The sequence below is a fragment of the Mycobacterium sp. E1747 genome (assembly GCF_001667775.1).
GTDB lineage: Bacteria > Actinomycetota > Actinomycetes > Mycobacteriales > Mycobacteriaceae > Mycobacterium.
The window spans coordinates 56705-110659 of the sequence record NZ_LZJI01000051.1 but is presented as its reverse complement, the minus strand read 5'-3'; the positions used below and the strand labels follow the sequence as shown (position 1 = coordinate 110659).

The 53955-nt window shown below is 67.3% G+C and carries 61 protein-coding genes and 2 pseudogenes (2 of these 63 only partly in view); 40 read left to right on the top strand and 23 right to left on the bottom strand.

The features are described 5' to 3' along the window. Window positions 1–1280, bottom strand: partial view of an acyl-CoA dehydrogenase family protein gene (locus tag A5695_RS06055; RefSeq protein WP_068079244.1) — the 5' portion only. 16 nt of this gene lie to the left of the window's left edge; 1280 of the gene's 1296 nt are visible here — the first part of the coding sequence; its start codon is at window positions 1278–1280; its stop codon lies beyond the left edge, outside the window. An 82-nt stretch (window positions 1281–1362) separates the two neighbouring features. Continuing rightward, window positions 1363–2061: a GAF and ANTAR domain-containing protein gene (locus tag A5695_RS06050; RefSeq protein WP_068079215.1), complete on the bottom strand. Its 699-nt coding sequence runs from the start codon at window positions 2059–2061 to the stop codon at window positions 1363–1365. A 161-nt stretch (window positions 2062–2222) separates the two neighbouring features. Here A5695_RS06050 and A5695_RS06045 point away from each other — a divergent pair, with 161 nt between their 5' ends. After that, window positions 2223–3119 (top strand): manganese catalase family protein, encoded by an 897-nt coding sequence (locus A5695_RS06045; RefSeq protein ID WP_068079214.1) that lies wholly within the window; start codon window positions 2223–2225, stop codon window positions 3117–3119. A gap of 57 nt (window positions 3120–3176) precedes the next feature. Here the strand turns inward: A5695_RS06045 and A5695_RS06040 are convergent, their stop codons facing one another. Then, complete coding sequence (locus A5695_RS06040; RefSeq protein ID WP_068079213.1) at window positions 3177–3755, bottom strand: hemerythrin domain-containing protein; 579 nt, start codon at window positions 3753–3755, stop codon at window positions 3177–3179. 162 nt (window positions 3756–3917) lie between these two features. Here A5695_RS06040 and A5695_RS06035 point away from each other — a divergent pair, with 162 nt between their 5' ends. Continuing rightward, entirely contained in the window at window positions 3918–4835 is a 918-nt protein-coding gene (locus tag A5695_RS06035; protein ID WP_068079212.1) for a cation diffusion facilitator family transporter, read from the top strand. Here the strand turns inward: A5695_RS06035 and A5695_RS06030 are convergent. After that, a complete protein-coding gene (locus A5695_RS06030) occupies window positions 4832–5929 on the bottom strand; it encodes a F420-dependent hydroxymycolic acid dehydrogenase (RefSeq protein ID WP_068079211.1) in 1098 nt (365 codons plus the stop codon). The two genes, A5695_RS06035 and A5695_RS06030, sit on opposite strands and share 4 nt — an antisense overlap. Window positions 5930–5996: 67 nt before the next feature. Between A5695_RS06030 and A5695_RS06025 the strand changes: the two genes are divergently transcribed. Together A5695_RS06025 and A5695_RS06020 are read left to right on the top strand one after the other, a co-directional pair. Further along, entirely contained in the window at window positions 5997–6602 is a 606-nt protein-coding gene (locus tag A5695_RS06025) for a GNAT family N-acetyltransferase (protein ID WP_068079210.1), read from the top strand. Between the two features lie 37 nt (window positions 6603–6639). Next, window positions 6640–7032 (top strand): hypothetical protein, encoded by a 393-nt coding sequence (locus A5695_RS06020; RefSeq protein ID WP_068079209.1) that lies wholly within the window; start codon window positions 6640–6642, stop codon window positions 7030–7032. 49 nt (window positions 7033–7081) lie between these two features. On the opposite strand, the gene A5695_RS06015 is transcribed toward A5695_RS06020, so the two are convergent. Beyond that, window positions 7082–7729, bottom strand: coding sequence for a TetR family transcriptional regulator (locus A5695_RS06015; protein WP_197515372.1), 648 nt, complete (start codon window positions 7727–7729; stop codon window positions 7082–7084). 97 nt (window positions 7730–7826) lie between these two features. Here A5695_RS06015 and A5695_RS06010 point away from each other — a divergent pair, with 97 nt between their 5' ends. Genes A5695_RS06010 through A5695_RS05995 form a run of 4 tightly spaced genes read left to right on the top strand, consistent with a single transcriptional unit; the run spans window position 7827 to window position 11664 of the window. Beyond that, entirely contained in the window at window positions 7827–8915 is a 1089-nt protein-coding gene (locus tag A5695_RS06010; protein ID WP_068079207.1) for a ferredoxin reductase, read from the top strand. Between the two features lie 28 nt (window positions 8916–8943). After that, complete coding sequence (locus A5695_RS06005; RefSeq protein WP_068079206.1) at window positions 8944–10050, top strand: acyl-CoA desaturase; 1107 nt, start codon at window positions 8944–8946, stop codon at window positions 10048–10050. 49 nt (window positions 10051–10099) lie between these two features. After that, window positions 10100–10624: an SRPBCC family protein gene (locus A5695_RS06000; RefSeq protein ID WP_197515368.1), complete on the top strand. Its 525-nt coding sequence runs from the start codon at window positions 10100–10102 to the stop codon at window positions 10622–10624. Next, window positions 10624–11664, top strand: coding sequence for an LLM class flavin-dependent oxidoreductase (locus A5695_RS05995; RefSeq protein WP_068079205.1), 1041 nt, complete (start codon window positions 10624–10626; stop codon window positions 11662–11664). The genes A5695_RS06000 and A5695_RS05995 overlap by 1 nt, the downstream gene beginning before the upstream one ends. Before the next feature lie 69 nt (window positions 11665–11733). Here A5695_RS05995 and A5695_RS05990 read toward each other — a convergent pair whose 3' ends face one another. Continuing rightward, window positions 11734–12837, bottom strand: coding sequence for a DUF1214 domain-containing protein (locus A5695_RS05990; RefSeq protein WP_068079204.1), 1104 nt, complete (start codon window positions 12835–12837; stop codon window positions 11734–11736). After that, window positions 12834–13409, bottom strand: a complete 576-nt coding sequence (locus A5695_RS05985; RefSeq protein ID WP_068079203.1) for a TetR/AcrR family transcriptional regulator — start codon at window positions 13407–13409, stop codon at window positions 12834–12836. The genes A5695_RS05990 and A5695_RS05985 overlap by 4 nt, the downstream gene beginning before the upstream one ends. A gap of 28 nt (window positions 13410–13437) precedes the next feature. On the opposite strand from A5695_RS05985, the gene A5695_RS05980 reads away from it, so the two are divergent. Together A5695_RS05980 and A5695_RS05975 are read left to right on the top strand one after the other, a co-directional pair. Continuing rightward, window positions 13438–14673 (top strand): sulfotransferase, encoded by a 1236-nt coding sequence (locus tag A5695_RS05980; RefSeq protein ID WP_068079202.1) that lies wholly within the window; start codon window positions 13438–13440, stop codon window positions 14671–14673. A gap of 29 nt (window positions 14674–14702) precedes the next feature. After that, on the top strand, window positions 14703–15593 hold the full coding sequence (locus A5695_RS05975; protein WP_068079201.1) for an alpha/beta fold hydrolase: 891 nt from the start codon (window positions 14703–14705) through the stop codon (window positions 15591–15593). 3 nt (window positions 15594–15596) lie between these two features. Here A5695_RS05975 and A5695_RS05970 read toward each other — a convergent pair whose 3' ends face one another. The 3 genes from A5695_RS05970 to A5695_RS05960 are packed head-to-tail and all read right to left on the bottom strand — an operon-like array spanning window position 15597 to window position 17505. After that, entirely contained in the window at window positions 15597–16640 is a 1044-nt protein-coding gene (locus A5695_RS05970; RefSeq protein ID WP_068079200.1) for a zinc-binding dehydrogenase, read from the bottom strand. A 3-nt stretch (window positions 16641–16643) separates the two neighbouring features. After that, window positions 16644–16856 (bottom strand): molybdopterin-binding protein, encoded by a 213-nt coding sequence (locus tag A5695_RS05965; RefSeq protein ID WP_068079199.1) that lies wholly within the window; start codon window positions 16854–16856, stop codon window positions 16644–16646. Window positions 16857–16893: 37 nt separating this feature from the next. Further along, window positions 16894–17505, bottom strand: coding sequence for a TetR/AcrR family transcriptional regulator (locus A5695_RS05960; protein WP_068079198.1), 612 nt, complete (start codon window positions 17503–17505; stop codon window positions 16894–16896). A 129-nt stretch (window positions 17506–17634) separates the two neighbouring features. Here A5695_RS05960 and A5695_RS05955 point away from each other — a divergent pair, with 129 nt between their 5' ends. After that, on the top strand, window positions 17635–18960 hold the full coding sequence (locus A5695_RS05955; RefSeq protein ID WP_068079197.1) for a cytochrome P450: 1326 nt from the start codon (window positions 17635–17637) through the stop codon (window positions 18958–18960). 11 nt (window positions 18961–18971) lie between these two features. Here A5695_RS05955 and msrA read toward each other — a convergent pair whose 3' ends face one another. Then, window positions 18972–19484, bottom strand: coding sequence for a peptide-methionine (S)-S-oxide reductase MsrA (gene msrA / locus A5695_RS05950; RefSeq protein ID WP_068079196.1), 513 nt, complete (start codon window positions 19482–19484; stop codon window positions 18972–18974). Window positions 19485–19574: 90 nt separating this feature from the next. Here msrA and A5695_RS05945 point away from each other — a divergent pair, with 90 nt between their 5' ends. Genes A5695_RS05945 through A5695_RS05930 form a run of 4 tightly spaced genes read left to right on the top strand, consistent with a single transcriptional unit; the run spans window position 19575 to window position 22376 of the window. Next, window positions 19575–20081 (top strand): nuclear transport factor 2 family protein, encoded by a 507-nt coding sequence (locus tag A5695_RS05945; RefSeq protein WP_068079242.1) that lies wholly within the window; start codon window positions 19575–19577, stop codon window positions 20079–20081. Beyond that, window positions 20078–21103 carry an NAD-dependent epimerase/dehydratase family protein gene (locus A5695_RS05940; protein WP_068079195.1) on the top strand — a complete coding sequence of 342 codons (1026 nt, stop codon included), beginning with the start codon at window positions 20078–20080 and terminating at the stop codon, window positions 21101–21103. Before A5695_RS05945 ends, A5695_RS05940 begins: the two co-directional genes overlap by 4 nt. 50 nt (window positions 21104–21153) lie before the next feature. Continuing rightward, on the top strand, window positions 21154–21936 hold the full coding sequence (locus A5695_RS05935) for a class I SAM-dependent methyltransferase (protein WP_068079241.1): 783 nt from the start codon (window positions 21154–21156) through the stop codon (window positions 21934–21936). A gap of 59 nt (window positions 21937–21995) precedes the next feature. Continuing rightward, a complete protein-coding gene (locus A5695_RS05930; protein WP_068079194.1) occupies window positions 21996–22376 on the top strand; it encodes a DUF427 domain-containing protein in 381 nt (126 codons plus the stop codon). Here the strand turns inward: A5695_RS05930 and A5695_RS05925 are convergent. Beyond that, the gene (locus tag A5695_RS05925; protein ID WP_068079193.1) at window positions 22373–22768 is read right to left on the bottom strand and encodes a nuclear transport factor 2 family protein; all 396 of its coding nucleotides are present in this window, start codon (window positions 22766–22768) and stop codon (window positions 22373–22375) included. The genes A5695_RS05930 and A5695_RS05925 overlap by 4 nt on opposite strands. Before the next feature lie 54 nt (window positions 22769–22822). Between A5695_RS05925 and A5695_RS05920 the strand changes: the two genes are divergently transcribed. Together A5695_RS05920 and A5695_RS05915 are read left to right on the top strand one after the other, a co-directional pair. Then, a complete protein-coding gene (locus tag A5695_RS05920; RefSeq protein WP_068079192.1) occupies window positions 22823–23734 on the top strand; it encodes a DNA-3-methyladenine glycosylase in 912 nt (303 codons plus the stop codon). A gap of 94 nt (window positions 23735–23828) precedes the next feature. Continuing rightward, complete coding sequence (locus A5695_RS05915) at window positions 23829–24374, top strand: Dps family protein (protein ID WP_068079191.1); 546 nt, start codon at window positions 23829–23831, stop codon at window positions 24372–24374. 17 nt (window positions 24375–24391) lie between these two features. Here the strand turns inward: A5695_RS05915 and A5695_RS05910 are convergent, their stop codons facing one another. Then, a complete protein-coding gene (locus A5695_RS05910; RefSeq protein WP_068079190.1) occupies window positions 24392–26377 on the bottom strand; it encodes a chloride channel protein in 1986 nt (661 codons plus the stop codon). Between the two features lie 181 nt (window positions 26378–26558). On the opposite strand from A5695_RS05910, the gene A5695_RS05905 reads away from it, so the two are divergent. The 7 genes and pseudogenes from A5695_RS05905 to A5695_RS05875 all read left to right on the top strand — a co-directional run bounded on the left by A5695_RS05905 (window position 26559) and on the right by A5695_RS05875 (window position 32879). Then, window positions 26559–27542, top strand: coding sequence for a pirin family protein (locus A5695_RS05905; RefSeq protein WP_068079189.1), 984 nt, complete (start codon window positions 26559–26561; stop codon window positions 27540–27542). Between the two features lie 2 nt (window positions 27543–27544). After that, window positions 27545–28180, top strand: a complete 636-nt coding sequence (locus tag A5695_RS05900; RefSeq protein WP_068079188.1) for a TetR/AcrR family transcriptional regulator — start codon at window positions 27545–27547, stop codon at window positions 28178–28180. A 74-nt stretch (window positions 28181–28254) separates the two neighbouring features. Further along, a complete protein-coding gene (locus tag A5695_RS05895) occupies window positions 28255–29196 on the top strand; it encodes a class I SAM-dependent methyltransferase (RefSeq protein ID WP_068079187.1) in 942 nt (313 codons plus the stop codon). A 33-nt stretch (window positions 29197–29229) separates the two neighbouring features. After that, complete coding sequence (locus tag A5695_RS05890) at window positions 29230–30171, top strand: class I SAM-dependent methyltransferase (RefSeq protein WP_068079186.1); 942 nt, start codon at window positions 29230–29232, stop codon at window positions 30169–30171. Beyond that, window positions 30171–30284, top strand: a pseudogene (locus A5695_RS28315) (SAM-dependent methyltransferase); the annotation flags it as partial. The gene A5695_RS05890 and the pseudogene A5695_RS28315, both read left to right, overlap by 1 nt. Window positions 30285–30534: 250 nt before the next feature. Continuing rightward, window positions 30535–31962, top strand: coding sequence for an aldehyde dehydrogenase family protein (locus A5695_RS05880; RefSeq protein WP_068079184.1), 1428 nt, complete (start codon window positions 30535–30537; stop codon window positions 31960–31962). Window positions 31963–32015: 53 nt separating this feature from the next. Next, on the top strand, window positions 32016–32879 hold the full coding sequence (locus tag A5695_RS05875; protein ID WP_068079183.1) for an SDR family oxidoreductase: 864 nt from the start codon (window positions 32016–32018) through the stop codon (window positions 32877–32879). On the opposite strand, the gene A5695_RS05870 is transcribed toward A5695_RS05875, so the two are convergent. Together A5695_RS05870 and A5695_RS05865 are read right to left on the bottom strand one after the other, a co-directional pair. Beyond that, a complete protein-coding gene (locus A5695_RS05870) occupies window positions 32876–33703 on the bottom strand; it encodes a tyrosine-protein phosphatase (RefSeq protein WP_068079182.1) in 828 nt (275 codons plus the stop codon). The genes A5695_RS05875 and A5695_RS05870 overlap by 4 nt on opposite strands. Next, window positions 33696–34916: an acyl-CoA dehydrogenase family protein gene (locus A5695_RS05865; protein WP_156749483.1), complete on the bottom strand. Its 1221-nt coding sequence runs from the start codon at window positions 34914–34916 to the stop codon at window positions 33696–33698. Before A5695_RS05865 ends, A5695_RS05870 begins: the two co-directional genes overlap by 8 nt. A 121-nt stretch (window positions 34917–35037) precedes the next feature. Here A5695_RS05865 and A5695_RS05860 point away from each other — a divergent pair, with 121 nt between their 5' ends. The 4 genes from A5695_RS05860 to A5695_RS05845 all read left to right on the top strand — a co-directional run bounded on the left by A5695_RS05860 (window position 35038) and on the right by A5695_RS05845 (window position 38567). Next, a complete protein-coding gene (locus A5695_RS05860) occupies window positions 35038–35499 on the top strand; it encodes a nuclear transport factor 2 family protein (protein WP_068079180.1) in 462 nt (153 codons plus the stop codon). A gap of 225 nt (window positions 35500–35724) precedes the next feature. Continuing rightward, on the top strand, window positions 35725–36807 hold the full coding sequence (locus A5695_RS05855) for a Re/Si-specific NAD(P)(+) transhydrogenase subunit alpha (RefSeq protein WP_068079179.1): 1083 nt from the start codon (window positions 35725–35727) through the stop codon (window positions 36805–36807). Between the two features lie 9 nt (window positions 36808–36816). Continuing rightward, complete coding sequence (locus A5695_RS05850) at window positions 36817–37146, top strand: NAD(P) transhydrogenase subunit alpha (RefSeq protein ID WP_066949393.1); 330 nt, start codon at window positions 36817–36819, stop codon at window positions 37144–37146. Continuing rightward, on the top strand, window positions 37143–38567 hold the full coding sequence (locus A5695_RS05845) for an NAD(P)(+) transhydrogenase (Re/Si-specific) subunit beta (RefSeq protein ID WP_068079178.1): 1425 nt from the start codon (window positions 37143–37145) through the stop codon (window positions 38565–38567). Before A5695_RS05850 ends, A5695_RS05845 begins: the two co-directional genes overlap by 4 nt. Before the next feature lie 89 nt (window positions 38568–38656). Here A5695_RS05845 and A5695_RS28310 read toward each other — a convergent pair whose 3' ends face one another. Then, window positions 38657–38782 carry a hypothetical protein gene (locus A5695_RS28310; RefSeq protein ID WP_007167223.1) on the bottom strand — a complete coding sequence of 42 codons (126 nt, stop codon included), beginning with the start codon at window positions 38780–38782 and terminating at the stop codon, window positions 38657–38659. Between the two features lie 162 nt (window positions 38783–38944). Between A5695_RS28310 and A5695_RS05840 the strand changes: the two genes are divergently transcribed. The 5 genes and pseudogenes from A5695_RS05840 to A5695_RS05825 all read left to right on the top strand — a co-directional run bounded on the left by A5695_RS05840 (window position 38945) and on the right by A5695_RS05825 (window position 42262). After that, on the top strand, window positions 38945–39568 hold the full coding sequence (locus tag A5695_RS05840) for a TetR/AcrR family transcriptional regulator (RefSeq protein ID WP_068043316.1): 624 nt from the start codon (window positions 38945–38947) through the stop codon (window positions 39566–39568). Between the two features lie 271 nt (window positions 39569–39839). Beyond that, complete coding sequence (locus tag A5695_RS05835; RefSeq protein WP_068079177.1) at window positions 39840–40940, top strand: diacylglycerol kinase; 1101 nt, start codon at window positions 39840–39842, stop codon at window positions 40938–40940. 16 nt (window positions 40941–40956) lie between these two features. After that, window positions 40957–41697: a glucose 1-dehydrogenase gene (locus A5695_RS05830; RefSeq protein ID WP_068079176.1), complete on the top strand. Its 741-nt coding sequence runs from the start codon at window positions 40957–40959 to the stop codon at window positions 41695–41697. An 88-nt stretch (window positions 41698–41785) separates the two neighbouring features. Continuing rightward, window positions 41786–41869: pseudogene (locus A5695_RS29410) on the top strand (hypothetical protein); the annotation flags it as partial. Between the two features lie 42 nt (window positions 41870–41911). Then, entirely contained in the window at window positions 41912–42262 is a 351-nt protein-coding gene (locus tag A5695_RS05825) for a hypothetical protein (protein ID WP_068079240.1), read from the top strand. On the opposite strand, the gene A5695_RS05820 is transcribed toward A5695_RS05825, so the two are convergent. The 3 genes from A5695_RS05820 to A5695_RS05810 are packed head-to-tail and all read right to left on the bottom strand — an operon-like array spanning window position 42259 to window position 44495. Further along, the gene (locus A5695_RS05820; protein ID WP_068079175.1) at window positions 42259–42801 is read right to left on the bottom strand and encodes a TetR/AcrR family transcriptional regulator; all 543 of its coding nucleotides are present in this window, start codon (window positions 42799–42801) and stop codon (window positions 42259–42261) included. The genes A5695_RS05825 and A5695_RS05820 overlap by 4 nt on opposite strands. Window positions 42802–42829: 28 nt before the next feature. Continuing rightward, complete coding sequence (locus tag A5695_RS05815; RefSeq protein ID WP_068079174.1) at window positions 42830–43666, bottom strand: thioesterase family protein; 837 nt, start codon at window positions 43664–43666, stop codon at window positions 42830–42832. A gap of 10 nt (window positions 43667–43676) precedes the next feature. Further along, on the bottom strand, window positions 43677–44495 hold the full coding sequence (locus tag A5695_RS05810; protein ID WP_068079173.1) for an SMP-30/gluconolactonase/LRE family protein: 819 nt from the start codon (window positions 44493–44495) through the stop codon (window positions 43677–43679). Between the two features lie 259 nt (window positions 44496–44754). Here A5695_RS05810 and A5695_RS05805 point away from each other — a divergent pair, with 259 nt between their 5' ends. The 4 genes from A5695_RS05805 (at window position 44755) to A5695_RS05790 (ending at window position 48597) form a co-directional block, all read left to right on the top strand. Next, complete coding sequence (locus A5695_RS05805; RefSeq protein ID WP_068079172.1) at window positions 44755–45636, top strand: acyl-CoA thioesterase II; 882 nt, start codon at window positions 44755–44757, stop codon at window positions 45634–45636. 15 nt (window positions 45637–45651) lie between these two features. Continuing rightward, window positions 45652–46572 (top strand): LLM class F420-dependent oxidoreductase, encoded by a 921-nt coding sequence (locus A5695_RS05800; protein WP_068079171.1) that lies wholly within the window; start codon window positions 45652–45654, stop codon window positions 46570–46572. Further along, on the top strand, window positions 46572–47747 hold the full coding sequence (locus A5695_RS05795; protein ID WP_068079170.1) for an acyl-CoA dehydrogenase family protein: 1176 nt from the start codon (window positions 46572–46574) through the stop codon (window positions 47745–47747). The genes A5695_RS05800 and A5695_RS05795 overlap by 1 nt, the downstream gene beginning before the upstream one ends. A 121-nt stretch (window positions 47748–47868) precedes the next feature. Next, a complete protein-coding gene (locus A5695_RS05790) occupies window positions 47869–48597 on the top strand; it encodes a ZIP family metal transporter (protein WP_068079169.1) in 729 nt (242 codons plus the stop codon). 71 nt (window positions 48598–48668) lie between these two features. Here the strand turns inward: A5695_RS05790 and A5695_RS05785 are convergent, their stop codons facing one another. From A5695_RS05785 to A5695_RS27270, 3 genes are read right to left on the bottom strand one after another with little or no spacing between them, the layout of a single operon-like run. Beyond that, on the bottom strand, window positions 48669–49346 hold the full coding sequence (locus A5695_RS05785) for a DUF427 domain-containing protein (protein ID WP_068079168.1): 678 nt from the start codon (window positions 49344–49346) through the stop codon (window positions 48669–48671). 48 nt (window positions 49347–49394) lie between these two features. Continuing rightward, window positions 49395–49520 carry a hypothetical protein gene (locus A5695_RS30015; RefSeq protein WP_255398592.1) on the bottom strand — a complete coding sequence of 42 codons (126 nt, stop codon included), beginning with the start codon at window positions 49518–49520 and terminating at the stop codon, window positions 49395–49397. After that, the gene (locus A5695_RS27270; protein ID WP_231974731.1) at window positions 49504–49797 is read right to left on the bottom strand and encodes an SDR family NAD(P)-dependent oxidoreductase; all 294 of its coding nucleotides are present in this window, start codon (window positions 49795–49797) and stop codon (window positions 49504–49506) included. The genes A5695_RS30015 and A5695_RS27270 overlap by 17 nt, the downstream gene beginning before the upstream one ends. A 200-nt stretch (window positions 49798–49997) precedes the next feature. On the opposite strand from A5695_RS27270, the gene A5695_RS05780 reads away from it, so the two are divergent. From A5695_RS05780 to A5695_RS05770, 3 genes are all read left to right on the top strand, one after another. Next, window positions 49998–51167 carry a CaiB/BaiF CoA-transferase family protein gene (locus A5695_RS05780; RefSeq protein ID WP_068079167.1) on the top strand — a complete coding sequence of 390 codons (1170 nt, stop codon included), beginning with the start codon at window positions 49998–50000 and terminating at the stop codon, window positions 51165–51167. 130 nt (window positions 51168–51297) lie between these two features. Beyond that, complete coding sequence (locus A5695_RS05775; RefSeq protein ID WP_068079166.1) at window positions 51298–51891, top strand: hypothetical protein; 594 nt, start codon at window positions 51298–51300, stop codon at window positions 51889–51891. Between the two features lie 231 nt (window positions 51892–52122). Then, window positions 52123–53316, top strand: coding sequence for an enolase C-terminal domain-like protein (locus tag A5695_RS05770; RefSeq protein ID WP_068079165.1), 1194 nt, complete (start codon window positions 52123–52125; stop codon window positions 53314–53316). Window positions 53317–53319: 3 nt separating this feature from the next. On the opposite strand, the gene A5695_RS05765 is transcribed toward A5695_RS05770, so the two are convergent. Continuing rightward, a protein-coding gene (locus A5695_RS05765; RefSeq protein ID WP_068079239.1) for an alcohol dehydrogenase catalytic domain-containing protein crosses the window boundary here: on the bottom strand, window positions 53320–53955 show its 3' portion. It continues 474 nt past the right edge of the window; 636 of the gene's 1110 nt are visible here — the last part of the coding sequence; the start codon falls outside the window, past its right edge; its stop codon occupies window positions 53320–53322.

Below are 53955 nucleotides of genomic sequence, written 5' to 3'. Positions count from 1 at the left end.
GAATGCTCGAGGCGTTCAGCCAGCCGGGCCTGAGCCTCGGCGCGGCGGGTGGGGATGTGCGCCGACGGGAACGGCGTTGTCACCGACTGATATTCACGCAAGGTGCGGCGCGCCACCGTCATCTTGTGCAGTTCGGTGGCGCCGTCGGCGATGCCCAGCGACTCGGCGGCGACCATCATCTTGACGAACGGCATCTCGTCGGAAACCCCGAGCGCGCCGTGCAGGTGCATGGCCCGCTGCACGACGTCATGCAGGACTTGAGGCATCGCGACCTTCACCGCGGCGATATCCCGGCGGACCTTCTGATAGTCGTGGTGCTTGTCGATCAGCCACGCGGTGCGCAGCACCAGCAACCGGAACTGTTCGATCTGGATCCAGCTGTCGGCGATCTTCTCCTGGGTCATCTGAAAATCGGAAAGCCGCCCGTGCCGCGTCTTGCGCGATACCGCCCGCTCGCACATCATGTCAAAGGCGCTGCGCGCCAAGGCGATTGTGCGCATCGCATGGTGGATGCGGCCGCCGCCGAGCCGCGTTTGCGCGATCATGAACGCCTGGCCCTCGCCCCCCAGCACGTGATCGGACGGGACGCGGACATCGGTGTAGCGGACATAACCGTGGCTGGCGCGCGCCGAGGACTCGGCGCCCACGCCGACGTTGCGTACGATCTCGATGCCCGGTGTCTCGGCCGGCACGATGAACAGCGACATCTTGTCGTACGTGCGCGCATCGGCGTTTGTGACCGCCATGACGATGAAGAACGACGCGTGCTTGGCGTTGGTGGAGAACCACTTCTCGCCGTTGATCACCCAGCAGTCGCCGTCGCGGGTCGCGGCGGTGACGAATTGTCCGGGATCCGAACCACCCTGCGGCTCGGTCATCGAATAGCACGAGGTGATCTCGCCGTCGAGCAGCGGTTGCAGGTAGCGGGCCTTCTGTTCGTCGGTACCGAACATGGCCAGGATCTCCGCGTTGCCGGAGTCCGGCGCCTGGCAGCCGAACACCGATGGCGCCCAACGGGAGCGGCCCAGGATCTCGTTGAGCAGCGCCAGCTTGACCTGACCGAACCCCTGGCCGCCAAGCTCCGGCCGCAGGTGTGCCGCCCACAGCCCCTGGTCCTTCACCTGCTGCTGCAGCGGACGCAGGATGGCCAGCATCTCGGCGTTCTTCTTGTCGTAGGGGTCGAGAGCGACCAGATCGAGCGGTTCGAGCTCGTCAACCATGAACTTTTCGACCCAGTCCAACTTTGTCTGGTAGTCCGGGTCTGTTTCGAAATCCCACACGGTGGCCACCCGTTCCCCAGCGCGGCGCCGCGCCGGCCTCGTCGATGAAGCCACCCCATCGTAGATGGCGGCGGTAGAGGATCTAGTCCTTGCGGCGAGTGTCGACGACGCGCTGGGCGATGTCGACGAGCTTGACCTGACTCTCCTGGGACAGGCGCCGCAACAGGTCGAACGCGCGCAGTTCATCCACCCCGTAGCGCTCCATGATGATGCCCTTGGCCTGGCCGATTCGGTCACGCGTCGACAGGGCCGATTCCATCTGCTGCCCGTGGCGACTCGCCATGATCGCCGACGCGGCGTGCGCGGCTAACACCGAGCCGATGGTCTCGGCTTCGGTGTCCCACACGTCGGGCCGGAAGCTGAACAGGTTCAGTGCGCCCGCTGTCCGGTCGGCCGTGTACAGCTTGAACGAAAGACTGCTCAGCACGCCGCGTTCCACCGCGGCCGGTGCGTATTGCGGCCAGCGCGGCTCCTCGCGAAGGTCGTCGGTCCGCACGATCGTTTGATTGAGGGCGGCGTCGTGACAGGGCCCCTCACTGAAGTCGTTCTGCAACTTGTCGAGCTGGGCCACCAGGCTGTCGGTGTCGGCGAGCGACTCGAAGTCACCGCCGGCCTTCACCAGCAGCACCCCCGCGACGTCCGCCGCCGGTATCAGGTTCACCGCGGCGGCGGTGACGTCGGTGAGGACGTCGCCCAACGAGCGGGGCGCGGCAATGTCGCGGGCCAGCTCGGCCATCCGCATCGCCAGCTGGTGCCGGGAATTCGGGTCCGATAACTCCATAACAGCGGATTGTCCACCATGTCACCGGAACCGTCACTCGCGCACCCTTGGGCAACGGTCCGCGGCGCGCGGCCGAGAAGTTGCTACCACCGCCGTTTGGCGGCAAAGGCCGGGGGTACCCGGCGAAACCATAACCTTCTCGACAAGCGTAGGGAGCCCCAGTGTTTGTTCATAACAAAGATCTTCAATTCGAGGTCCGTGTCGACCGGCCCGACCCACGGTTCGCGACGTTGCTGATGGATCAGTTCGGCGGCGCCAACGGGGAACTCACCGCCGCGTTGCAGTACTTCACTCAGGCCTTCGTGCTGCGGCAGAAGAACCCGAAGATGTACGACCTGTTCATGGACATCGCCACCGAGGAGCTCAGTCATCTCGAGATGGTCGGCTCGATGATCACGATGTTGCTAGACGGTCTCAACGACAACTTGAAGATCGCGCACGAGAAATGCGACTGGATGCCGGCGGTGGCCAGCGGCGACGGACGTGACAGCATCATCCATTCGGTGTCGGTCAGTCCGCTGTTCCTGGTGCTCAGCGGTGGTGGGCCGGACGTCAAGGACTCCGGGGGAAACAACTGGACCGGCGCCTTCATCGACGCCAACGGCGACCCGACTGTCGACCTGCGCAACAACATCGCGGCCGAGTCGCGCGCCAAGGTCGTGTACGAGTACCTCAAGCAGTACACCGACGATCCCGGCGTGCAAGACACCCTCAGCTTCCTGATGACGCGCGAGGTCGCGCACTACCAGCAGTTCACCGCGGCGCTCAACGAGCTTCCGGTGAACTTCCCGCCTGGGCAGCTGCCGGGCGACCCGCGCTTCCAAAACGTCGCGTTCAACATGTCTAACGGCAACGGCGAATCGATCCGCGGTCCGTGGAACCAGGGCCAGGGGCCGTGGCCGGAGGGCGTGGAATGGGAGTACGTGGAAAAGCCCGAACAGCAGTGGCTGGGGGGCAGCACGCGCCAGAACCAGGGCGCACAGCAGAACCCCCAGGGCTCACCGGCGATCAAGGCCGAAAAGCCCTTCACGCACGAACAACACACGCCCACAAGCTAATTAAAGACAAGAAGGCCGGGCGCTGGCGATCCAGCGCCCGGCCTTCGCGTCTGATCGCTACTTGACCTGAGGGTCCGGCGGGTTGTCCTGCGCGCGTCCGGTGAGCGCGTCGCGGACGTGGTCGACCACCGCCGCCCCCATTCCCATGGTCTTCAGCACCGTCGGATTCGGTGGAGTGTCCGGGTGGGGGCGGGTCGGAGCTATTTTCTTTGCCTGCTCCAGCTTTTCGCCGATCTTCTCCAGATCTTCGCGGCTGATCGCCAGCTCGACCTGCGGCCACACCACGTCCTGCTCGTAGGCGATGTGTTCGCGGCCCGCCTTGACCAACTCCTGCAGCGCTTCGTGATAGTCGGGTTCGCCGGGCTTGCCGTCCTCGAGCCGCTGCAACAGCTGCTTGCCGGCCTGCTCTTGCTCGATCGCCTTGTCGACGATTCCGTCGCCGATCGCCTCGCGCACCGCCGGCCAAAAGAACTGCTCCTCAACGGCTTCGTGCTGCGACTCCGCGATGATGAGGTTGTTCACGACGGTCTCCAGGCCGCTCGCCTCGGCGCCCGAGCCCGACGGCGCCCCGTCGAGAGTCTCGAACAGGCCGAGCACGCTTTTGTGGTCCTGGCGAAGAAAAGTGATTGCGTCCATGCCTTGCCTTCCAGTTGGGCTTATGACTCGAAGTGGCCTGCGGATACCCGGGGCGACGCCCTTGAAACGAGCCGGCCCGCGCTGAACCCCGAGTGTCGTTGTGGCAAAACATCGATAGTTTCGCCGCGTCCAGTCGGGGGTAGCTCTACGCGATGGCGGGCGATGGCGGGCGATGGCACAACGAAGTCTGTCGTGGTGGCGTTCGCCGCCAACGCGGGGATCGCGGCGGCTAAATTCGTCGGTTTCCTGGTGACGGGAAGTTCGGCGATGCTCGCGGAATCGGTGCATTCTCTTGCCGATTCGATCAACGAAGTGCTGCTGCTGGTCGGCAAACATGCGGCGCTCAGGCGTCCTGACGCCCTGCATCAGTTCGGCTATGGCCGAAGCCGGTACTTCTATTCTTTCGTCGTGGCCCTGCTGGTGGTCGTGCTCGGAGCGGTCGTCGCGGCGTTCGAGGGGTATCGCAAGCTTTCGCATCCGGCGCCGCTGACCGCGCCCGGCGTTGCCATCGCGATTCTTGTCGTCGCCGCGATCTTGGAGGGCTTCAGCCTGCGTACCGTGCGAAGGGAGTCCAAGCTGCTGAAGGGTTCCGAGAGTTGGTGGCAGTTCGTCCGCAATTCCCGGGTACCCGAGCCGCCCGTGGTGCTGCTCGAAGACGGCGCCGCCCTGCTCGGTCTGGGTGTGGCCTTCACCGGCGTCACGCTGACCGCCGTGACGGGAAATCCGTTGCGGGACGCGGTCAGCACGCTTGGCATCGGTGTGCTGCTGGCCGTCATCGCCGTGGTGTTGATCGTCGAGACGCACAGCCTGTTGATCGGCGAGGGAGCCACGACGAGCCAATGCATGATGATTCGGGCCGCCCTGCAACGGGCTGAGCACGTCGATTCCGTCGTGGATCTGCGCACCCAGTACCTCGCCCCGGATCAGCTGGTGGTGGCCGCCAAGGTGGTGTTCGGGCCCGAGAAGGAATTCGCGGCCGCAGCCGATGTGGTCCGCAGCGCGGAGGCGCGCATTCGGGAAACGGTGCCCACGGTTCGCGTCGTCTACATTCAGCCCGAGGTCGAGCCCACGTCGAACTAGCGCAACTTCGGCAAGACGTTGGTGCGGTAGAACTCGATCGCCGTCAGCGGATTGCTTTGCGGGAAGTGCAAAAAGGGCACGGCGCCGGCGTCCAGGATCGCCTGCACCGCCTTGATGTGGGTTACCGGATCGGTTCCAACCGTCCAGTTGGCCAGCACTTTGTCGATGGGGTTGGCTTGGGCGGCGCGCTGGATTTCGACCGGATTCGGCTGGTCGACGGCTCCGGCGGTGAAGCGCCACCGGCCTGCGGCGACCGTGGCCTCGGCGGCGTCGCCGACGACCGCGAACAGCTCGGCGCGCTTGCCCAGGCCGCCCGGGTCGCGGCCGGCGGCCCGCGCGCCCGCACCGAACGCCGCCAGCAGCGCCGGGTTCGTGACGTCGCGCGCCTGACCGATCCAGCCGTCGCCGTATTGACCGGCCATTGTCGCGCTCTTGGGCCCGCTGGCCGCCACGAAGATCGGCGTTGGGGTGGTAGGCGTGTCGTATAACCTCAGCGCGTTGGTGTGAAAATAGCGGCCGGCGAAGGAGATTCGCGATCCGCTCCACAACTGGCGGATCAGGCTGATCGCTTCGATCAGCCGGTCGTGGCGCTCGGTGTAGTTGCCGAACGCGTCGGTGGCGGCCTGTTCGTTCAACCGTTCCCCGGTCCCTACTCCCAGGAACACCCGTCCGGGATACAGGATCGCCAGCGAGGCGAAGGCCTGGGCCACCGCGGCCGGGTGGTAACGGTAGGTGGGGCAGGTCACCCCGGTACCGAATGAGATGCGGCTGGTGGCGTTGCCGACCAGCGCCAGGGTCAGCCACGGGAACATCGAATGACCCTCGTTGTCCTGCCACGGCTGGATATGGTCGCTGGCCCACACCTGCTGAAAACCGGCCTGTTCGGCCGCCTGGGCTTGCGCCACGAGCTGGTCGGTGCGGAACTGCTCGTGCGAGAGCACAAAACCCACCGGCTTGACCGGAGACGGTGGCGGGGCAGCGGGCTCCGCGTGGTCCGTGCCCACCCGCCCGCACCCCGCACCAAGCCCGGCGGCGCCGAGCATGCCGACACCGGCAGCCACCTGCCCGAACCCGCGACGCGAAACGCCGGTCACCGAAATAACGTACCCACCGCTGCCGCGATGACACCCCGAATACGGGCCACCCGCTAACCTGACTCGGGTGACTCCCCAGGCGCGCCCGGCGCGGAAGGCCGACGTCCGCGAGCTGTCACGCACCCTGGCGCGTGCCTTCTACGACGACCCGGTGATGACGTGGCTACTGCCCGACGACAGGTCGCGCACCGCGAACCTGCACCGGGTCTTCGCCACGATGACACGCCACCACCATCTGGGCTGCGGTGGTGTCGAGGTGGCATGCGACGGCCCGGGTATCGGCGCCGCGGCACTCTGGGATCCGCCCAATCGGTGGCGGGAGACGCGGCTGGGTGAACTGGCGATGACCCCGACCTTCCTGCGCGTGTTCGGCATGCGCGCGACGAGGGCACGCGGCGTACAGGAATTGATGAAGCGCACGCATCCCGAAGAGCCGCACTGGTATCTGGCCGCGATCGGGAGCGACCCGTCGGTCCGCGGGCGGGGCTTCGGCCAGGCCCTGATGCGGTCCCGGCTGGACCGTTGCGACGCCGAATACTGTCCGGCCTATCTCGAGTCGAGCAAGCTCGAAAACGTGCCGTACTACGAGCGTTTCGGTTTCACCGTGACCCGCGAGCTGGTGATGCCCGACGGTGGCCCCACCATGTGGGCGATGTGGCGCTCGCCGCGGTAGCGTTTAGCCCCCCTAGCCGGCGGGCAACCGTTCGGCCATGAGCGAAAATCCGCAAGCCGAAGTCGACCCCGCGGACTTCCCCGAGGAAGGCGGGCCCGGTGACACCCTGAACGCGAGTGAAGGCACCGACTCCGACGAACTCCACAACGACGACGGTGACATCGTGGTCGACCCGCCCGAGGGCTGGAGCGAGGCCAACCGCTTCGGTATGACGGCGCGCGAAGAGCGGGAAGGCGAATCCCTGGATGCGCGGCTCGCCGAGGAGGAGCCCGACGTCTCGCCCGACACGCCGCGCGCGGGCGTGCCCGCCGACGGTCCGCCCGGACGCGCTCATCGGGGCCAGATCGACGGGGCGCCCGAGGACGGTGAGTCGCTGTACGAGGTGGTCGACGAGAACGGGGCGCCGGACTTCACCCAGACGACGGAGTGACGCGGCCAGTGTTCGACTGTTCACTGCTCGTGCGACGGCTGGACGCTCGCTAGGGGGTGCTCTCCCAGCCGGCGATGCCGGTCGCGATCATCCGGAGTTGCTTGACGGCGATCCGCCGAATGTCTTCCAGCGCCTCGGCGCTCTGCGCGTCCTCGATCGCCTCCGCGATGACGATCATCGCGTTGACGAACAGGGTGGCCAGCACGTTGAGATCCTCGGTGGTCCACTCGTGCAGCCGCGGGAAGCGCGCCAGGTCGGTGGCGAGCTCCGAGGTGATCAGCCTGATCTCGGTGCGGATGGCGTAGCGCAAAACGCTCAGCCCGCTGTTGCGTTCGCGCGCGATGAACCGCCAATGTTCGCGCCGCTGCGCGACGCTGGCGACCAGTATCTCCACGGACGACTCGATGACCCGGTTCGGATCGAGCTTGCCGGCACGCGCTTCACGCAGGGTGTCGCGCAGGCTGCGGAACGACTCGTCGATCAGGACCAGCCCCAGGGCCTCCATCGACTCGAAGTGGCGGTAGAACGCCGCCGGCACGATACCGACCTCGCGGGTCACCTCCCGCAGGCTCAGGCTGGAAAAGCTGCGGTCCTGCAGCAGCTTGAGGGCCGCGGCGATGATGGCGCGCCGGGTCGCCTCTTTGCGCTCCTCACGCGACCGGCTTTCGCGCACGCGCTCGCGACCAGAACCGCGCACCCGTGAGCTAGGAGTACGGCTGTTCACTATGTGAACCCTACCACAGACACGCAGTTAACCCTTGACTGACCCGGTGGCGTGGCAGCACGGTGTACATATGTTCACTCAAACGACTTCTAGTCGGGCCCTCGCTCGGACTCTTCGGAAGCGAGTGTTGGGTTCGGACCTCATCGACCTGCTCACCGGCCCGCACGGTGTCGACCGTTACACCGAATTGGTCGCGCCGACCTGGACGCTGGGCCAGGCCCGCGCCAAGGTGATCGACGTGCGCCGCAGCACCGCGCGCAGTCTCACCCTCACCCTCGCGCCCAACGAGCGCTTCACCTCCGCCTGGACCGTCCAGGCCGGCCAGTACGTCAACGTTGCCGTCGAGATCGACGGCCGCCGGCACACCCGCTGCTATTCCCCGGCCAACGCCGAAGGCGCCGCCCATCTCGAGCTGACCATCGGCCGACACGACGGCGGCCTGGTCTCCAACTACCTGTACGAGCATGCCCGCCGCGGCATGGTGGTCGGCTTGGACGGCACCGGCGGCGACTTCGTGTTGCCGGCCCAGCGGCCGCGCCGGATCCTCTTCGTCTCCGGTGGAAGCGGCATCACGCCGGTCATGGCGATGCTGCGTACGCTGGTCGCTGAGAAACACCCGGGCGAGATCGCGTTCATCCACTACGCTCGCACCCCGGCCGAGGCCTGCTACCGCGACGAATTGGCGACCCTGCCCGGCGTCCGCGTGCTGCACGGCTACACCCGCTCCGGGCGCGGCGATCTTTTCGGCCGGTTCGACGCCACCCACCTGAAAGCCGCCATGTCATCACCCGATGCGGTGTTCGTCTGCGGTCCAACACCTTTGGTCGAAGCCGTACGGAACCACTGCGACAACGTCTACACCGAAAGCTTCGTACCTCCGACGTTCGAGGCGCCCGCCAACCCGTCGGGCGGCCGCGTCACCTTCGCCGACAGCGGGGTTGATGTCGTCGACGACGGACGCTCGCTGCTGGAACAGGCGGAATCGGCCGGCCTGTCACCGGAAAACGGCTGCCGGATGGGCATCTGCCACACCTGCACCCGGCGGAAGACAGCCGGCACGGTGCGCAACCTGATCACCGGCGCCGTCTCGACCGGTCCCGACGAAGATGTGCAGATCTGCGTGTCCGTCCCCGTCGGCGACGTCGACCTATCGCTCTGAGCCCACCAAAGTTCCGAGAGGAAAAGCCATGACACAGAACAAGATCACCCTGACCCCCGAACAGGCCGACGAATTCGGCCGCGAGCTGGACACCATCAGGGAGCGCGTGATGGCCAGCCTGGGCGCCGAGGACGCCGACTACATCCGTCGCGTCATCAAGGCCCAGCGCGCGCTGGAGGTCGGCGGCCGCGCGCTGCTCTTCCTGCCGCCGGCCTGGCTGCTGGGAACCACGATGCTGGGATTGTCAAAGATCCTGGACAACATGGAGATCGGTCACAACATCATGCACGGTCAATACGACTGGATGCGTGACCCGACCATCTCCGGCCGGTCCTTCGAATGGGACACCGCATGCCCGGCGGATCAATGGCGGCATTCGCACAACTACATGCACCACACCCACACCAACATCGTGGGGATGGACCGCGACATCGGCTACGGCATCCTGCGGATGAGCGAAGATCAGCGCTGGGAACCCTACTTTCTGGGCAACCCGCTCTACGCCTTCCTGTTGATGGTGCTGTTCCAGTACGGCGTCGCGCTGCACGAACTGGAGACCGAGCGGATCCGCTCCGGCGAGATCGAGCTCGCCGACAAGCGCGAGGTGCTGCGCGCCATCTGGCGCAAGACACGCCGGCAGACACTCAAGGACTACGTGGCCTTCCCGTTGCTGGCCGGCCCCTTCGCGCCGTTCGTCTTCGCGGGCAACCTGTCGGCCAACCTGATGCGCAACGTGTGGTCGTACATGATCATCTTCTGCGGCCATTTCCCGGACGGCACACAGGAATTCACCGTCGAGCAGACCAAGGACGAGTCCCGCGGCATGTGGTACTTCCGCCAGGTTCTCGGTTCAGCGAATCTCACCGGCGGCAAGCTGTTCCACTTGCTGTCGGGCAACCTCTCGCACCAGATCGAGCACCACCTGTTCCCGGACATGCCGGCGCGCCGGTACGCCGAGATCGCGCCCGAGGTGCAGGCGATCTGCGAACGCTATGGCATCCCCTACAACCGCGGCCCGCTGCTGCGGCAGTTTGGGACCGTCGTCCGCAAGATCGTTCGGCTGACGTTCCCCGACTCCGTGCTGCGTACGGTTACCGCCGACCGCTCGGTCGATCCGGTGCCCGCGGCCGCCTGACGGCAGCCCAGTTCCCCACGCGCAAAACGGGCCTTGCGCGCGGGGGACAATGGGCTGCGTGGAATGGACCGGCGCGCGCTACGCGGACAAACCGACGGTGGAGGCATCGACATGGATCGATGCGGATCCGACCCGGGTCTGGAGCCTGGTTTCCGACATCAAGCTGATGCCGACGCTGAGCAATGAGCTGCAGGCCGTGGAATGGGCAGAGGGTGCCGACATCCCGCGGGTGGGCGCCCGCTTCATCGGACACAACGAGCACGACGCGTTCGGGCAATGGAGCACCATCTCCCAGATTGTCGCGTGCGACGAGCCGCGTGAATTCGCCTGGGCCGTCGGCGGACCCGACAACCCCGCAGCAATGTGGCGGTTCAGGCTGACGCCCCGCGATGGCGGCACTGCGCTGAGCTACTGGATGCAGATGGGCCCGGGCCGATCGGGGCTGTCGGTGGCCATCGAGTCGATGCCCGACAAGGAGCAGAAGATCGTGTTCGTGCGGATGCGCGAGTTCGAGGCCGCGATCGGCAAGACACTCGCCGCCATCAAGAGGCTGGCCGAGCACGGGGTGCGCTGATGCTCACCGCGACAACGGTCGAATTGTCCAGCGCCGCGGGTGAAACCGCGGCCTTCGTCGTCGAAGCGGAGAAGCTGGGCCTCGATGTCTGCTGGGTGGCCGAGGCCTGGGGCTCCGACGCGCCCTCGGCACTGGGCTACCTGGCGGCGCGGACCGAGCGGGTCCTACTGGGCTCGGGTGTCCTGCAGGTCGGCGTTCGCTCGCCGGTCATGGTCGCCCAGACCGCCATCACGCTGTCCAATCTATCGGCCGGTCGATTCCTGCTCGGCCTGGGCGCGTCCGGCCCGCAGGTGATCGAGGGCCTGCACGGCGTCTCGTTCAGCCGGCCCCTGGAGCGCATCGCCGAAACGGTCGACATCGTGCGGCAGGTCTTCGCCGGAGGCAAAGTGTCCTACGCCGGCAATCAATTCCGCATTCCGCTGCCCGGCGGCGAGGGCGCGCCAATGCGGCTGTCGACGCGGCCCGAGCACCCCATCCCGATCTACCTCGCCGCCCTGTCACCGGCGATGCTGCGGCTGACCGGTGGGACCGCCGACGGCTGGCTGGGCACCAGCTTCGTGCCGGAGGGCGCCGGCGACGCGTACTTTTCGCACCTGGACGCGGGCTTGGCCGTCGCCGGCCGCACCCGCGCCGACGTCGACGTCTGCCAGGGCGCCGAAGTCGCCTTCGCCTCCGACGAGGAGGAACTGCGCGGTATGGTCGCGGGCCGCAAGAGGGAACTCGCGTTCAGCCTGGGCGGCATGGGTTCCTCGAGCACGAACTACTACAACCAGGCCTACAGCCGGCAAGGCTGGGCCGAGATCGCCGCCGAGGTGCGCGAGCGCTGGCAGCGCGGCGACCGGGACGCCGCGGCGGCGCTGATCACCGACGAGATGGTGCTGGCCACCACGCTGATCGGCACCGAGGAGATGGTCCGCGCTCGGCTTAACGTGTGGCGGGATGCCGGGGTGAACACCGTGCGGCTGTATCCGGCCGGCGACACGCTGGAGGCGAAGCTTCGCACGCTCGGCCGGGCCATCGAGCTGGTGCGCGAAATCTGAGCGCCGAGTGCGGGCCCCACGCACGGATGCAACGCGGTTTACGTGCCCAGGGCCCACCCTCGGCAAGGTCTAGGACACGTCGGTCGGTGCCTGTGCGACCTGCACCAGCCGCACCCGCGGACGGGCCGGTACACCGTCGGCCAGGAACCACCGGAAGGCGAGGTTGCCGCGCGGATAGTCCAGCGTGGTCAGCGAATTCGGGTGCGCCGTCATTGCGCGGGACAGGACCACGGTCACCGTGCCGTCGCTGTTGAGCGCGGCGCTGTGGCCGTTGATCGAGCAGCGTGCATCTGCCGCGCCGAACGTGGCCATGAATTGATTCCACACCACCAGGTTCCAGAACCTGCATGACGGAGGGCGGTGCGTGATGACCAGCGCTTCGTCCTCGTCGAGGACGAAGCTTCCGTAGGAGTAGCAGGCGTCGCGCGCCGACCAACCGAAGTTGGCGTCGGGCACCTGGTATGGATCGGCGAATTCATTTGCGGCGTGCGCGGTTTCGTGCCCAAGGGCATGTTGGTCCTGTACGCGCGTCCCGACGGCCAGCGGCACGATGGCGAACATGGTGCGCAACCAGGTCGTGACCGCCCGCAAGCGCGCGGCCGTTTCGGCATCGCCGTGCCGAATCTGCTCCGGCTCGTCGAGCGCCTCGACCCGCCAGGTGACGGGGCGGCCGGTCAGCGGGTCGGCCTGGTAGTCGCGGGTCATCAGTACGGCGGCGTCGGGCGTGGGGCCGAGTTCGAAGCTGAAGTTGCCATCGGCGTCGATATCCAGGTCGCTGTCACGCACGATCGCGACCACCCGGTCCGACCAGGCGCCCCGCGACGGCTCGTTGTAGGCCGTCACCGAAAAGTACGCGCTGTCACCCTTGTTGCCGCTGATGCGATAGCGGCGCCGCGGATCGACCGGGCAGATGTGGTAGTAGGCGTCGGTGTTGTCACCGCCCCAGCGCCGGTCCCGACGGAACGGCGTGTTCACGGCGACGAACTGCGGCCGGCCGGGTTCGGTGAACAGGTAGGTGTCGAAGGCGACGCCGAGTGTGCTGGCAAGCATGCGGTAACCGTCGGCGACGTGCCGGTCGTCGATCACCGCGCGGTCGCCCTCCAAAAAAGAGCGGTCAAGGGTACCCAGCGTGCCGAGTAGCTCCTGCCACGCGACCGTCGTTTCGTGCGTCATGCGCGGATTCCCTTCAGGAGCAACGTGGTTGTGCGATCCACCCACCCGTCGTCGAGTTCGGCGACGCGGGTGAGCAGGCCCATCAGCGTGATGCCGGCGATGGCATCGGCGAGTTCGGTGGCGTTCACGTCGGGCCGGACCTCGCCGCGCCGCGCCGCCCGTTGCAGCAGGTCGGCGAGGCCGCCGCCGATGACGCCGGCGAACCGCTCCAGCAGCGCCGAATGCAGGGTCGGGTCGGCGGCCATCTCGCCCACCAGCCCGGGCAGGGCGGACCTGGCGGCCGGAGTCGTCAGGAAAACCATTGCCCGACGGACCATTTCGCGCAGGTCTGCGGGCAGCGACCCGGTGTCGGGCAGCTCGGTGGCGGCGCCGATGGGGAACACCGCCTCGTGGACCAGGTGCGCTTTGCTGGGCCAGCGGCGGTAGATCGCGGGCTTGCTGGTGCCGGCGCGTTCGGCGATCGCGGAGACCAACAGCCTGGCGTAGCCGGTCTCGGCGAGCAGTTCCACGGTCGCGCTGAGCACGGCGCCGTCGATGCGGGGGTCACGGGGTCGGCCAAAATCCACTACCATTACGAAACCAAAAGTAACATAAGTCGCCGTGACCGACGCCGTTCGCCTCGATGACCTCGCCCGCCCCCGCTTCAGCCCGGAGGCCCGGCAAATCCTCGACCTGATGGCCTCGCTGGCACCGGCCTGCCCCCTGGACGCCGACACGCTGCATGCCAGGGCCGCCGCCGACACCGGCCTGGACGATTTCGGTCCGCCGGACTACCGGGAGCGGCTCGATGCCTACCTCGCCGCGCTGCGTGACATCGACGGCCGCCACGACGCGGGCGCGGTCAATTTCTACGGGCAACTGCTGCAGCTGCTCAAGAACCGGCTGTTGTTGACCGACCTGTTGCGGCGGCATCCCGAAATCAACGCCATCGAGTTGCAGCCACCGGTGGTGATCGCCGGGCTGCCACGCACCGGCACCACCCACCTGCACAACCTGCTGGCGGCGCCGCCCACTTTCCGCACGATGCCGTACTGGGAGAGCGTCGAACCATTCCCGCTGCCGGCCGAGGCCGGGATCGAGCCGGATCCGCGGCGGGCGCGGATGGCCGTCGCGGTCGGCGTCATGAACACCGTGATGCCCTATTTCCCGCTGATGCACGAGATGACCACCGACCACGTACACGAAGAGATCCAGCTGCTGGCCAACGACTTCTCGACCATGCTCTTCGAGACGCTGGCCCACGTGCCGCGCTGGCGCGACTACTACCAGGCCCACGACCAGACGCCGCACTACGAATACCTCGCCCGGCAACTCAAGGCCATGCAGTTCCTGCGCGGCGGCAGGCGCTGGCTGCTCAAGTCGCCCCAGCATCTCGAGCAGGTGCCGGTGCTCGATAACGTCTTCCCCGGCAGCGTCGTGGTTTTCACCCACCGCGACCCGGTGCCGGTGGCGCTGTCGATGATCGCGATGATCACCTACTCGGCCCGCATGCACCGCTCGCCGGTCCCGGTGGAGTTGATCGCGGCATCGTGGATCGACCGCCTGGACGACATGCTGACCGCGCTCGTCCGCGATCGCGACACCATCGGCCCGGAACGCTCGATCGACGTCCGGTTCGACGATTTCATGGCCGACGAAAACGGCGTCGCCGAGCGGGTGTATGCACTGGCCGGCGAGCCGTTCAGCGACGAAGCCAAGACGGCGATCGGCGAATACCTGGCGGGTCATCGGCGCGGGCGGCTGGGGAGCGTCGCGACGTCCTGCGCGATGTTCGGGCTGGACGAGGCGGATCTGCGCGGCCGCTTCGCTCCGTATGTCGAACGGTTTCTGGCCTAACCCGCAGCAGGCGGCTACCTTCTCAATTCATGGTCACTATGCCCGAACTGGACGGTGTCGAACACAGGTATGTGGAGCTCGGAGACGGTGTGACGATCCACGTCGCGGACGCGGGCCCGGCCGAAGGTCCCGCGGTGATGCTGGTGCACGGCTTCCCGCAGAACTGGTGGGAATGGCACAACCTGATCGGGCCGCTGGCCGCCGACGGCTATCGCGTGCTGTGCCCCGACCTGCGCGGTGCCGGCTGGAGCTCGGCGCCCCGCTCGAGTTACACCAAGACCGAGATGGCCGACGATCTGGCCGCCGTCCTCGATCGCCTGGGCGTCGCGACGGTCAAGCTCGTCGCCCACGACTGGGGCGGGCCGGCCGCGTTCATCATGATGCTGCGCCACCCCGAAAAAGTGAGCGGGTTCTTCGGGTTCAACACCGTGGCGCCCTGGGTGAAGCGCGATTTGCGTGCGGTGCTCAACATTTGGCGGCTCTGGTATCAGATCCCGATTTCGTTGCCGGTCGTCGGGCCGCGGATGATCGGCAATCTCAGCTCGAGGACGAGCCGCCTGCTCGGGTCATGGGTGGGGGGCGGCTTCGCGCTGCCCGAGGACGAGCTGCGCATCTACGCCGAATGCATGCGCCAGCCCGGCCACGCGGAAGCCGGTTCTCGCTGGTATCGCAGCTTCCAGACCGGGGAGATGCTGCGCTGGATGCGCGGCGAGTACGACGGCGCGCGCGTCGAGGTGCCGGTGCGGTGGCTGACCGGCACCCAAGACCCGGTGATCACGCCCGACCTCACCGACGGATATGCCGACCACATCAGCGATTTCAAAGTGGAGCTGGTCGACGGCGTCGGCCACTGGATCATCGACCAGCGCCCGGAGCTGGTGCTCGACCGGGTTCGGACCTTCCTTCGCGGCGAAGGATAAGCCTCAGGGCCGCACCAGGATCCGGATGGGATTGCCGTCCTGCCGCTCGAGCTTCTCGATGCCGTCCGTCAAGTCCTCCAGAGCGACGATCTCGCTGATCGACCTTGAAAGGTCAAGGCGCCCAGCAGAAACCAATTTCGCCAACGTCTCGATGTCGATGTTCTGATAGCCCAGATGCCCGAGCACCTGCTTGTGGGTCAACCCGAACAGGGAGGTGGGGCCGACGGTGGGTGCCTCGGCGCTCATCCCGACGCCCACCAGCCGGCCGCCGGGCGTCAGGCAGTCGAGCCCCTGCTCGAATGTCGCCTTCAGCCCGACGGCGTCGAAGGCCACATCCAGCAGCCGCCCACCGGTGACCTCTGCGAGACTGTCCCTGAGCCCGTCGTCGCGCGAGTCGAACGCGTAGTCCGCACCGAGGGTCAACGCCCGCTCGAGCACCGCGGGATTGATGTCGACGGCGATGATGGGTGCGGCGCCGACGAGGCGCGCGAGCTGGACGATGTGGGTGCCGACCCCGCCCACGCCCCACACGCCGACCGACTCACCGACCGCGACCTTCCCCGTGCGGACGACGGCCCCGAACGGCGTGGACACCGCGTCGGCCAGGATCGCGGCCTGCTCCAGCGGAACGTTGTCGGGCACCCGCGTCAGGCCGGTCGCTTGCGCGACGGTGTATTCGGCCCACGCGCCGTCGTAGGCGAACGCCATCAACTGGATCCGTAGGCAGTTCACCACATCGCCGCGGCGACAGTTCGCGCAGCGTTGACACGGCCGGCCCGCGGGAACCACCACACGATCGCCCTCGTCCCAGCCGGCCACCTCCGGTCCCAGTTTGGCGATCGTGCCCGATGCCTCGTGGCCCTGGGTCACCACGGGCTGCTGGGCCGGGAAGGTGCCGTTGATGAGGCTCAGGTCCGAGTGGCAGATGCCGCAGAAGGCCACCTTCACCAGAACCTCGCCGGGCCCCGGTTCGGGAATCGGAACATCTTCGAGCGCAACCGTTTTGGTGTCCGCGTAGAAGCGCTCGGCGCGCATCGTGGATGCCATCGGCTAGTCGACCCCGATGGTGACTTCCGTGGACTTGATGAATACGGTCGCCGGTTGTCCGACCTTGAGCCCGAGATCGACCGCGGCGTCCTTGGTGACGGATGACGTGACGATCTGCTCACCGCCGTCCAGCTTGACCTTCACGATGGCCATCACGCTGCCGAGGTCGACTTCGGTGATGGTCCCCTTGAGCTGGTTCCGGGTCGACAACCGCATCGCAAGGTCCTTTGTTCGGTGTGCTCTGCGATCGACCCTACTGTCGGGGGCCGAGCAGGGCTATGGAGGCATCGACGGCCGGCTCCACGATGCCCCGCACCGGCTTCCCGTCTTCGACGGCCAGCGCGGTCAGTTCGCGCAGACCGCCGAGCAGGATGACCGCCAACGGGGCGGTTAGCGGGGGCAGCGCGGCCCGTTGGAAGCCAGGGCTGGCGCTGAGGTCGATCAGCAGGCTGGACAGCAACTGCAGCCCGCGGCGCTGCACAGGGCGGGCGGCGGCGCCGAGCGAGGGAAGCTCCCGGATCCAGCTGAGCGTGATGGCCGGGCGCGACTCGATGTGGCCGACGTAGGCCTCGACCGCCTGGCGTATCTGTTCGTGCCAGTCGGCCTCGGGGTCGACGGCCGCCGCGATGCACTCGCCGAGCCGTTCGTTATCCGACCCCAGCAGTTCGAGGAAACACTCTTCCTTGCTGGCGAACTGGTCGTAGAAGGTGCGCTTGGACGTGCGGGCGTGACGGACCACGTCGGCGACCGTGCTGGCGCGGTAACCGCGCTCGGCGATGGAGGCGGCGAGGCCGTCGAGCAGCCTCAGCCGGAACGGGTCGTCAAGGACCGCGTCGTCAGCCGTCGCTGTCGCCGCTGGGGTCACGGCCGGCCCCTTCCGTCTGGAACGCCCCTCTTGTCAGAGGTTGGTACTACAGAGTACCGTATCGGGAAAGGTTTTGGTACACCGCGGTACCACCCCGGTTTTCGGGGAAGATGATGGGGAGCAGCCGCCATGAGCGAAGTCGTCACCGCCCCCGCGGCCTCCGTCGCCGTCAGGCTGCCCCCGGCGGCTCGACTACCAAAGCTGTTGCAAGGTCTGGGCTTTGCGGTTTCGCGGCGGGGAATGATGCAACGCCTGGCCCGCCGGTACGGCGACGTTTTCGCGCTGAACCTGCCGATGTACGGCGAGGTCGTGGTGGTCGCCGACCCGCAACTGGCCAAGCAGATCTTCACCACCAGCCCCGACGAGCTGGGCAACATCCAGCCCAACCTGAGCCGGCTGTTCGGCTCGGGTTCGGTGTTCGCGCTCGATGGCGAAGACCACCGCCGGCGCCGCCGATTGTTGGCGCCGCCGTTCCACGGCAAGGGCATGAAGAAATACGAGTCGATCATCGAAGAAGAGACCCTTCGGGAGACCGCCGGCTGGCCGGAGGGCCAGGTGTTCCCGACGCTACCGTCGATGATGCGCATCACGCTCAACGCCATCCTGCGCGCGGTCTTCGGGGCCGAAGGCGCCGAGCTCGACGAGCTGCGCCGACTCATCCCGCCGTGGGTCACGCTGGGCTCCCGGATGGCGACGATGCCCAAACCCCGGCGCAATTACGGGCGCTTCACCCCATGGGGGCGCCTGGACGAGTGGCGCCGACGGTACGACGCCGTCATCGACAGGCTGATCGAAGCCGAGCGGGCCGACCCGAACTTCGACGAGCGCAGCGACGTGCTCGCGCTGATGCTGCGCAGCACCTACGACGACGGTTCGGTGATGTCGCGCAAGGACATTGGCGACGAACTGCTCACGCTGCTGGCCGCCGGTCATGAAACGACGGCGTCCACGCTGGGCTGGGCATTCGAGCGCCTGACCCGGCACCCGGACGTGCTGGCCGCTTTGGCCGAAGAGGCCGACGGCGACGGACAGGAGTTGCGTCAGGCGACCATCCTGGAAGTCCAGCGGGTGCGGACGGTGATCGATTTCGCCGCCCGGCGCGTGTACCCCCCGCGTTATCAGCTCGGGGAGTGGGTCATTCCCGGCGGCAAGTCGATCCTGGTGAGCATCGCGCAGATTCACGAAAACCCCGACGTCTTCGGAGATCCGGCGCGCTTCGACCCGCAACGGTACGTCGGGGGCAAGCCGTCGGCGTTCGCGTGGATCCCGTTTGGCGGTGGCACCCGCCGCTGCGTGGGAGCGGCGTTCGCCAACATGGAGATGGATGTCGTGCTGCGAACGGTGTTGCGGCACTTCACTATCGAGACCACGTCTGAGCCCGGGGAGCGGTGGCACGGCCGTGGCGTTGCCTACACGCCGAAAGACGGTGGCCGCATCGTGGTGCGCCGGCGCTGAGCCGGTTGCGCCTACTGGTCCGCGGTGGCCCGCCGCGGCAGTTTCCAGCCCGGGCGGATGTAGTGGCAGGTGTACCCGTTCGGGTAGTGCTGCAGGTAGTCCTGGTGTTCGGGCTCGGCCTCCCAGAAATCACCGGCCGGGCTGACCTCGGTCACGACCTTGCCGGGCCACAACCCGGACGCGTCGACATCGGCGATGGTGTCCAGCGCGATGCGCTTCTGCTCCTCGTCGAGGTAGAAGATGGCCGACCGGTAACTGGGTCCACGGTCGTTGCCCTGTCGGTCCTTCGTCGTCGGATCGTGGATCTGGAAGAAGAACTCCAGCATGGTGCGGTAGTCGGTGACCGCCGGGTCGTAGACGATCTCGATGGCCTCGGCGTGCGTCCCGTGGTTGCGGTAGGTCGCATTGGGGACGTCGCCGCCGGTGTAACCGACCCGCGTCGACACCACGCCCGGCTGTTTGCGGATGAGTTCTTGCATCCCCCAGAAACAGCCGCCGGCAAGTATCGCTTTTTCGGTTGCCATTGCTCATCCTCCTAACCAGCCACGATGTCGCCCAGGCTACACTCCGCCGATGAGCCGCAACGTCGCGACGATTTTCCGAAGTGCCGCAGCATGACGACTCCTACGTTCTCCCGCAGCGAACTGTCCGCCGCCTTCGAGAAGTTCGAGCAGACGGTGGCCCGGGCCGCCGAAACGCACGACTGGGACGCCTGGGTCGAGCAGTACACCCCCGACGTCGAGTACATCGAGCACGCGGCCGGCACCATGCATGGCCGCGACGAGGTCCACCAGTGGATCAAGCGGACGATGACAACGTATCCCGGCAGCCACATGGTGGCGTTCCCCTCGTTGTGGTCCGTCATCGACGAGCCCACCGGCCGGATCATCTGCGAACTGGACAACCCCATGCGCGACCCGGGCGACGGGAGTGTCATCAGCGCGACCAACATCTCCATCGTCACGTACGCGGGGGACGGCCTGTGGCGCCGCCAGGAAGACATCTATAACCCGCTGCGCTTCCTGCGGGCCGGGATGAAGTGGTGCCGTAAGGCCAAAGCGCTGGGCACGCTCGACGAGGACGCCGCGCGGTGGATGCGGGAGAACGGAGGGGCCAGTTGAGCACCAGACCCAAACTCGTCATCGGCGCCAACGGCTTTCTCGGTTCGCATGTGACCCGCCAGCTCGTGGCCGACGGGTTCGGAGTGCGGGCGATGGTGCGCCCGAACGCCAACACCCGCTCCATCGACGACCTCGAGCTGACCCGGTTCCACGGGGACGTGTTCGACGACGCCACGCTGCGGGAGGCGATGGACGGCGTGGACGACGTCTATTACTGCGTCGTCGACACCCGCGCATGGTTGCGCGACCCGACGCCGCTGTTCCGTACCAATGTCGAAGGCCTGCACCACGTTCTCGACGTCGCCGTCGACCAACCCGACCTGCGCAGGTTCATCTTCACGAGCACCTACGCGACGGTGGGCCGACGACACGGCCACGTGGCGACCGAGGACGACGTGATCCGGTCCCGCCGGCTGACTCCCTACGTCCAATCACGGTTGGAGGCCGAGAATCTGGTGCTGCGGTACGTGGCCGAGGCCGGCTTGCCCGCCGTCGCGATGTGCGTGTCGACGACCTACGGCAGCGGCGACTGGGGCGGCACTCCGCACGGCGCGTTCATCGCCGGCGCGGTATTCGGCAAGCTGCCCTTCGGAATGAACGGCATTGCGCTGGAAGCTGTGGGCGTCGACGATGCGGCGCGGGCCATGATCCTGGCGGCCGAGCGCGGGCGCATCGGCGAGCGATACCTGATCTCCGAGCGGATGATCGCATTGAACGACGTGGTCCGCATCGCGGCCGACGAGGCCGGAGTGCCGCCGCCGCGGCGCTCGATTTCCGTCCCGATGCTCTATGCCCTGGCCGCGGCCGGCACGCTCAAGGCGCGGCTCACCGGCAAGGACGCCGAACTCAGCCTGGCCTCCGTGCGGATGATGCGCGCCGAAGCCGACGTGGACTGCAGCAAGGCGAAACGGGAACTGGGCTGGCAACCGCGCCCGGTCGAGCAATCGATCCGCGAGGCGGCGCGGTTCTGGGCCGCCATGCGCGCCCCGCGAACGGCCAGCCCGGCAGCCTCGCCCGAATAGGCCCGATCGTGGACCGGACACGCGTCGATCTCAACGGGCCGCCGCAGACCATGCTGGCGACGCTGTACGCCAAGGCTGTGGACGCCGACCTGCCGAACCCGGTCCTGGGCGACCGTTATGCCAAGGAGGTCGTCGATCGGATCGAATACGACTGGGCGCAGACCACTATCACCGCCCGCAATTCGTCGTCGGTGACGACCCGCACCGCGCACTTCGACATCTGGGTCCGCCAATTCCTTGACGCGCATCCGAGCGCTGTCGTCCTGCACATCGGGTGCGGGCTGGACGGCCGATATTTCCGGCTCCGACCGAGCCCGCAAGTCCAGTGGTACGACGTTGACTACCCGGACGTCGCCGAACTGCGCACCCGGCTCTATCCGGCCGCCGAGCACTGCCACGTCGTCGCCGCGTCGGTAACCGATCCGGCGTGGCTGACGGAGATACCCACCGGCCGGCCCACGCTGATGATCGCCGAGGGCCTGACCATGTATCTGGGCGGACAGGACGGCATCGCGCTGCTGCGGCGGGTCGTCGATCGCTTCGACCGCGGGGAATTGCAATTCGACGCGTTCAATCGGATGGGAATCAAGGCGCAGTGGATGAATGCGGTGGTGCGCCGGTCCGGATCGAAGTTGAGTTGGGGCATCGACGGGCCGGGTGACATCCTCCCGGCGGTGCCCGGCACCCGACTGCTGTCCTGGGTTCGGTGGTTTGAATCTGACACCTTCGAGCGACTGCCGCGCGCCTACCGGGCGATGGGCCGGGCGATGTCGCTGCTGCCAGCCATGGCCAACCTGTCCCAATACCACCGCTACGCATTCGGGCCGGCTTGATCGGGAAGCCTCGGGACCCGGCTCGCGTTGCACAGCTCATCGGCGTCTAGGAGGAAACCATGAGCCACCCCGAAATCAAAGAGCCCAGCGCTGGCCACCCGATCACCATCGAGCCGACGAAGGGGCGGGTACAGGTTCGCGTCAACGGCGAGCTGGTAGCCGACACGACGGCCGCCCTGGAATTACGGGAAGCCAGTTTGCCTGCGGTGCAATACATTCCGATCAGTGACGTGGTGCAGGACCGCCTGACCCGCACGGACACCAGCACCTACTGCCCGTTTAAGGGTGAGGCCAGCTATTACAGCGTGACTGGCTCGGCCGGCGACACCGTCGAGGATGTCATCTGGACCTACGAGCAGCCCTATCCCGCGGTCGCGGCGATCGCCGGGCACGTCGCCTTCTACCCCAACAAGGCCGAAATCAGCGTGTCGGCGTCCTAGTAAGTCCACCCGGGAAGCGCGGCCTCGTGTGCCCGGGTGTCGCTGTACAAGCGCATCGAGACGATCAAGCCGTCGCGGGTGTCGAAGATGCAGACGAAGGGGCTGTCGTATTCGACGCCGCCGGTGGTGGTGCCGTTGGCATGCGCCTCGACGACGACCGTCTCTCCCTCGTTAACACATCGCACCAGGTCGATCGTCAGCTCGAGTTGCTGTTTGCGCCGCTCGATCGCCCGGCGGAACGTTTGCTTGTCGCACGCGGTGCGCGTGAACAGCGTCCAATAGGTGAAGTCGTCGCTGAGCAGCGCGAAGCCCTCGTCGAGGTCGCCCCCGTCGCTCGTACTCTGTAGGAACATCCAAGCCAGTTCGCCCTGTGGGTCATCGAACGGCGTCATCACATCGCAATATTGACTTGGCACATCGTTAACGGTCAATCGGAGAGTCGGTCGGTGGAGAGCGCGCGCACTGTCACCTTCCCCGGGGCGGTCAGCTACGGGTATACGTTGGCGCCGCTTCGCCGGGGGCCCGGGGACCCCTGTTTCCAGGTGTCCGGCGACGGCGCGATCTGGCGAACCAGCCTGCTGCCCACCGGACCCGTGACCGCCCGGATCAGCCGGGCCGCCGCCAACGCCGCTCACTGCGTCGCGTGGGGTGAGGGGGCGCCGGAGTTCTTGGAGGAGCTGCCCGCGCTTCTCGGCGTCGAGGACGATGCCTCGGATTTCACGCCCCACCACCCGACCGTCGCGGCCGCGCATCGTCGGGTCCCGCACCTGCGCCTGGGGCGCAGCGGCCGGGTGCTCGAGGCGCTGATCCCCGCGATCATCGAGCAGCGGGTGCCCGGCGCCGACGCGTTCCGGTCGTGGCGCCTGCTGGTGTCCAGGTACGGGTCGCCCGCCCCGGGGCCGGCGCCGGCCAGGATGCGGGTGCCGCCGTCGGCCGAGGCGTGGCGCTACATCCCGTCGTGGGAGTTCCATCGCGCCAATGTCGATCCCGGACGGGCGCGGACGGTGGTGACGTGCGCGCAGCGGGCCGCCTCCCTGGAACGGCTGGCATCCCGACCGGCCGCGCAGGCCCGCGCGGCGCTGACGTCGTTACCGGGCGTGGGCGAATGGACCGCCGCCGAGACGGCGCAACGGGCGTTCGGTGACGCCGATGCGCTCTCGGTGGGCGACTATCACATTCCGAAGATGATCGGCTGGACGCTGATCGGCCGCGCGGTCGACGACGCCGGCATGCTCGAGTTGCTCGAGCCCATGCGACCACACCGCCACCGGGTGGTCCGGCTGCTCGAGGTCAGCGGATTGGCCTACGAGCCGCGGCGGGGCGCCAGGCTGCCGGTGCAGCACATCAGCAATCTCTAAACGTGGCCATCGCCTCGTCGGCCGCGGGTTTTCAGCAATGCCCATCGGGTAACCAACCCCGAAGACGTGACCGTGTGCGAAACGGAGGAAATCGATGACACAGTTCACCATCCCGGGGCTCACCGACAAACAGGGAGTGCGGCTGACCGAACTGCTGCAAAAACAACTGAGCACCTACAACGATCTTCACCTGACGCTCAAACACGTGCACTGGAACGTGGTGGGGCCCAACTTCATTGGCGTGCACGAGATGATCGATCCGCAGGTGGACGCGGTCCGCGGGTTCGCCGATGACGTCGCGGAGCGCATCGCGGCCCTGGGCGGGTCGCCGCAGGGCACGCCGGGGGCCATCATCAAGGACCGCACCTGGGACGACTATTCGGTCGGCCGCGACACCGTCCAGGCCCATCTCGCGGCGCTCGACCTCGTCTACACCGGCGTCATCGAGGACACCCGCAAGTACATCGAGGAGACCGAGGAGCTCGACCCGGTCACGCAGGACCTGCTGATCGATCAGGCCGGCAACCTGGAGAAGTTCCAGTGGTTCGTGCGCGCGCATCTGGAGAGCGCGGGCGGGAAGTTGACCCACGAGGGCTCGACCACCGAGAAGGACGCGGCGAGTACCGCTCGCAGTTCGTAGCGGGGTGACAATCAGTTTTACTGCACGGGACCGTTTTTGGGCGCGAGGATGTTTATCCGGTCGCCTGCCGCGAGTCGTAACGTGGCGTCGGCGTCGACGAGCTGCCGGTTGCGCAGGACGGACACGGGCAGGTGGCCGGTCGGGAAGTCGATGTCGCCGAGCACCTGGCCGGCGGCCGACGAATCTCCGGCCAGCGTGTGCTCGATGATGCGGTAGCCGTCGAGTTCGCTGTGCGGGTCATGTTCCGGGGTCGAGGGTTGGGCGTCGGCCCAGTCCGCGGCCTGGTGGCCCGCCGAGACGTCGGGTGCCATGTCGGTGAAGGACGCCCCCACCGCGCGTAACACGTTCTGGTTGGTCAGCCAGCCCTGAACGGACCGGGCTTCGGTATCGATGACCGGCAGTCCATCGCGCCCGAATAGGACGAGCTGACGCAGGGCCTGAGCGAGGCTGTCATTCGCGAAGAGTGCCTGCGGTTCGCGGACGCGGGTGACGGGACCGAGCATGGCGGTCAGGTCGCCTCCGACGTTGCCGGTGGGACGGGTCAGATCCAGGGGAACAGCGAACCGGTGCATCGCGTCGGCTGCGGTGAGGTCGGCGAAGGCGTGGGCGGGTTTGGGTCGATCGATATCAATGCCACGGTGCAGCAGCTTGGTGGTGTAGATGGTGCCGTAGGAGACCCCGCGGGACACGGTGGTCCCGACGGCCACGGCCAGCATGACGGGGAGGGTCAAGGTGAAGTCTCCGGTCATCTCGACCGTGCTGGCCAGCGCCGTGAGCGGCGCCCTGGAGGCGGATGCGAACACTGCGCCCATGCCCACGATGGCGTAGAGGGCGGGATTTCCGACGGCCGTGCCGATGATGTGCTGAACGAACAACCCGAAAGCCATGCCGGAGGTGGCCCCCACAAACAGGGAAGGGGCGAACACCCCGCCCGACCCGCCGATACCGATGGTCAAGCTGCACGCCAGCATCTTGCCGGCGGCCAGGACGACCAGGAACCACAGCGCATAGTGCCCCGCGAAGGCGGCGTACATCACCGGGTAGCCGACCCCGTAGAGCTGCGGGACCGCCAGCAACAGCAGGCCGAGCGCGATCCCGCCGACCGCTGGCCGGGCCCAATCCGGGCGCCCGCGCCAGAGTCGGTCGCAGACATCCTCGGTCTTGTAGAGGACGTTCTTGAAGAAGACCCCAATGAGCCCGGCGATCGCCGCGAGGAGCGCGACCAAAAGGTAGTTGGCGATGTGGTCCAGCTCGATGCCGGCGGGCAACTGGGTGAGGAACGGGTCGGACCCGAAGAACACCCGGGCGACCACGTCGGCAACCATCGACGACAGCATGATGGTGAAGATCGCTTTGACGGACAGTTCCCGCAGGATCAGCTCGACGGCGAAAAACACCCCGGTGATGGGGGCATTGAAAGTGGCCGAGATGCCGCCCGCGGCGCCACACGCCACCAGCACCCGCAGCCGGTTTTCCGGCATCCGGACCCACTGACCGAAGCCGGATGCGAGCGCTGCGCCGATCTGCACGATGGGCCCCTCACGGCCAACTGAGCCGCCGGTGCCGATGCACAGCGCAGAGGCCAGCGCTTTCACCACAGTCACTTGGGGACGGATGCGACCACCGTTCTCCGCGACCGCGATCATGACTTCCGGGACGCCGTGACCGCGAGCCTCCCGGGCGAACCGCGAGATCAACGGTCCATACAGCAATCCCCCGACGACGGGGATGACCACGAAGAAGCCGGTTCCCAACCAGGGCAAATGGTCGCTGCCTACCCAACCGTCCTGGCCGAATTCGTCGTGCCCGGTGGCCAGCCAGGTGAACCCGTAGATCAGGTACCGGAACGCCACCGCGCCGATCCCTGCGCCAAGGCCGACGACGATTGCTACGCAAAAGAGACCGAGCCGGTTTGCCCGCAGCCAGCCGGCGAAGTGACCCGCGGCCCGGCAGCGGGTTGGGGTGGTCCGGAGGGGCTCGGCGGCCGTCGGTTTTTGCCCCATCCACGCATCCTTCCCCCGACGGCATCACTTTGCTTTGTCGACCATCCAACGATTGGGCGGCGCGGCCGACTCTTCCCTAGAGCAAATATTGCCCTACGCAATCATCTCTCGCCTGGGAGACGCCGGGGAATAACTGGACTGCGGTCCGGTTATACGGGTAGTTCCGATTCAGGGAGGTCACATGCCCGCCATAACCGCCAACACGCTGGCGTTGCCACGGGTCGGCCCCGCCGTCCCCGCCGACACCGAGCGCCCCGTCCGAACGATCACCACCGGGCCGCGCGGCTACGAAGGGGAGGGCTTTCCCGTTGTCCGGGCCTTCGCCGGGGTCGGCGCCGCCGCGCTTGACCCGTTCGTGCACATGGACCAAATGGGCGAGGTCGAGTACCAACCCGGTGAGCCGAGGGGCACCGACTGGCACCCGCACCGCGGCTTCGAGACAGTCACCTACATGATCGACGGCAAGTTCGCCCACCAGGACTCCCACGGCGGCGGCGGGCTGATCACCGACGGCGCCACGCAGTGGATGACCGCCGGTTCGGGGATCCTGCACATCGAAACGCCGCCCGCGGAACTGGTCGATAGCGGTGGCCTCTTCCATGGCGTCCAGCTCTGGGTGAACCTGCCGAAGCGGGACAAGTTCGCGCCCCCGCGCTATCAGGCCATCGAAGGTGGCGACGCGAAGCTGATCGCCTCCGACGACGGCGGGGCGCTGGTCCGCATCATCGCGGGCGAGGTCGACGGCCACCGGGGGCCCGGGATCACCCACACGCCAATCACTCTCGCGCACGCGACCATCGAAAACGGCGCAAGGCTGAACCTGCCGTGGCGGCGCGACTTCAACGCGCTCGTCTACGTGTTGTCCGGCAGCGGGTACGTCGGTCCGGTCGGTCATCCGATTCGGCAGGGCCAACTGGCCGTGCTCGGCCCCGGGGACCGCATCAGCGTGGGCGCCGACCAGGCCCAGGAATCGTCGCGCACGACCGCCATGGATGTGTTGCTGCTGGGCGGCCAACCCATTCGCGAGCCGGTATTCCACTATGGGCCTTTTGTGATGAACTCGCGGGCCGAATTGGTCGAGGCGGTGCAGGACTACCAGGCTGGGAAGTTCGGCAGCATTCCGCCAAATGCCCTGATGCCACACCATGGCAATGGCACACTTTAACGATGTCTTCAGGGGTGAGCCGCAGGCCTGGACGCCCCCCAGCCGCAAAAGCAGATGAAACGCGGCGGCGGATCATGCAGGCGGCTCGCCTTGTGTTCAGCGAGCGGGGATACGACGGGGCGACTTTCCAGGCCATCGCGGCCCGTGCCGACCTGACCCGGCCGGCGATCAACCACTACTTCTCCAGCAAGCGCGTCCTGTATCGGGAATTGTTGGAGCAAACCAATGAAGCCATCATCGGAACCGGGATCAAACAGGCCGAGCGGGAGACAACGCTGGTCGGGCAGCTGACCGCATTCATCTCCGCGGCGGTGCGCGCTAATTCCGAGAATCCCGCCGGGTCGGCGTTGATTATCTCCGGGGTGCTCGAGTCGCAGCGCCACCCGGAGTGGAAAACATCCGAAAACGACTCCGTGCGGATCTGCCGGGAATTCCTCGTTCGAATGGTGAACAACGCAGTGGAGCGCGGCGAGGTGCCCGCCGACGTGGATGCCTCGGCGTTGATCGAGGCACTGCTCGTGCTGATGTGCGGGGTTGGTCTGTACGCGGGCTTCGTTCAAAGTCCCGACGACATGCTGTCCATCACCGGAATGATGCGGCGGCTCCTCGAGGGAGCGTTCCGCCGGTCCAGCGCCTAGACAGCGCGGCCGGCAGTGAAGTTGCACACAAAGCGCATAGGCTAGCTAACTTATCCCGGTAACATGATCAGGTCATGACTGATCTGGACGAGTCGTTACCGCCTTCCCTGAGATCCGCCGGCGACAGCTGGGCCATCACCGAACTCGTCGGTGCCACCGCGCTGGGCGTCGCGGCATCGCGCGCGGCGGAAACCGCCGGGACTGAGCCGCTGATCCGCGACGAGTTCGCGCGCATCTTGGTGTCGTCGGCCGGCCCGGCCTGGGAACAGCTCACCGATCCCGAGTTGGCCTGGCTGGACGGCGATGAGGATGGCCGCCGCGCGCACCGCGTCGGCATCGACTACCAGGCCGTGCGCACGCACTTCTTCGACGAGTACTTCGACGAGGCCGCGCGGGCCGGGATCCGGCAGGTGGTCATTCTGGCTGCGGGACTGGACTCGCGGGCCTACCGCCTGCACTGGCCGGACGGGACCGCCGTTTACGAGATCGACCAGCCCAAGGTGCTGGAGTACAAGACCGGAGTACTGCAGCGGCACGGCGCCAGCCCCACCGCCAGTCGCCGCGCGGTTCCCGTCGACCTGCGTGACGACTGGCCGGCAGCGTTGGCCGCGGCGGGATTCGACCGCGCCCAACCGACGGCCTGGCTGGCCGAGGGCCTGCTCCCGTACCTGCCGAGCGACGCGCAAGACCGCCTGTTCGAAAAGTTCACCGCCCTGAGCGCCCCGGGCAGCCAGGTCGCCATCGAGGCGTTCGGCCTGAACAAGCGCAGCAATTCGCAGCGCTGGCTTCGGATGCGCGAGCGGCTCGGCCTCGACGTCAACGTCCAGGCGCTGACCTATCACGAGCCGGACCGTTCGGACGCGGCCCAATGGCTCACCGATCACGGCTGGCAAGTGCAGAGCGTGGACAACCGTGAGGAAATGGCCCGGCTGGGCCGTCCGGTACCCGAAGACCTGGCCGACGACGCGGTGCGCAGCATCCTGCTGCGGGCACGTCTCGGCGGCCCGTCCGCCTGACCTTTCGCCGCCAAGGACCTGAGGAGCAACCCGATGAGTTCACTGCGCACGCATGACGACACGTGGGACATCAAGACCAGTGTCGGCAGCACCGCGGTTATGGTGGCCGCCGCCCGCGCCATCGAAACCGAGCAGCCCGACCCGCTGATCCGCGACCCGTACGCCCGGTTGCTGGTCGACAACGCCGGTGCCGCGGTCCTGTGGGAGGCCATGCTGGACGCGGAGGTGGTGGCCAAGATCGAGGCCATCGACGAAGAAGCCGCCGCGCGTATCAAGCACATGCGCGGTTACCAGGCGGTGCGGACCCACTTCTTCGACTCCTACTTCGCCGACGCCGTCGCCGCCGGGATCCGGCAAGTGGTGATCCTCGCGTCGGGGCTGGACTCCCGGGCCTACCGGCTGGACTGGCCGGCCGGCACCGTCGTCTACGAGATCGACCAGCCGCAGGTGCTGGAGTACAAATCGGCCACGCTGGCCGATAGCGGCGCTACCCCATCCGCCGAGCGCCGTGAGGTCGCCATCGACCTGCGTGACGACTGGCCCGCGGCGCTACGCGCCGCCGGCTTCGACCCGGCCAAGCCGACCGCCTGGCTTGCCGAGGGATTGCTGATGTACCTGCCCGCTGAAGCCCAGGACAAACTGTTCACCCAGATCGGCGAGCTGAGCCGGGCCGGCAGCCGCGTCTCGGCCGAGACCGCACCCATGCACGCCGAGGAGCGTCGCCAGAAGATGCGGGAGCGACTCAAGAAGGTTGCCGCCGAGCTGGGCTTGGAGGAGACCGTCGACGTCGCCGAGCTGATGTATCGCGACGAGCACCGTGCGGACCTCGCCGAATGGCTCAACGAACACGGCTGGCGCGCCACGGCGCAGAATTCGATCGACGAGATGCAACGCCTCAACCGCAGGGTGCAAAGCGTCGAGCTGGACGACGACAAGGACTCCTTCTCCGACTTCGTGGTCGCCGAGAGGCTGTAATGCCGCGCTCGCTGGACGATTCCTGGGACATCGCCACCAGCGTCGGCGCGACCGCGGTGATGTTCGCCCTCGCCCGCATGGCCGAGACCGCCAGCGACGAGCCGCTCATCCGGACTTTGCGGACTGGTTCACCACGCACGGCTGTAGCACCGGGGTGGTCGACGGGCACGAACAGGCGCTCCGGCTGAGACGGATGCCGTTTGTCGTCACCTATGTGACCGCTGCCAAACCCTGACCGGGCCCAGCCAGATCCTTTCTACTGCTCTCCCACCGGATGGTTAGGATCGCGTTTATCACCCACGAGCGCTTATGCGACGAGCAGCGGGGCGCGCCAGGGATGACCGAAGCAGGGGAAGGACAACGATGACCACCGAATCGGTTACACCCAAGACATCAGCCACCAACGGCGCGCCGACCGCTCAGCAAGTAGACGTCCCGGCCACGGTGGCCCGGCTCCGCAAGACTTTCGCCACTGGGCGCACCCGCGACATCGAGTGGCGCAAGCGGCAGCTGCTGCGGCTGGCGAAGCTGATGGAAGAGAACGAGGCGGCCATCGCCGACGCTCTCGCCAAGGACCTGGACCGCAGCCCGTTCGAGGCGTTCATCGCCGACATCGCGACCACCGCCGGCGAGGCCAAGTTCGCGGCTAAGCGGGTGCGCAGGTGGACGCGCCGCCGCTACCAGCTGCTCGAGGTCCCGCAGCTGCCCGGCCGTGGCTGGATCGAATACGAGCCCTACGGCACTGTGCTGATCATCGGCGCGTGGAATTACCCGTTCTACCTGACCCTGGGCCCCGCCGTCGGCGCGATCGCCGCCGGCAACGCCGTCATCCTCAAGCCCTCGGAGATCGCCGCGGCGTCCGCGCACTTGATGGCCGAACTGGTGCCCAAGTACCTCGACAACGACGCGATCGCCGTGGTCGAGGGCGACGGCTCGGTCAGCCAGGAGCTGATCGGGCAGGGCCTCGACCGACTGTTGTTCACCGGCGGCACCGAGATCGGCCGCAAGGTGTACGAGGGCGCCGCACCGCACCTGACCCCGTGCACGCTGGAGCTCGGCGGTAAGAGCCCGGTGATCGTCGCGGCCGACGCCGACGTGGATGTCGCCGCCAAGCGGATCGCCTGGATGAAGTTGCTGAACGCGGGCCAGACCTGCGTCGCCCCGGATTATGTGTTGGCGGACATCAAGATTCGCGATGAGCTGGTGAGCAAGATCGCCGCCGCCATCACCAAGTTCACGGCGGACAAACCCAACGGGATGCGGCTGGTCAACCAGCGTCAGTTCGACCGGATCAGCGGTTACCTGGCCAGCGGGGACGGCAACGTGGCGGTCGGCGGGGGCTGTGACGCATCGAGCCTGCGCATCCAGCCCGCCGTGGTGGTCGACCCCGACCCGAACGGCCCGCTGATGCAGAACGAGATCTTCGGACCGGTGCTGCCGGTGGTGACCGTCCAATCCCTGGACGAGGCAATACGTTTCGTCAACGCACGGCCCAAGCCGCTGTCCGCTTATCTGTTCACCAAGACGCGGGAGACCCGCGAGCGGGTGATCAAGGAAGTGCCGGCCGGCGGCATGCTGGTCAACCACCTGGCCTTCCAGGTCTCGACGGCCAAGTTGCCGTTCGGTGGGGTCGGCGCTTCGGGCATGGGCGCCTATCACGGCCGGTACGGCTTCGAGGAGTTCAGCCACCGCAAGTCGGTGCTGACCAAGCCGACGCGGCCCGACCTGTCGAGCTTCATCTACCCGCCGTACACCGAGCGCGCCATGAAGATGGCCCGCAGAATGTTCTGACATTGCTCCAAATCCCTTATTAGAAACTGATTTTCACCATAGAGAGGAAGCTAATGCCCGGAGTGCAGGATCGTGTCATCGTCGTCACCGGAGCCGGTGGGGGATTGGGCCGTGAATACGCCCTGACCCTGGCCGCCGAAGGCGCCAGCGTCATCGTGAACGACCTCGGCGGCGCGCGCGACGGCACCGGCGCGGGCCACAACATGGCCGACGAGGTGGTCAAGGAAATCCGGGACGCGGGTGGGCGCGCGGCCGCCAACTACGACAGCGTCGCCGACCCCGACGGCGCCGCCAACATCATCAAGACGGCGCTCGACGAGTTCGGCGCCATCCACGGTGTGGTGAGCAACGCCGGCATCCTGCGCGACGGCACCTTCCACAAGATGACTTACGAGAACTGGGACGCCGTGCTCAAGGTGCACCTGTATGGCGGGTACAACGTGCTGCGGGCCGCCTGGCCGCATTTCCGGGAGCAGAGCTACGGCCGGGTGGTCGTCGCCACCTCTACCAGCGGTCTGTTCGGCAACTTCGGTCAGACCAACTACGGGGCGGCCAAGCTGGGCCTGGTCGGCATGATCAACACGCTGGCCCAGGAGGGCGCGAAGTACAACATTCACGCCAACGCCGTCGCGCCGATCGCGGCCACCCGGATGACCGAGGACATCATGCCCAAGGAGGTGCTCGAGAAGCTGACACCCGAGTATGTCGCGCCGGTGGTGGCTTACCTGTGCACCGAGGAAAACCCCAACACCGCTTCGGTTTTCGTCGTCGGCGGAGGCAAGGTGCAACGGGTGGCGCTGTTCCAGAACGAGGGCGCCAACTTCGACAAGCCGCCGTCAGTGGAGGACGTCGCCGCGCACTGGTCGGAGATCGACGACCTCTCCGCGGCCAAGCAGGCCAGCTTCAAGCTCGGTTAGACCAGAAGGTGGTCACGCAGGCGGTCTACGTCCGCCTGCGTGACGCCTGCATCGAGCAGGTAGGCGTCCAGCGAGCCGAACCGCGCGTCGATCGTCTCGCGCGCGGCAGCCAGGTATTCCGGACGCACGCCGAGCACACCGTCGGACAGTCGCGCCTTGGTGAACGTGACGACCTCCGGGGTGAGTTCGACATCGGAGCGATGTTGGATCATCTCGTAGATGTGCTCTCGCAGTTGGGGGACCGCGGCGTTGCTGCGCAGGTAGTCGGCGACAATGGTGTCGCGGTCGATGCCGACCGTCTCCAGCACCGTGGCGATCACGAAGCCGGTGCGGTCCTTGCCCGCAAAGCAGTGGGTGAGCACCGAACGCCCGGCCGCCAGCAACGAAAAGACTTGCCGCACAGCGCGTTGCGCTCCGTTGCGAAACGGGAATTGCCGGTATTCGTCGGTCATGTGGCGGACGGCGGCCTCGTTGACGGCCTCGTCGGATTGGTCGGGATCACCCTCGAACAGCCGCCGGAACGCGGTTTCGTGCGGAGCCTCGTCGCCGTCGCTCTGCTCCTCGTCGCCGAGGTCGGGAAGTGGCAGTAGGTGGACGTCGACGCCGTCGGGAACCAGTCCGGGGCCGCGGCGGGCGACTTCCCTGGCGGCGCGCAGATCGGCGACATCGGTGATACCCAACTCGCGCAGCGTCGCGCGGCCCGCGTCGTCGAGACGGCTCAGCTCACCGGAGCGGAACAGCCGGCCGGGCCGAAGCCCGGGCGTCTCGTCGGCGACGTCGCGAAAGTTCCACGCGCCGGACAGCTCTCGCAATGTTTCAGTCATGCGAGGTGACCGCCGCGGCGAGCGGAGATTTCTCCCGGCCGAGTTCGGCGCGCGCGATGGTCCGCATGTGCACCTCGTCGGGGCCGTCGAACAGGCGCATGGCCCGGTGCCAGCCGTAGGAGCGGGCCAGCACGGTGTCCTCACTGACGCCGGCGGCGCCGTGCACCTGGATGGCGCGGTCGATCACGTCGCAGGCCACCTGGGGAGCTACCGCCTTGATCTGCGAGACGAGCGTGTGGGCGGCCTTGTTGCCGTGCTGGTCGATGGTCCACGCCGCCTTGTGGCACAGCAGCCGGGCCTGGTCGATCTCGTTGCGCGACTTGGCGATCGCCTCCCGCACCACGCCCTGCTCGGCCAGCGGGCGGCCGAAGGCCACCCGCTTGTTGGCCCGATCCACCATCAGGGCCAGCGCGCGTTCCGCGCCACCGAGGGCGCGCATGCAGTGGTGGATGCGGCCCGGTCCGAGCCGGGCCTGGGCGATCGCGAAGCCGCCGCCCTCCTCGCCGAGCAGGTTGGTGGCCGGCACTCGGACGTTGTCGTAGATGATCTCGCAGTGCCCGGGCTGGTCTTGGTAACCGAAAACGGTTGTCGAGCGGACCACGGTCACGCCCGGGGTGTCGATGGGCACCAGCACCATCGACTGCTGCTGATGGCTGGCCGCCTCGGGGTTGGTGCGGCCCATCACGATCAGGATCTTGCAGCGCGGATCCGACGCGCCGGACGTCCACCACTTGCGACCGTTGATCACGTAGTCGCCGCCGTCGCGGACGATGGAAGTCTCGATGTTGCGGGCGTCGCTGCTGGCGACCGCGGGCTCGGTCATCGAGAAGCCGCTGCGGATTTCGCCGGCCAGCAACGGCTCCAGCCACCGTTTGCGCTGCTCCTCGGTGGCGAACAGGTGCAGCGTTTCCATATTGCCCGTGTCGGGCGCCGCGCAGTTGAGCGACTCGGGCGCGATCTCCAGGCTCCAGCCGGTGAGCTCGGCCAGCGGCGCGTATTCGAGGTTGGTCAGGCCCGACTCGGCCGGCAGGAACAGGTTCCACAGCCCGGCCGCTTTGGCCTTGGTCTTGAGTTCCTCGATGATCGGCGGGACCGTGTGATCGTTAGGGCCGGCCTCGTGCCGGTACTTCTCGTAGTCGGCCTCGGCCGGGAAGACGTACTCGGTCATGAAGTCGGACAGCCGCTTGTGGTAATCGATTGCTTTGGCCGACATCGCGAAGTCCATGACCGCCACGATAGGACACCTGCCGCACGACCCGCCGAGCAGACGCAAAGTCGCATGCCGCCGTACGGATTAGTGCGACTTTGTGTCTGTTCGCGGTAGACATGGCGCCATGACCGAATCCCGTCCGCCCTTCCCCCCGTTCACCTACGAGACGGCGCTGCAGAAGGTGCAGGCCGCCGAGGACGCCTGGAACACCCGCGACCCGCGCCAGGTCAGCCTGGCCTACACGCCGGATTCGCAGTGGCGCAACCGCGACGAACACGTCGTCGGCCGCGACGCGATCGTGGCGTTTCTGACCCGCAAGTGGCAGCGCGAGCTGGACTACGTGCTGCGAAAAAGCTTGTGGGACTTCCATGACAACCGCATCGCCGTGCGGTTCCAATACGAATGTCACGACGCGAGCGGCCAGTGGTACCGCAGCTACGGCAACGAGTTGTGGGAGTTCGCCCCGTCCGGGTTGATGGCGCGCCGCGAGGCCAGCATCAATGACGTGCGCATCGACGAGTCCGAGCGCCGCTACTTCGGGCCGCGGCCTTCCGCCGAGCACGGCGTCGACATCCCGCTCTGGTAACGGGCCGGCCACAACGCACTCGAGTGAGTCCACAACACGGCGGGCGGTACTGCGTGTGCCGCGGGTAACGAACCATCGACGGGAGTCGATTGGCCGCTGGGGGGTATCCCACCCCGGTCGATCGCACGTCCGGGCCGAAAACCGGCAAGCGTTAAGGTAGCGAAGCGTGCGGCCAGCCAGCGGCACATCCAATCGGCAGGAAACGGGAAAGCAGATGTACGCGCCATGACAGATGCGCAGACGACGGTAGGGGTGGTCGCCGAGTCCGGGGCCGACGAGCGACGGGTCGCGCTGGTTCCCAAGGCGGTGGCGTCGCTGATCAGCAGTGGTGTGGCGGTAGTGGTCGAGTCGGGTGCCGGCGAAAAGGCGTTGCTTCCCGACCAGCTCTACACCGAGGCGGGCGCGGGCATCGGCGACGCCTGGGCCGCCGACATCGTCGTGAAGGTGGCGCCGCCGACCAAAGAAGAGGTCGGCAGGCTGCGCCGCGGGCAGACATTGATCGGGTTCCTGGCGCCGCGCAACGCCGACAACTCCATCGGTGCGCTCACCGAGGCCGGGGTGCAAGCGTTCGCGCTCGAGGCCATTCCGCGGATCTCGCGAGCCCAGGTCATGGACGCCCTGTCGTCGCAGGCCAACGTGGCCGGTTATAAGGCCGTCCTGCTGGCGGCGTCGGAGTCGACCCGGTTCTTCCCCATGCTGACCACGGCGGCGGGCACCGTGAAGCCGGCGAGCGTGCTGGTGCTCGGCGTTGGGGTGGCTGGACTGCAAGCGTTGGCGACGGCCAAGCGGCTGGGCGCGCGGACTTCCGGTTACGACGTGCGCCCGGAGGTGGCCGACCAGGTTCGTTCCGTGGGCGCCCAATGGCTCGACATCGGCATCGACGCGGCCGGTGAGGGCGGGTACGCCCGCGAGCTCACCGAGTCCGAACGCGCCCAGCAGCAGGAGTCGCTGGAGAAGGCGATCGCCGGGTTCGACGTCGTGATCACCACCGCGCTGGTCCCGGGGCGTCCCGCCCCGCGCCTGGTGACCGCCGCGGCGGTGGAGTCGATGAAGCCCGGCAGCGTCGTCGTCGACCTGGCCGGGGAGACCGGGGGCAACTGCGAACTCACCGAGCCGGGGAAGACGGTCGTCAAGCACGACGTGACCATCACTTCGCCGCTGAACCTGCCCGCGACGATGCCCGAGCACGCCAGTGAGCTCTACAGCAAGAACATCACGGCGTTGCTCGACCTGTTGATCACCGACGGCAAACTGGCCCCCGACTTCGACGACGAGGTCGTCGCGGCGTCCTGTGTCACGCGGGCCTGAGAGGACTACATGTACGACGAGTTATTGGCCAATCTGGCGATCCTGGTGCTGTCCGGGTTCGTCGGGTTCGCGGTCATCTCCAAGGTACCCAACACCCTGCACACCCCGCTGATGTCGGGGACCAATGCCATTCACGGCATCGTGGTGCTGGGCGCTCTGGTGGTCTTCGGCGAGGTTGAGCACCCCTCGCTGGCGGTGCAGATCATCTTGTTCGTCGCCGTGGTGTTCGGGACGCTGAACGTCATCGGCGGCTTCATCGTCACCGACCGGATGCTCGGGATGTTCAAGGGCAAGAAGAAGGCCGCACCCGTGAAGACCGAAGACCTGGCGGCGAAATGAACTACCTGGTCACCGTTCTCTACATCATTTCGTTCGCGCTCTTCATCTATGGCTTGATGGGCCTGACCGGGCCCAAGACCGCGGTGCGGGGCAACCTGATCGCCGCGGTCGGCATGGCAATCGCTGTGGCCGCGACACTGATCAAGATCCGGCACACCGAGTCCTGGGTGTTGATCATCGCCGGCCTGGTGGTGGGTGTGGTGCTCGGCGTCCCGCCGGCTCGGCTGACCAAGATGACCGCCATGCCGCAGCTGGTGGCGTTCTTCAACGGCGTGGGCGGCGGCACGGTCGCGCTCATCGCGCTGTCGGAATTCATTGAGACGAGCGGCTTTTCGGCCTTCCAGCATGGTGAGTCGCCGACGGTTCACATCGTGGTGGCGTCGCTGTTCGCCGCGATCATCGGCTCGATCTCGTTCTGGGGCTCGATCATCGCGTTCGGCAAGCTGCAGGAGATCATCTCGGGCTCACCGATCGGTTTCGGGAAGGCCCAGCAGCCGATCAACCTGCTGCTGCTGGCCGGCGCGGTGGCCGCCGCGGTGGTCATCGGCCTGGGTGCGCATCCCGGCGCCGGTGGGGTGTCGCTCTGGTGGATGGTCGGCCTGCTGGCCGCCGCGGGGGTGCTCGGCCTGATGGTGGTGCTGCCTATCGGCGGCGCCGACATGCCGGTGGTCATCTCGCTGCTCAACGCGATGACCGGGCTGTCGGCCGCCGCGGCCGGCCTGGCGCTGAACAACACCGCGATGATCGTGGCCGGCATGATCGTCGGCGCCTCGGGTTCGATCCTGACCAACCTGATGGCCAAGGCGATGAACCGTTCGATCCCGGCCATCGTCGCGGGCGGATTCGGCGGCGGAGGCGTGGCGCCCAGTGCCGACGGCGGCGGCGACAAGCACGTCAAGGCGACGTCGGCCGCCGATGCGGCGATTCAGATGGCCTACGCCAACCAGGTGATCGTGGTGCCGGGGTACGGCCTGGCGGTCGCACAGGCCCAGCACGCCGTCAAGGACATGGCGTCGCTGTTGGAGGGCAAGGGCGTGCCGGTCAAGTACGCGATCCACCCGGTCGCCGGCCGGATGCCCGGGCACATGAACGTGCTGCTGGCCGAGGCCGAGGTCGACTACGACGCGATGAAGGACATGGACGACATCAACGACGAGTTCGCCCGCACCGACGTCGCGATCGTCATCGGCGCCAACGACGTCACCAACCCGGCGGCGCGCAACGAACAATCCAGCCCGATCTACGGCATGCCGATCCTCAACGTGGACAAGGCCAAGTCGGTGATCGTGCTGAAGCGGTCGATGAACTCCGGGTTCGCGGGCATCGACAACCCGCTGTTCTACGCCGACGGGACGACGATGCTGTTCGGGGACGCGAAGAAATCGGTGACCGAGGTCGCCGAGGAACTCAAGGCGCTATAGCAATCGTGGTGATCGCAAGCGCCGCGGTGGGGGCACCTCCCGCTTGCGGGGGACTGGGCGCAGCGGGTCATCGCCAGGTGCTGTAGAGGCTAGACCGGCGGGTAGGCGGGCGGCGGGTAGCCGTTGCCGTCGACGACGCCGCGCAAACCCCACGGCACGTAGCGGAAGAAAAACTCGATCTCGTCGCTAGCGTCGTAGTCCGGGCTCGGATCCATGAGGCCACCCCTCCAGTCGCGACTTGAGCTTTGACAGCGAGTCTAGTCCCATCCCTATCGGGGCAACACCTGGCGTTTGCCTAAACTGTCCAACCAGTTGATTGATAATTGGCCTTGCCCGGCACCCCAAGTCCCGCCCGGCAGTGACGATAGCGAGGGCAGATGCCATCCGAGAACGGACTAACGCGACGCGAGGAGCTGCTGGCGGTCGCCACCAAGCTGTTTGCCGCGCGCGGCTACCACGGCACCCGGATGGACGACGTCGCCGACGTGATCGGCCTGAACAAGGCGACGGTCTACCACTACTACGCCAGCAAGTCGCTGATCCTGTACGACATCTACCAGCAGGCCGCCGAGGGCACGCTGGCCGCCGTCCACGACGATCCGTCCTGGACGGCCCGCGAGGCGCTCTACCAGTACACGGTCCGCCTGCTGACCGGCATCGCCGCCAATCCCGAGCGGGCCGCCGTCTACTTTCAGGAGGCGCCCTACATCGCGGAGTGGTTCACCGAGGAGCAGGTCGCCGCGGTCCGGGAGAAGGAGACCCAGGTCTACGAGCACGTTCACGGCCTCATCGACCGGGGGATCGCCAGCGGCGAGTTCTACCAGTGCGACTCGCACGTGCTGGCGCTCGGATACATCGGCATGACGCTCGGTGCCTACCGGTGGTTGCGGCCCAGTGGACGTCGCAGCGCCAAGGAGATCGCCGCGGAATTCAGCACGGCGCTGCTGCGCGGTCTGATCCGTGACGAAGCGATCCGCACGAGTTCCCCGCTCGGCCCGTAGTCCGACGGGGGGGCGACCCGTTTCGCCCGGCTGCGCCGCGCTCGCGGTCGCCCCTAGGCCCGCCCACCCTTCATGTGCTTGTCCAGAAAGGCGAGCCGGTCGGCGACGACACCGTCGGACGCCTCGTCGACGTAGATCGCGAAATGGCCCTCGGGACACAGCTTGACCTCACGGTGCGGAGGCGGTCGCGATCCAGTTCGCCGGTATGCGGCATAGAATTTATGGACTACTGTCTAGAAACGTTTGGAGCGCTCGAAGGACGGAGACTCTCATGGCGATCCGCGTCGCGCACGTCGGTACCGGAAACGTCGGAGGGTTGGCCCTCGCCGAGCTGATCACCAACCCGCAGTTCGAGCTGACGGGCGTGTGCGTGTCCACCCCGGAAAAGGTCGGCAGGGACGCCGGCGAACTCTGCGGTGTCGCCCTGGAACCGGGTGTGATCACCGGCGTCACGGCCGTCGCGGACCTCGACGCCCTGCTGGCCACCCAGCCCGAGTGCGTCGTCTACTGCGCGATGGGCGACACCCGGCTGCCCGAGGCGATGGCCGACGTCATACGCATCCTGGCCGCCGGCGTCAACGTCGTCGGCTCGTCGCCCGGGCTGCTGCAATACCCGTGGGGCGTGATGCCCGGCAAGTACATCGGCCGCGTCGAAGATGCTGCCAAACAAGGTAATTCGAGCATCTTCATCAGCGGCGTCGACCCGGGGTTCGCCAACGACCTGATCCCGTTCGCGCTCGCCGGGACCTGTCAGCGCATCGAGCAGGTGCGCTGCATGGAGATTCACGATTACGCGAGCTACGACGGCGCAGAAGTGATGCACTACATGGGATTTGCCCGTCCGATGGACGAGATCCCGATGCTGTTGCAACCGGGCATCCTCAGCATCGCCTGGGGTACCGCGATCCGCCAGCTGGCCGCCGGCCTGGGTATCGAGGTCGACGAGATCACCGAGTCCTACCAGCGCGAGCCGGCACCGGAGGATTTCGACATCGCGGTGGGCCGGGTTGCCAAGGGTACCGTGGCGGTGCTGCAGTTCGAGATCCGCGGCATGGTCAAGGGCCACCCCGCGATCGTCATCGAACACGTTACCCGGCTGCGGCCCGACCTGCGGCCGGACTTGCCTCAGCCCGCCGCGGGCGACGGCTCCTACCGAGTCGAGATCACCGGGGAGCCGTCGTACGCCGTCGACATCATCCCGAGCAGCCGCAAGGGCGACCATAACCACGCTGCGATCGCCGGTGCCGCGGGACGCATCGTCAACGCCATCCCCGCGGTCATCGCCGCACCGCCGGGCATTCGGACCACGCTCGACCTGCCTTTGGTCACCGGCAAAGGCCTTTACGCACCAACCACTTTGGTGAGCACCTAAATCGAAAGGAGTCCCTGTGGGACGGGTAGATGGCAAAGTTGCGCTGATCAGCGGGGGAGCGCGGGGGATGGGCGCCGAGCATGCGCGGCTCCTGGCGTCCGAGGGCGCCAAGGTGGTGATCGGCGACATCCTCGACGACGAGGGCAAGGCCGTGGCCGACGAGATCGGCGACGCGGTCCGCTACGTCCACCTCGACGTCACCCAGCCCGACCAGTGGGACGCCGCCGTCGAGACCGCGGTCAGCGAATTCGGCAAGCTGAACGTGTTGGTCAACAACGCCGGCACCGTCGCGCTCGGACCGCTGAAGAGTTTCGATCTAGCCAAGTGGCAGAAGGTGATTGACGTCAACCTGACCGGAACGTTCCTGGGCATGCGGGCGGCCGTCGAGCCGATGATCGCCGCGGGGGGCGGATCGATCATCAACGTGTCGTCCATCGAGGGCCTGCGCGGGGCGCCCATGGTGCACCCGTATGTCGCCTCCAAGTGGGGCGTGCGCGGGCTGGCGAAGTCCGCGGCTTTGGAGCTGGCGCCGCACAACATCCGCGTCAACTCGGTACACCCCGGCTTCATCCGCACCCCGATGACCCAGCACCTGCCGGAGGACATGGTGACGATTCCACTCGGTCGCCCCGCCGAGTCGCGGGAGGTGTCGACCTTCATCCTGTTCCTGGCCAGCGACGAATCGTCCTACTCCACGGGCAGCGAATTCGTCATGGACGGTGGGCTGGTGACCGACGTGCCGCACAAGGAGTTCTAGGCTCGGTTCGTCGCCGAACGTGCACCCACGGCGAGAATTGGGTTTATTTTTCGCCATCAGTGCACGTTCGGCGTAGGGGATGGTGGCGATGCTGCATAGCCTGGCCGAGGTCGTGGGGTCGAACCACGTCGTCAGCGATCCCGACGTCCTCGCGGGCCGCAGCGTCGAACACGGAAAGTAATCATCCTTGCGCCGCCTGACATACCTGCGATTCATGGCATCCGGAATCTTCGACACGCCCATCGTCGGACTCGTCAACAATGTGTTCGGCGGGATGATCGACGCGCCCGTCGTCGGGCGGCTGGTACGACGCGGGCTGATCAAGATTCGCTACGTCGGCAGGCGTTCGGGCAAGACGATCCAGACCCCGGTCGGGTACCGCCGCTGCGGCGACGGCATCGTCATCCACGTCATGTCGCCCGATAGCAAGACATGGTGGCGAAACTTTCTCGGCGAGGGCGGTCCGATCACGCTGCTCAACTTCGACGGCGCCGACCGCACCGGACATGCGATCGCCAGCCGAGATGAGAAGGGCCGCGTCAACGTCGCGGTGCAGCTCGACTAATCGGATGGCTGCTTGATGCCGACGGCATGCCGCAGCTGCGCCAGGAACTGGTCGGCGTCGTCGCTGGGGACGATGTAGTGCGAGATCGCGATCCGGATGACGGTCGCCGCCTTCACCGCGGCGTTCGGCCCGGTCAGGTGCCGCTGCAGGCCCTCCCGCATCTGCGGGATGACGTGGGAGAACTGGGCGATGGTGTGCTCGGGCTCGACGTCGACCATGCGTACACCGGAGTACGAGTGCTGGTACTCGACGATGAACCGCAGCACGGCGTCGAGCTTGTCGACCCCCTTCAGGCCCGCGGTGGCCCGCACCAGGCCGCTCTCGAAGATCTGCCGCTCGTAGCTCGAAAAGGCCGAAAGCAGCTCCTCTTTGGACGCGAACCAGCGGTAGAGCGTAGGGCGGGACACCCCGGCCTGAGCGGCGACGTCGGAGAGACTGAGCTTGGTCTTGCCGTTGCGGCCGAGCACCTCGGCGGTGGCATCGAGGATGCGCTGACGCGTCGACGTGTCAGACTCTGCGGTCTGGGCAGGCCGGCTCATACCTGCAACTCTACGAAGTGGTGGAGGGTCATTTCGCCGCCCGGCCAGACTTGGGCGGCCGCGGCCGCACCAGGACCGACTGCTGGATGGCCCCGACCGCGCCCTGCTCGTCGAACAAGGTACCGACCGTGGTGCCGATGCCGTCCGGGCCGTAGTTGGTCTCGGCGCGAATGCCGATCCACTCGCCGTCGGGAACGCGGAACACGTGCACTGCCAGATCGGTGTTCAGGAACGTCCACCGGCTGATGTCCAGCTTGCTTCCGATGCCGTTGGCGCAGTCAGCGACGGCGAACAAGCGCTCCAGCGGTGTCATGTTCTCGCCGGTTACCAGGTCCACGGTCGGGTGAATCCACGACTCGCCCGGGCCCTCGCTCAGCGGCTCGGTCAGCCACAGCCAGTCCAGACTGTGCACGTAGTTGCGGTCCCAGTCCCGCGCTTTCAGGTTGCGGTTGCGCGCCTCGCTCCGCGGCGCGGACATGTCGGGCGCGGCGTGCGCCACCTCCCGGGTGTCCAGCGTCTGCAATCGCCAGCCGCTGGCGCGCGCGACCGGGCGGGGCTCGCCGTCGGGACCCGGGGCGAGCATCTCGGCGCCGACCAATTCGATCTGTTTGCCCCCGCGCTGCACCCGTGCGTCGACCCACAGGTCGCCCTCCGCGGGCACCCCGCCCAGCAGGTCGATGACGACGCGGGACAGGCGGGTGTCGTCGCGCTGTTCGCACCGCTCCAAGGCCCGGACCAGCAGCGCGGACACCGGGCCGCCGTGCTGGATGGCGGCGGACCAGGTGCCGCGCGTTAGGTCGGTGGCCCGGAACTTTTCCCCCAGCGGGTCGGCGCCGTCGACGAGTTCGTAGTAGGAGTCGGTCATCCTCAACCTCTCAGGGCAGGCCGGCGCCGGGGATGGTCACCGTGACGGCGTCCAGCCGGGACAGCCGGGTCCCGACCAGGCGCTGGGGATGGGCGTCCGTGCTGGACAACAAGAACAGCGTCCGGCGCTCCGGGCCGCCGAGCGCGCAGGCGATCGCGACGCGCTCACCCATGTCGATGCGGTCGGTCACGGCGCCGCCCTCGGTGATCCGCTCGAATTGGTGGGCCAGCGTCATCGACGCCCACACCGCGCCGTCGGCATCGACGGCGATGCCGTCAGGCGGACCGTCGAGGCCCTCGGCGAAGACGCGGCGGTCGGCCAGGCCGCCGTGCCCATCGATGCTGAACGCAGTAAGCCGCCGGCCGATCGACTCGGCGACGATCAGGGTCCGGCGGTCGGCCGTGATCACCATGCCGTTGGGAAAGTCGAGGTCCGAGGCGACGACGGTTGCGCTGTCGTCCGGGTCGAGTCGGATGATGCAACCGCCGATGATCGCCTGGCAGCCGATGTAGGCCCGCCCCGCATCGTCGATGACCATGTCGCCGAGATTGGCCGGCGCCAGGTCGGCGAGATCGGCGATGGAATTGACGGTCTCACCGTCGTAGCGGAGCACCTTGCGGTCTTCGGCCGAGACGATCAGCAGCGATCCGTCGGGCCGGAAACCCAGGCCCGACGGCGAGTGCCCGGGCAGCGGCAGCGTGGTCACCGACCCACCCATGGTCGAGGTGTGCACGGCCTCGCCGAGCAGGTCGGAGAACCACAGCAGTCCCTCGAACCAACGGGGGCCCTCGCCGAAGCAGAAGTCGTTGGCCAGCGGTTTGGGAATCATCCGCGCACCCCGTCTACCGCTTTACAAAACACCGCCAAAGTGTCAGGCACCGCGGGTGCTGGTGTCAATTTCACGACCGGGCTGCTTTCCTCGCGACGGCCTCGTGCTAACCCGCCGGGGTTGACCTGCAGAAAGAGCTGATCCGGCAGCCGGGGTGTCCTTGGCCGCCCACCAGCCCCGCCATCGTTAGCCAACATTTACAAATCTCAGCCAAAGTGTCACGCTGTGCGGTGAGCTGCCAACGAAAGATGGAGCGGATTTGACTATCGAATCTGAGCAGACCGAGTGGACGGTTCAGGGCCTGCTGGATCTGTTCGACGTGCAGGCCGACGGGCAGGACCGGTTCACCGGCGACACCGGGCTCGCGGGCGGCGACGAACGGCAGGTGGTGGAGGGCACCCAGGTGCTCGCCCAGGCAATCGTCGCGGTTGCCAAGCGATTTCCAGACAAGTCGGTGCGCTCGGCGCACGCGGTATTCTCCCGCGCCGTGACCGTCGGGCCGCCGATCGAGCTCGTCCTCGACGTCGTCGCCGAGGGCCGGTCCACCGCCACCGCCGTGGTCGCCGTGCAGCAGAACGGGCGGCGCTGCCTGAGCATCACGGTGCTGGCGGACGTCCCGACCGCCGACGTCATCCGGCACCAACTGCCGCGCCCCGACGTGACCGGGCCCGCCGACGCGAACCCCGCGCCGATGCCGATGGTTGGCCGTGAACTGCGCCTGGTCGACGTCGTCGACGTCAACAGCCCCGACGAGGTCGGGCCCCCGGAACTGCACGCGTGGCTGCACTACGACCCGATCCCGGAACGCGACGACCTCGCCAAGGCGCTGCTCGCATACTTCACCGGCCACCTGGGCATCTCCACGACGATGCGGGCGCACGCGGGCATCGGCACCGCCCAGGCCCACCTGACCGTGTCCACCGCGCCGATGAGCATCTCCGTGGCGTTCCATGAGCCGGTGCGCTGGGGCGGCTGGCTGCTGTACACCCACGAGAGCACCCAGGTCGGCGCGGGAATGTCGTATGTGCGCGGCACGGTGCATTCCGAGGAGGGGGAGCTCTTGTGCTCCTTCGCCCAACAGTCGCTGATCCGGCCGCTGCGCACCAGCGACACGGCGATCGACTCCCGCGCACGGTTCTAGCGGCTGGTCGCGGCCATGCGCTTCACCATCACCCACCCGATGCACAGCCACCCGTACAACCCGGAGCTGGTCAGCGGCGACGGCATCGGGAAGGTGGCCGCCGCCACCGAAGCGGCCGGCATTCACGGGTTCGGCTTCACCGATCACCCCGCTCCGTCGCAGCGCTGGCTGGAAGCCGGCGGGCATGACGCGTTGGATCCCTTTGTGGCGCTGGGTTTCGCGGCCGCCACGACGAGCACGCTGCGGCTGATTCCCAACATCGTGGTGCTGCCGTATCGAAATCCCTTCGTGGTGGCCAAATCTGGCGCCACGCTGGATCTGCTCTCGGGTGGTCGGTTTACGCTTGCCGTGGGGGTGGGTTACCTCAAGCGGGAGTTCGCCGCGCTCGGTGTCAGCTACGACGAGCGCGCCGAACTGTTCGAGGAAGCGCTGCGGGTGATCCGGGCGGTCTGGACCGGCGACGACATCACTTACCAGGGAAAGCATTTCAATGCACGCGGGATCACCGCGCACCCCAGGCCCGTCAGCGACCCGCACCCGCCGATCTGGATCGGCGGCAACACGTCGTCGGCGCGGCAGCGCGTGGCACAGTACGGTGACGGCTGGTGCCCCTTCCCGGCGCCGCCTCAACTGGCCCGGACGGCGGGCACCGCCGCCCTCGACTCGGCGGAATGCCTGCGCGAGGGCATCGACGACCTGCGGCGCCGTTGCGATGCCGTGGGCAGGGACTGGTCGGCGATCGACATCACCTTCACCAACTTCGAGGGCGGCAGCATCACCGACGACGACTTCAACGCTGACGCCTACCTCGATGGTTTGGAAAAGCTCGCCAAGCTTGGCGTGACGTGGGTCAGCGTCCACCTGCCGGGCGACAGCATCGCCCACGCGCTCGAGACCCTCGACCGCTTCCGCACCCTGGTGATCGACGTGGCCTGATGGATTTCTCCCGCGTCGAACTCTCACCCGAGGACCAGGCATTCCGCGACGAGACCCGGGCGTTCATCGCGAAGCACGTCACGGACGAGGTGCTGCACCGTCAGCTAGAGTTCGGCGAAAACTTCGACGAGCGGGTGCATTTGGCCCTGGGTGAGGCCGGGTACCTGGAATCGGATTGGAAACCGGAGTCCGAGGGCGGGTTCAGCCCGGTCCGCCGGCGCATCTTCCAGCTTGAGATCGCCCGCGCCCACACGCCGTGGTATCACTGGGGCACCACGTCGGTGGTCGCGCGGCTGGTCCGCCAATTCGGTGCGGCGGAACTCGCCGATCAGGTCGTGCCCGGTGTGCTCACCGGCGAGATCCGGCTCTGCCTGGGCTACACCGAGCCCGAAGGCGGCTCCGACGTCGCCACCTGCAAGACGCGCGCCGTGCGCGACGGCGACGGCTGGATAGTCAATGGCTCGAAGATGTTCACGTCCAACGCGCAGAACGCCCGGTACGTCTTCCTGCTCACCAATACCGACCCGCAGGGCCGCAAACACCGAAACCTCACCATGTTCCTGGTGCCGCTTGACTCGCCCGGAATCGAGATCCAGGGCATCCGCACCCTGGACGGCGACCGCACCAACATCGTCTACTACAGCGACGTCCGCGTCGACGACCGCTACCGCATCGGCGAGGTGAACGGCGGTTGGACGGTGATGCGCGCGGCGCTGGACTACGAGCACGGCATCGTCGACCCCGAAGACCATGGCCTGCAATACATTGCCGCGATGGCGCCCCACGGCGACCTGATGGCCGAAGTCGTGGACGCCGTCACGGCAGCCGCCGCTCAACCCCGCCCTGACGGGCGGCGGCCGATCGACGACGACTCGGTGAAATACCGGCTCGGGCGCGGCGTCGCCCGGATGGAGGCGGCGCTGTCCACGCCCGGGATGTTCGGGCGGGTCGCGGTCGCGCAGACGATGCGCGACGTCACCCCGGACCTGATGGACGTCCTGGGGACGTCGTCGGCATTGCCCACCGACACTGCGGGCTCTGCCACCGACGGTGCGGCAGAACACCTTTACCGGCTGGCGCTGCCGCTGGGGATCTACGGCGGCACCCTGGAAGTCTTCCGCAACATGATCGCCCAGCATGAGCTGAAGCTGGGCCGCCCCAGTTACGGTGGATAGCTCAGAAGCCGTTCGCTAGCGGCACTTTCGTCGGCCCGACTCCGGGGCCGCCAGGTCGCCGATCCCCGGGTCTCGCGCTACCTTTTTCACCGAGTACCGGTCGCAGAGAGGTGGGCCCGCAGTGGTTGTTCTCGTGGCCCTCGGCTCGTTCATCACTACGCTGCTGGGCGGTTATGCCGCGCTGCGGATCGGTTCCTATCGCTATCTGGTGCTCGGCCTGGCCGCCGGATTGATGCTCGGCGCGGTGGCCTTCGACCTGCTGCCGGAAGCAATGAGCCAGCAGTACTGGGTCCTGTTCGGTATACCGGTTCCGCTGCTCGCGTTCGTCCTCGGCTTTCTGGTCCTGCACGTCATCGAACACACGGTGGGCATCCATCGCGGCGACGGATCGGAGCATGCCGGTGATCCGGACGCGCCCGGCGTCGGGATCCTCGCCGCGTCGGGTCTGATCGGTCACAGCGTCATGGACGGATTCGCCATCGGCGCCGCGTTCCAGGCGGGGGCGGCCGCGGGTGCGGTGGTGGCGGTCGCGGTGATCGGCCACGATTTCGCCGACGGCTTCAACACCTACACCATCACCTCGCTCTACGGAAACGACCGGCGGAGGGCGCTGGCGCTGCTGGGCGCCGACGCCGTCGCACCGGTGGCCGGGGCTGCGCTCACGCTGGCGGTGACGATTCCCCATCGCCTGCTCGAGGTGTACCTCGGCTTCTTCGCCGGTTTCCTGATGTATCTCGCGGGCGCGGACATCCTGCCGAGGGCGGACGCTGGCCGCCGGACCCCGCTAACCCTGGCATGCACCATCGGCGGGGTGCTGTTCATGCTGGCGATCATCGGGCTGGCCAGTTAGCCGCTCCGCCCCGAAAGTGCAACTACCGACGGCGGCACTCGGGAAATCCGTCGCCAGTTGCGCTTTCGCGCTCAAGAGTGCGGCAGCTCGGCCACCACGTCCACCCGTGCGAGGTCGAAGCTCAGCAGTCCCTTGATCGGCAGGCTTTCCGGCGGGGGATCCGGATAACTCCAAGCGACATCGTCCACTACGCGGCCGTCTACGTCGGCCGACCAGTAGGTGGCGAAACCCTTGTAATTGCAATAGCTCACCGTGTCCGACCGACGCAGCAGTTCGGTGCGCACGTGCGCCGGATCGACGTAAAGCCGTGGTGCCAACGAGGTTTCGAACAGGATCACGGTGTCGTCGGTGTCCACCAGCACCGTACCGGCGACCGAGACACGCAGGCGGCGTCTGGTGGGGCGGCAGTCCACGCGGTGATACGGGTTGGGCGGGTAATGAACGAGCTCGCGACCCTCTTCGTGCCAGCTGTCGACGGCATCCCAGGGCACATGGACGAAGCCCGGTGCCTCGGGCTCGGGTTCGGTCGGCAGGTCGGCGACATCCTCGGCGCGAAAGACGTAGCTAAGCGGTGCGCCCCGCCGGTGGACCAGCAGCGCCCCTTCGGTGTCGATCACCAGGCGGCCATCCTGGAACGCTTGCACGCGACGCGGATGGGGCTCGATGAAGACGACGTCGGGCGGCAGCGGCGGCGAGAATCGCCCGACCGGATCGCTGCTGAGCGGACCACGTCCGGCAACCAGGCTCATGGTGTGAGGCTAGACCTCCGACCGCCGGGCCGGTCGACGCCGGCGCGTTCAGCGGTCCGCGTCCAGCAGCGCCGCGTACTGGCGTTCGAGCACCTTGGTGGCACCGCCGCCCCAGCGCTCGGCCAGTGACCGTGACAGCGGATCGGGGAAGATTTCGTCATCGTCGTTCTGCACCCCGTCGAAGATGGCGCGCGCCACGGATTCCGGCGCGGCCTTCGGTATGTCGAGGCGGCGGGTCGACCTGCGCGGCCGCCGCCTCGAGATGCGCCCCGTCGGTTATGTCCAGGGTCAACGGCGTCACCCGCGAATCGCCCTTGTCCGCCAAGGCCTTTCGGGTACCCACGTAGACCCGCCGCGCGCCTCTCTTCAAGGCTTCCACGGTCAGCGCATGCCCGATGCCGCGATTCCCACCGGTAATCAGAATCGCCTTTCCCGAGACTGTGGCCACCATCGTCTCCCTTCTGGTTGAATTTGCCGGCGGGCCGCACGCGTGGTGGGCTCACCGCTGCGAGCCGTCACACGACCCCCGCAGCTATTCCGATACATCGCGACGCGCAGAATCATCGGTCGGCAAATCAGGGCCCCACCGATACCCGCCGAAATCGCTGAGGATGCGTGCACTTCGGGCGGCTAGCCGGTAGGAACTTAGCCATGGCGGGACCAATGGAGGGCGTCAAGGTCGTCGAACTCGGGGTCTGGGTGGCCGGGCCGGCCGCGGGCGGCATCCTGGCCGACTGGGGCGCCGACGTCATCAAGATCGAGCCGCCGAGCGGTGACCCCGGGCGCCTGTTCGGCCGGATGCTGGGCTGCGACCTCGGCGTCAACCCGCCGTTCGAAATGGACAACCGCTCCAAGCGCAGCGTCGTGCTCAACCTCGCGGAGGAGGCTGGCCGCGACACCGCGTTCGAATTGCTGGCCGACGCGGACGTTTTCGTCACCAATGTGCGCCCCGGCGCCTTACAACGGCTGGGGCTGGATTTCGAATCGGTGGCGGCGCACAACCCCCGCCTGGTCTACGGCCTGATCACCGGCTACGGCGAAACCGGGCCCGACGCCGACCGCGCAGCCTACGACGTGGCCGCCTTCTGGTCGCGCGCCGGCGTGGCGCACCTGCTCACCCGCCCCGGTGACACTCCGCCGTTCCAGCGCGGCGGCATGGGCGATCACTCGGCCGGCATGACGCTGGCCGCCGCGATCTGCGCGGCGCTGGTGGCCCGGCAGCGCACCGGTACCGGTCAGCTGGTCACCACGTCGCTGTACCGCCAGGGCGCCTACACCGTGAGCTTCGACCTCAACACCTACCTGCTGACCGGCCAGCCGATCGCGATCGGGCAACGCGAGACGATGGGCAACCCCTGCATGAACAATTACGCGACCGCTGACGGGCGGCGGTTCTGGATCGTCGGGCTCGACGTCGACCGGCACTGGCCCCCGCTGTGTCGCGCCGTCGGCCATCCGGACTGGCTGGACGATCCTCGCTTCGTCGACGCCTACGCGCGGTTCTTCAACGCGACGGTCCTGATCGCCGAGCTGGACGCCATCTTCGCGACCCGGACCCTCGACGAGTGGGCGCAGGTATTCGCGGGCGAACCCGATTTCTTCTGGTCCCCGGTGAACAGCCTCGAAGACGTCGTCGCCGACGAGCAGTTCCACGCCGCCGGCGGCATCATCGACGTGCCGGACGGGGCAGCCGGCGTCGCGATGGTCGCCACCCCGGCGGATTTCCACGGCACACCCTGGGCCCCGCGTTCTGCGGCACCGGAACTCGGGCAGCACACCGAGGAGGTGCTCGCCGAACTCAAGGCACGCCACGGCTCTTGACCGCCGGTCGCACCTTTACAAAATCACTCCCAAGTGTCACGCTGTCCGGTGAGCCATGCGAGGCGGCTCCAGCCCAGGACAAGCGTTGCGGCAAGCGCCAGTTTCGGTGCGGCGGTGAGGAACGGATTGAATGGTCACGTCCACTTTCGAGATCAGCCATGGCGGCCGGGTCAAGGCCGCCCGAACAAATCGTGCGGACCGAGATTGTCTGCGATACCGGCTCGACGTCATCGCGGTGAGCGCCCTCGATGTCGTCCAATCGGCCGGCGGGTGGCTCTATGACCGGGCGATGGCCGGTTGGCAGGTCACCGTGCTACTGCCGGATGGCGGCGACGCGCGATCGCTGCGGATCCTCGGGCTGCAGGCGCTGGACGTGGGGGAGTACTTCGCCACCGTGGGCCGGGGCGCGACGAGTGAGAGCCTCGCGGTGAGCGCCGAGGCGTTTACGGCGGACGCGCGGGTGCGCGACCAGGTGGTCGGGTCGCTAGACGACCAGACGACCGAAGTGGCGTTGTGGGGCCAAGCGCCGACCGGATGGCCGCTGCGGGTGGATCGCGGGGTGGCCCGTGCCCAGTACGCGCTCAGCGCGGCGGCGCGCAGATTCAAGGGCCACGCGCTGGCGGCGGCCGGAATCGATTGCCCCACGGTCTATTCCACCGAGACACTATTCTGTGACTTGGCAACCTGTGCGCGCGGCGACTCGGGGCTGGTCCGGCTCGACTGATGGAGAAGTACTTTCGCCGCACGCTACTTTCACGAGACGGTCTCGCTCGGCGCCGGGCGCAGCAACCACTTCACCGAGGTTTTCTGCGGCACCTACCGGCCGATGATCGACGAGATCGGCGCGCGGCTGTCCGCGCTGCAGGCGCCCGCCCGCGGTAGCGCCTTGCGCGAGGCCGGCGCGGGACCTTCGCCTCTACTCTGAGCGCCGGGACCGTCGGCAGAATGTGCTGTCATGAAGATCACCGGCCTCGAGGTCGTACCGTTCGAGACATCCGTCGACCGAATCTCTTTCGGTCAGCTGATGACCGACTATCGCGTGGTGCAGACCGTGACCAAGGTGATCACCGATGAGGGCATCGAGGGCTATTACTTCGGCGGCCACTTCCACGGGGACCAGGACGGACTGCTGCCGGGGGATCGGGCGATCATCACCCAATTCCTGAGCCCGCTGCTCGGCGGCCAGGACCCGTTCGACCGGGCGGAGATCTGGCGCCAACTGTGGGCGGCCAAGCTGCCCGAAAACGTTTGCAGCGTCGTCGATCTGGCCCTGTGGGACCTGGCCGGCCGAGCCGCCGGCCTGCCGGTGCGCAAATTGCTGGGCGGCGCGCGGGACCGGGTCAAGGCCTATGCCAGCAGTTTCAACAATCTCGGATCGCCCGAGGAATACGCCGCGCACGCGCTCGACTGTAAGCGTCGGGGCTACGGCGCCTACAAGATTCACCCCTACCACTATTGGAATCCCGCGACAGGTCAGTTCGCCCTGCCGCGACCGTCGTATGTGGACTGGGACATCCGGGTGTGCCGCGAGGTTCGGGCGGCGGTGGGCGACGAGATGGTGCTGATGTTCGACCCCTGGGGCACCTACCACACCTACGAGGACGCGCTGCGCGTCGGCCGCGAGCTTCAGCGGCTGGGCTTCTACTGGTACGAGCACCCGATGCCGGAGTACCGGGTGGAGGCCTACCGGCGACTCGGCGACGAGCTCGACATCCCGATCTGCTCTCCCGAGATCGCCGAGGGCAGCATCTACACCCGCGCGGACTGGATCCTGCGCCACGCCTCCGACATCAGCCGAATCGACGTCCTACGCGGAGGCATCACCGGCGTGATGAAACTGACCGGAATGTGCGAGGCCGTCGGGATGCGGTGCGAGTTGCACATGAGCGGTTTCGGCAACCTACAGGTCCTCGGCGCCACCAGCGACGACGTCTGCGAGTACTACGAACGCGGCCTGCTCGGGCCCGGGGCTCGCTACGACGCGGCGCCGCCGTACCTGACGGCGCCGTGCGACCCCCTCACCCCGGACGGCTTCGTCGAGATACCGTCGGCGCCCGGACTGGGCTACCAAATCCGTTGGGACTACATCGAAGAACACCGTTTGCCGGACGTGGCGGTGGAACCCATCGCGCCCCTGCACCCGCGGTAGCGGCTAGTCGAACCTGATCAGCTGTCGCACGGCGATGCCATCGGCGAGGTTGTCCATCGCCTCGTTGATCTGATCCAGCCGGATCGACGAGGACACCAGGGCCTCCACCGGAAGCCGGCCCGACTGCCACAGCGCGACGAACCGGGGGATGTCACGGCTGGGCACCGCCGAGCCCAGGTAACTGCCGATCAGCGACCGTCCCTCGGCAATAAAACCCAACGGCGACACCGAAATTCGTGCATCCGGCGGTGGCAGTCCGACGGTGACGGTGCGGCCGCCCGGGGCGGTGAGGGCGATGGCCGTTTCGAGGGCGGCGGGATGGCCGACGGCCTCGATGACCACCGCGGCCTTCACGCCGGCGTCGACGGCCTGCTGCGGGGTGTACGCGTCGTGCGCGCCTTGGGCACGCGCGCCGGTCAGCTTGTCGGGCAGTTGGTCGACGGCGACCACGCGCACGCCGTCGTAGGTGAGCGCGGTGAGTACCGCCGCCATGCCGACACCGCCCAGCCCGACGACGGCGACCGCCTGGCCCGGTTGGGGATCGCCGACGTTGAGCACGGCGCCCCCGCCCGTCAGGACCGCGCAGCCCAGCAGGGCGGCGACCTCGGGTGGCACGTCGGGTGGCACCGGGACCACGCT

Coding starts and splice junctions, on each gene's coding strand:
- A5695_RS06050 (WP_068079215.1), bottom strand. CDS start 2,061: ATGGAGTTATCGGACCCGAATTCCCGGCACCAGCTGGCGATGCGGATG.
- A5695_RS06040 (WP_068079213.1), bottom strand. CDS start 3,755: ATGGACGCAATCACTTTTCTTCGCCAGGACCACAAAAGCGTGCTCGGC.
- A5695_RS06035 (WP_068079212.1), top strand. CDS start 3,918: ATGGCGGGCGATGGCACAACGAAGTCTGTCGTGGTGGCGTTCGCCGCC.
- A5695_RS06020 (WP_068079209.1), top strand. CDS start 6,640: ATGAGCGAAAATCCGCAAGCCGAAGTCGACCCCGCGGACTTCCCCGAG.
- A5695_RS06010 (WP_068079207.1), top strand. CDS start 7,827: ATGTTCACTCAAACGACTTCTAGTCGGGCCCTCGCTCGGACTCTTCGG.
- A5695_RS06005 (WP_068079206.1), top strand. CDS start 8,944: ATGACACAGAACAAGATCACCCTGACCCCCGAACAGGCCGACGAATTC.
- A5695_RS06000 (WP_197515368.1), top strand. CDS start 10,100: ATGGGCTGCGTGGAATGGACCGGCGCGCGCTACGCGGACAAACCGACG.
- A5695_RS05995 (WP_068079205.1), top strand. CDS start 10,624: ATGCTCACCGCGACAACGGTCGAATTGTCCAGCGCCGCGGGTGAAACC.
- A5695_RS05990 (WP_068079204.1), bottom strand. CDS start 12,837: ATGACGCACGAAACGACGGTCGCGTGGCAGGAGCTACTCGGCACGCTG.
- A5695_RS05985 (WP_068079203.1), bottom strand. CDS start 13,409: ATGGTAGTGGATTTTGGCCGACCCCGTGACCCCCGCATCGACGGCGCC.
- A5695_RS05975 (WP_068079201.1), top strand. CDS start 14,703: ATGGTCACTATGCCCGAACTGGACGGTGTCGAACACAGGTATGTGGAG.
- A5695_RS05970 (WP_068079200.1), bottom strand. CDS start 16,640: ATGGCATCCACGATGCGCGCCGAGCGCTTCTACGCGGACACCAAAACG.
- A5695_RS05965 (WP_068079199.1), bottom strand. CDS start 16,856: ATGCGGTTGTCGACCCGGAACCAGCTCAAGGGGACCATCACCGAAGTC.
- A5695_RS05955 (WP_068079197.1), top strand. CDS start 17,635: ATGAGCGAAGTCGTCACCGCCCCCGCGGCCTCCGTCGCCGTCAGGCTG.
- msrA (WP_068079196.1), bottom strand. CDS start 19,484: ATGGCAACCGAAAAAGCGATACTTGCCGGCGGCTGTTTCTGGGGGATG.
- A5695_RS05945 (WP_068079242.1), top strand. CDS start 19,575: ATGACGACTCCTACGTTCTCCCGCAGCGAACTGTCCGCCGCCTTCGAG.
- A5695_RS05935 (WP_068079241.1), top strand. CDS start 21,154: ATGCTGGCGACGCTGTACGCCAAGGCTGTGGACGCCGACCTGCCGAAC.
- A5695_RS05930 (WP_068079194.1), top strand. CDS start 21,996: ATGAGCCACCCCGAAATCAAAGAGCCCAGCGCTGGCCACCCGATCACC.
- A5695_RS05925 (WP_068079193.1), bottom strand. CDS start 22,768: ATGACGCCGTTCGATGACCCACAGGGCGAACTGGCTTGGATGTTCCTA.
- A5695_RS05915 (WP_068079191.1), top strand. CDS start 23,829: ATGACACAGTTCACCATCCCGGGGCTCACCGACAAACAGGGAGTGCGG.
- A5695_RS05910 (WP_068079190.1), bottom strand. CDS start 26,377: ATGGGGCAAAAACCGACGGCCGCCGAGCCCCTCCGGACCACCCCAACC.
- A5695_RS05905 (WP_068079189.1), top strand. CDS start 26,559: ATGCCCGCCATAACCGCCAACACGCTGGCGTTGCCACGGGTCGGCCCC.
- A5695_RS05900 (WP_068079188.1), top strand. CDS start 27,545: ATGTCTTCAGGGGTGAGCCGCAGGCCTGGACGCCCCCCAGCCGCAAAA.
- A5695_RS05895 (WP_068079187.1), top strand. CDS start 28,255: ATGACTGATCTGGACGAGTCGTTACCGCCTTCCCTGAGATCCGCCGGC.
- A5695_RS05890 (WP_068079186.1), top strand. CDS start 29,230: ATGAGTTCACTGCGCACGCATGACGACACGTGGGACATCAAGACCAGT.
- A5695_RS05880 (WP_068079184.1), top strand. CDS start 30,535: ATGACCACCGAATCGGTTACACCCAAGACATCAGCCACCAACGGCGCG.
- A5695_RS05875 (WP_068079183.1), top strand. CDS start 32,016: ATGCCCGGAGTGCAGGATCGTGTCATCGTCGTCACCGGAGCCGGTGGG.
- A5695_RS05870 (WP_068079182.1), bottom strand. CDS start 33,703: ATGACTGAAACATTGCGAGAGCTGTCCGGCGCGTGGAACTTTCGCGAC.
- A5695_RS05865 (WP_156749483.1), bottom strand. CDS start 34,916: ATGTCGGCCAAAGCAATCGATTACCACAAGCGGCTGTCCGACTTCATG.
- A5695_RS05860 (WP_068079180.1), top strand. CDS start 35,038: ATGACCGAATCCCGTCCGCCCTTCCCCCCGTTCACCTACGAGACGGCG.
- A5695_RS05855 (WP_068079179.1), top strand. CDS start 35,725: ATGACAGATGCGCAGACGACGGTAGGGGTGGTCGCCGAGTCCGGGGCC.
- A5695_RS05850 (WP_066949393.1), top strand. CDS start 36,817: ATGTACGACGAGTTATTGGCCAATCTGGCGATCCTGGTGCTGTCCGGG.
- A5695_RS05845 (WP_068079178.1), top strand. CDS start 37,143: ATGAACTACCTGGTCACCGTTCTCTACATCATTTCGTTCGCGCTCTTC.
- A5695_RS28310 (WP_007167223.1), bottom strand. CDS start 38,782: ATGGATCCGAGCCCGGACTACGACGCTAGCGACGAGATCGAGTTTTTC.
- A5695_RS05840 (WP_068043316.1), top strand. CDS start 38,945: ATGCCATCCGAGAACGGACTAACGCGACGCGAGGAGCTGCTGGCGGTC.
- A5695_RS05835 (WP_068079177.1), top strand. CDS start 39,840: ATGGCGATCCGCGTCGCGCACGTCGGTACCGGAAACGTCGGAGGGTTG.
- A5695_RS05825 (WP_068079240.1), top strand. CDS start 41,912: ATGGCATCCGGAATCTTCGACACGCCCATCGTCGGACTCGTCAACAAT.
- A5695_RS05820 (WP_068079175.1), bottom strand. CDS start 42,801: ATGAGCCGGCCTGCCCAGACCGCAGAGTCTGACACGTCGACGCGTCAG.
- A5695_RS05815 (WP_068079174.1), bottom strand. CDS start 43,666: ATGACCGACTCCTACTACGAACTCGTCGACGGCGCCGACCCGCTGGGG.
- A5695_RS05810 (WP_068079173.1), bottom strand. CDS start 44,495: ATGATTCCCAAACCGCTGGCCAACGACTTCTGCTTCGGCGAGGGCCCC.
- A5695_RS05800 (WP_068079171.1), top strand. CDS start 45,652: ATGCGCTTCACCATCACCCACCCGATGCACAGCCACCCGTACAACCCG.
- A5695_RS05795 (WP_068079170.1), top strand. CDS start 46,572: ATGGATTTCTCCCGCGTCGAACTCTCACCCGAGGACCAGGCATTCCGC.
- A5695_RS05785 (WP_068079168.1), bottom strand. CDS start 49,346: ATGAGCCTGGTTGCCGGACGTGGTCCGCTCAGCAGCGATCCGGTCGGG.
- A5695_RS27270 (WP_231974731.1), bottom strand. CDS start 49,797: ATGGTGGCCACAGTCTCGGGAAAGGCGATTCTGATTACCGGTGGGAAT.
- A5695_RS05780 (WP_068079167.1), top strand. CDS start 49,998: ATGGCGGGACCAATGGAGGGCGTCAAGGTCGTCGAACTCGGGGTCTGG.
- A5695_RS05775 (WP_068079166.1), top strand. CDS start 51,298: ATGGTCACGTCCACTTTCGAGATCAGCCATGGCGGCCGGGTCAAGGCC.
- A5695_RS05770 (WP_068079165.1), top strand. CDS start 52,123: ATGAAGATCACCGGCCTCGAGGTCGTACCGTTCGAGACATCCGTCGAC.